Below are 57,002 nucleotides of genomic sequence, written 5' to 3'. Positions count from 1 at the left end.
TCTGTTCATATTCGCCGATTTGTGTCAGCCCCAGTGCCGTGACGTAATCCAGCGCCGCGCCCAGGCCGATAATGCCGCCTGTATTCGGCGTACCGGCTTCAAATCGCCACGGTGCTTTTGCCCAGGTGGTGCCTTCACTGAGGCTAACAGTCGCGATCATCGAACCGCCCCCCTCCCACGGCGGCATCGCCTGCAGGATATCGGCCTTGACGTACAGCGCGCCAATCCCCGTCGGGCCGTAGAGCTTATGGCCCGAAAAAGCGTAGAAGTCGCAGTCCAACGCCTGGACGTCAACCGGGTGATGCATCACCGCCTGGGCACCATCGACCAGGACCTTCGCGCCATGACTGTGTGCCAGCGTAATCAGCTCCGCCAACGGGTTCTCGGTGCCCAGAACATTGGATACCTGCGTGACCGCCAGCAAGCGCGTGCGGGCATCAAACAGCCCTACCGCAGCCGCCATTTGTAACGTTCCGTCCGCATTGAGTGGAATCACCCGTAGCTGTGCGCCCGTGCGCGCGCAGAGCATCTGCCAGGGCACGATATTCGCGTGGTGCTCCATCGTGGTAATCACAATGTTGTCACCCGCCTGGACGTTGCTGCTCCCCCAACTGTTGGCAACCAGGTTAATCGCCTCGGTGGTGCCGCGCACAAAAACGATCTCCTCCGCGCTTGCGGCGTGAAGAAAATGCGCCACCTTCTGGCGCACCTCTTCCATGCGCTGCGTGGCTTCGGCGCTTAACGTGTGGATGCCACGGTGCACCGCAGCATAGCCGTTGCGATAAAACGCCGCCTCGGCATGGATAACCTGCTCGGGTTTCTGCGCGCTGGCGGCGGAATCGAGGTAGGCCAACGGCTGACCGTTGACTTCACGCGAGAGCACCGGAAAATCTGCGCGAACCTGTTGTACGGAAAAGGTCATTGTTTACCTCCTGCCAGACGTAGCCCAATGCGCGCCAACACATGCTGTTTCAGCGCATCAAGGGCAATGGCATCGGTCAGCCCGGCGGCAAACGCGTAGAGGATGATGTTTCTCGCCTCCTCCAGCGCAATCCCGCGCGAGCGTAGATAAAAGAGCTGCTCGTCATCGATGCGCCCGACGGTGGCACCGTGGCTGCATTTTACGTCATCGGCGTAAATCTCCAGCTGCGGCTTGGTGTCGACCTCCGCCAGACGCCCCAGCAGCAGATTATTGTTGGTCATCTGACCGTCGGTTTTAATGGCGTGCGGCGCCACGGTAATCACGCCGTTAAACACCGCGCGTCCCTTATCGTTGACGATAGTTTTATGCAGCTGGCGGCTATTACAGTAGCCCTGGTTATGTTCAAGCCAGGTACGACTGTCGCAGACTTCCGAATTGACCGGCATCGCCAGACTGTTCAACCGTAACGTGCTGTTTTCACCATTCAATTGCGCACTACTGTGGTGGCGCGTCACCGCCGCGCCCAGCAGAAAACTGTGGCTGAAAACGGCGGAATCGCGTCCTAGCCGCAGATCGTTATGGGAAAAATGGTAGCTCTGGTCGTTTTCGAACCCCAGCTTCAGATGCTGTAACCGGGCGTTATCGGCGATATCCATGGTAAGCCTTGCGCCGGTAAAATGACGCACCGTGTTCAGGCTGACGTACTGTTCAATCACCGTCGCCTGTGCCCCTTCCGCCAGCTTGAGATGGTGACGATAGTGCGCCGTATTCATCTCGTCCGTTTCCAGACCGCGCGTAATGTGCAACAGCAGCAGCGGCTTGTCGGGGCACTGGTTACGGCGCACCTGAATATGCGTGACGCTGGTGGACAGGCTTTCGGTGAGATGCAGGAAGGCTTCAGGATGCACCGCCTCCGGCAGCGACTGACGTTGATTATTCACCGTGACGTCGAATCCGCTGTTGCTGACGTCGTCGCTAAGACGGGGATCGAACTGACCGTCCACAAACACCAGCCGATACGCATCCAGCGCAACCGCGTGGCTGTCGCGCTGCTCATCCGTCAATGCGGGCAGCGCCGGGGCGACGAAAGTGCTAGCCAGCAGTTTATCCAGCGCGGTGTACTTCCAGTCTTCATCTTTACGCGTCGGTAAACCAAGCTGATGCAGCTGCTGGAGATGCTCTAACGCCTGAGGTGATGCCTGACCACCGCGCGCCTGAACCAGCGCATGCCACTGTTGCAATGCGCTATTGTTGCTCGCTAAGCCAGCCATAGCCCTGCTCCTCCAGTTGTTTCACGAGCCGGAAATCACCGGATTTTACGATACGCCCCTGGTACAGCACGTGGACGACATCAGGTTTGATGTAGTCCAGAATGCGCTGATAATGGGTGACGATAATAAAGGCGCGCTTGCCGTCGCGCAGCGCGTTAACCCCTTCGGCGACGATTTTCAGCGCGTCGATATCCAACCCGGAATCCGTTTCATCCAGAATACACAGCTCTGGCTCCAGCACTGCCATTTGCAGGATGTCATTGCGCTTTTTCTCACCACCGGAGAAACCCACGTTGACCGAGCGGGTCAGCAAATCCGCTGGCATCTTCAGTAAGTTGATCTTCTCTTCCATCAGATCCTGAAAGTCGAAGCGATCCAGCGGCTCCTGGCCACGATGAGCACGTACTGCGTTGAGTGCGGTTTGCAGGAAGAACTGGTTGCTCACGCCGGGGATCTCAACCGGATACTGGAAGGCCATAAAAATGCCTTCGCCAGCGCGTTCTTCTGGCGAGAGCGCCAGCAGATCGTGCCCCTTAAAGGTCACAGATCCTCCCGTTACGCTGTAGTCTTCTCGGCCCGCCAGCGTCGCGGAGAGCGTACTTTTCCCGGAGCCATTCGGCCCCATAATGGCGTGCACCTCGCCCGGGCGCACGTTCAGGCTCACGCCACGCAGGATCTCTTTTTCATCAACGGAGACCTGTAATTCATTGATATTCAACATATCGTTTCCCTTAATCCTTAACCGACGCTGTGTTCAAGGCTGATAGCCAGCAGTTTTTGCGCTTCCACGGCGAACTCCAGCGGCAGTTCCGAGAAAACATCCTTACAAAATCCATTGACGATCATTGAGATAGCATCATCTTCGCTAATCCCGCGCTGCAAACAGTAAAACAGCTGATCTTCGCCAATACGTGACGTGGTGGCCTCGTGCTCCAGCTGCGCGCTGTTATTACGGCACTCCACGTAGGGGAAAGTATGCGCGCCACAGTCAGGGCCAATCAGCATCGAATCGCACTGGGTGTAGTTACGGGCGTTGGTCGCCGTCGGCATGATTTTGACCAGACCGCGATAGCTGTTCTGGCTGTGCCCGGCGGAGATCCCCTTCGAAATAATGGTCGATTTGGTATTTTTGCCAATGTGAATCATCTTGGTGCCGGTATCGGCCTGCTGATGGCCGCTGGTCAGCGCCACCGAGAAGAACTCGCCGACCGAGTTATCGCCGCGCAGAATGCAGCTGGGGTATTTCCAGGTGATCGCCGAGCCCGTTTCCGACTGTGTCCAGGACATCTTGCTGTTTTCGCCTTCGCACAGCGCGCGCTTGGTCACGAAGTTCAGGATCCCGCCGCTATTGTTATCGCCGGGGAACCAGTTCTGCACGGTGGAATATTTCACTTCCGCGTCTTTATGAATGATCACCTCCACCACCGCCGCGTGCAGCTGATAGCTGTCGCGTACCGGGGCCGAGCAGCCTTCAATGTAGCTGACATAGCTGCCTTCATCGGCAATCAGAATGGTGCGTTCAAACTGGCCGGTTTTCTCCGCGTTGATGCGGAAATAGGTCGACAGTTCCATCGGGCAGCGCACGCCTTTGGGGATATAAATAAAGGTACCGTCCGACGCCACCGCGGCGTTCAGCGCGGCGAAGAAGTTGTCATTTTCCGGCACCACCGTGCCGAGATAACGTTTGACCAGCTCGGGATGTTCGTGAATCGCTTCACCGAACGAGCAAAAGATAATGCCCTGCTCCGAGAGCTTTTCCCGGTAGGTCGTCGCGACCGAGACAGAATCAAAAATCGCGTCAACCGCGACCTCTTTCCCCTCACGCACCGGCACGCCCAGTTGGTTAAACGCGGCCTCCACCTCATCGGTTAAAAAGCTGCTGGTCCCGGTCTGCTGCTGCGCGCCGGGTTCAGAGGCGCAGCTATCGTCGCAGTTCCCGCAGGACGGCGCAGAGTAATAGCTGTAATCCTGGTAATTCAGCGAATCGTATTTCGCTTTTAGCCAGTGCGGTTCTTCCATCAAAAGCCAGGCGCGGTAAGCCTTCAGGCGAAATTCCAGCATCCATTCCGGTTCGTTGCGCCTGGCAGAAATCGCCCGCACCACCTCTTCGTTGATGCCTTTCGCCAACTCATCGGTTTCCAGCTGGGTGAAGAACCCTTCTTTATAGTTCAGCGGGCCACCGGCCCAGGTCTGGACATCGTCAGTTGCGTCAGTATTACGCGTCATCATGTACCGCCTATACTCCGAAGCTTTCGCCGCAGCCACATTCGTTCTGCGCCTTCGGATTATGATATTTGAACAGCTGATTCAAACCTTCGCGCACGTAATCCACTTCCGTGCCGTCAATAAACGGCATTGCGCGTAAAGGCACCCACAGCTTCGCGCCGTCGGATTCAAACAACAGATCGTCTTTATCCGGCTCGCTTACCGCGTCCAGCACGTAGCCAAAGCCCGCGCAACCGGTCTGCTTCACCCCTAAACGCACGCCCTGAATCGTTGGCTGCTGTTTGACCAGCTCACGAATATGCGCCGCGGCCGACGGCGTCAGCGTAATGCCACGCCAGGTCACATCGTTGGGATCGAAGGTTCCTGAATGTAAATCCATAGGTCTACCTCATCAGTGGAGCCACAAAGGGTTAACGTTATGTTAGTGATAATGATTATCACTTCAACCCGCGCCGCGTGGGGATATTCCACGCGGCCCCCTTTCCTCAGGCCTTTTTATAAGCATAGACCCTGTCGTCACGCGTGAGTGGGATAGCGAATTTTTTATAATGAATTGAAAAATAATGTATTTATGATGGATGCCGGGCAAAAAATGAAGGAGCGCTAAAGATGCATAGCCAATACCTATTTATTTAATCGGTTTTGGCGTGTTCTGTGAATCAAGGGGTTAGAGGATTATCAATGAGTTATGGGGTTGTTCTCGAACTAAAATCAGGGCCAGACTTTCAGTTCTGGCACACCATGTTGCACTGGTCTGGTATGCCACTATGCAGAATTCACTCAGTTAACTTAGTACGTACAACCATTACCAGAGTAATTGGCATTAATTATTTTACTATTTACTGACTCAAAAATAATCGTACATGTATAATTTACTGTCCCACCTGCCCTGCCCCCAGTACTTGTTGTGTAGGCCGTATTACCCTGCACAACGGTGGTATAGTCAGGAGCTTTGCCTGGCCGATTTACATTGTAATTGGCTTGGTAAGAGAGAAATCTGTGACCATCAACATCATATGTTTTTTCAGGTGGGCCTAATTGCTGAACTAACTGCAAATCGCTCCAACCTATCGTACTTTTAAGCTCTGCATCTAGTTCAGCTTTCGTTGGACGTTTTCCTAATACAGACTCTGTGTATCCAGTCATAAAACTGTTCACTGCGCCCCCACATCCTGAAAGGATGGCGCTTACCAAAAATACGAATGTTAGATTCTTAATCATCTCATCACTTACTTTGTTCGGGTACATATGACAGCTGTTGAGCCGAGCACTTTATCATCCCACGGCCCCTTAGAATTCGTTTGATCTAGTTCCGTTGTCAAAAGTGAATAATAACCACCGCCCATAAATCTCAAATCTATAGTGGTTGTCAGCGAGGGATTCCCATGGTGCCCCTGCGCCTGGAGACGATCGGCGCTAAGCGCTGAAATTTCCGCATCAAAATCACCATTAATCACAACATGTTTGTTATCAACAACATGAACTGTCACTCCCGTTTGACATTCAAAATTCATAGGATGTTGTACATCAAAAGGAGCGTAATCGGCCATGACCATCATCGGAGATATCATAACAAGCCCAGCTAAAATGATTTTCATTTTTATAGAACCATCAGAAAGGAGACATAGGTTAGCATGGCTCTTTTTGTTAATAATTGCTCTATATCATCTGTTAGGCGTCATTATCTACTTGCAAAACTCAGCAGATTCGCCGGCGCTCGCGCCTTAGCAACGGTGTTGGCACTTTCAAAAAAACACCCGGCGTAGCAAGACATGAACAGAACGTAGACCCTTGTCGTAATGGCCATACTTCGAATTGACCACAGACTCCGCTTCATATTGAAGCACCGTAACCTTGCTCCAGCCGAGGTTGCTTATGTTGACTATCTCTATCTCCTCACGTTGATGCGAGAGCGGTATGCACGAAATTCAGCCTTTCGGGCAGATTTAACAACAACACATCGAGGATTTTCCGAAGCCTGAAAATGAAAAAAGCTGCCTCAGGCAGCTTCAGGGGATAAAAATAAGAAACGTTAAATAAGAAGGTTTAACCTTTATCGCTTAAAATACAGTTCCCCTTTTCGATCGGCGTTCTAACATCAGAACCTACTGTATCGTTAGTAATGCTGTAAGTTAATTTTTTAGCTTTCTTATTGAAAGTCATTGTCACCGCAGGCCCCGCTATCATCTTTGCAGCGTTCATATTGCCAAACACATAGATGTCTTCAAGCTGACCCTCATCGTTTGGAACAGAGCCGTTGAAATAGAGCTCAATACCGTAATGGTCACCCAGTCGGTCTTTCCAACTGGCATAGCGGTGCCATCCATCTTCTTTTTCTACATCCTGCCAGGTGACTATGGTGCTTTTTTTAGAATGCTCAGGGGCACATTTGAAAACGAATATCGTCGGTTGATTAGCGGCTTGTGCGGTGTTCATCAATAATAATGCAGCAAACCCAAATATAATTTTTTTCATGACATGACCTAAAGCAAAAAGGATATTGTACACATCCAGGCTGTAATGATCATTTACAGATATAAAAAAGTCCCACCGTAGCGGATTTTCCATTCACTCGTGGGTAAATCTGGGTCAGATTACAGGGGTTTTATCATTGAGATTCCGGCAGATAAAGCTCTGCTTCTATACCCCCCCCTACTGCGCCAGACATAAACAGCGTTCACAACACATCACAGAATAAAATCCATCTTGTGCCCTCGCCCTTCATATGATTTTATATGCAATGATAAGGCATAATAAATCAATAATGGGAGCGCCTGTATGTCCGTAGAATCGATCGCCCAAGCCCAGTTTGACGCATATAACGCTCATGACATTGAAGGGTTTATTTCTTGCTTTTCAGAGGAGTTTAAAGGTTACCGGATGCCTGCAGAATCGCCTTCAACAACAGGCAAAGCGTCTTTACGTGAGTTTTACCTGAATAATCGTTTTAACAATCCCGAACTAAGAGCAGAGCTTATTTCCCGAACAGTATTAGGTAATAAAGTGTTCGATCATGAGTTGATATACGGTTTGTCATCTACGCCCCTGGAGAGTGTGGCGGTTTTTGAAGTTAAAAATGAACTGATTACAACGGCATGGTTCTATTTTCCGTAACGAGAAAGTGCCCAGCTATTCTCAGTAATCATCAGATCGAAACGCATGCGACTAACCAATTGTTCCATCTTTTGATTTTGGAACCTTCTGGTCATGCTCATTTAACAACAGGAGAACACCATGCTCGAACTCCGCCCTAATTGCGAATGCTGCGGATCTGCCGCCGGAATCGCCAGAGGCGTACATTTGTTCGTTCGAATGCACCTTTTGCATTGATTGCGTTACTCAGCGGCTTGACGGTCATTGCCCCAACTGTGGTGGCGAGCTGGTGCGACGCCCAATACGTCCAGCGGCAGCCCTCTTACGACATCCCGCATCCAGCCTACGCCGCTATAAACAATAGACAGGCATATGTTCTTTTTCGTTAATTCATGGCTGCGCGCCCGACACATACAGCGCGTCAACCATGTATTCTCGTTTATGACTTATCCTTTTTTTTCAAAAGCCTGTACCAATGAGAATCAGCCTCCCGACGATAATGACGGTCTGCGCTTACCAGCTCAAAATATTGGCCAAATACTTTCTCGATGACCTGCGGTGAAAGCGGCATTCCTCGTGGCGAAATATCCATCGCCCATATCAGATGCATGCCACCTGGTTTTAGTAAGCGGTTCACTTCACGGGCGTATTTCATCTGCCCGGGCTCATCAAGGCAATGAAAACAACCAATATCATAAGAAACATCGAATGGCCCTGATATATCTTTCAGATTGGTCACATCTCCGGTGTGGAAACGGGGAGATTCATACCCTTCCCTGACACGGTTACGAGCCTTTTCGATGGCTACCGCCGAAAAGTCAACGGCCGTTATTTTTATTCCTTCTTTCGAAAAATAGTCTGCAAACAACCCCAGACCACATCCTAATTCCAGCGCATTCAGCGGAGAATTTTGTCTGATAAAGTTTTTTAGTTCTGTCGGTACATTTGAATCTGTCCACATCATGTGTCCAACATCTGAACGATATGCTTCATCAAAGTCGGTATTTTTTTCTGGTGCACTCATCTGCTATCCCTATTTTTGGTCAGTGGTATTCATGATTACCTTGTATATAGCATGCTATGTATATTATATAGCATGCTATGAAAGCGAAAAGCAACCTTCAATGGGCACCAGAAACCCAGATAACGTTCTGGATAAACCAGGCTTCACGCCTGCTTACACGCACGTTTGAACATCATCTCAGGCCGTATAACTTTGGTATGGCTTATCTCCCTGTCGCTATCGCGTTGGAAGAAAACGGAGAGATGCAGCAGAAACAACTCGCTGAATATGCAGGGGTAGAACAACCTACAATGGCGGCATTGCTGGTACGAATGGAGCGCGATGGATTGATTACCCGTAGACCTAATCCTGTCGACAAAAGGTCAAGCTACATCTCGCTCACACGACAAGCACAGCTAGCGCTGCCCAAAATAAAAGAAAAACTTTATGAAGTGGTCGAGCAGGCTTCCAGTGGCATGACTGAAGAGGAATGCGGCTTACTCCAGTCATCTTTACAACGAATGATAAAGAACCTTGAATAGCATGAATAAGCACGGCGATGAATACAGCAAGCGCATCTGATTAGCCCCTACTTTCACGAGTAGCGACTCATAGGGAGGATATGCTCGAGCTGCCGAGCATAATCTCCCCATCAGACCTGAGTTTTCCTGCGCCAGCAAGAAGTTCCATCCCCTCAATCTTGCTGCGACATGGTTTCCATCTGGCGCAGAAAATAAACCAGCCAGCGACAATGCCTCATTCACCCCGCTAACCGCGTATCAGAGTACCTCTTCTATCACCCATACGCTGACGCTGCCGCCGTTGCAGGTAAAAGTCGCACTGCCTTCTGCGTCGGTCTCCACCACTTCCTCACGGTTATTCAGAAAATCCTTCCAGCGTTTATGGGCATAATTTTCCCCCAGCGACAGCGTTTTTTCGCCCTCATCGCCGTTGGAGAGCACCACCACGCAACCGGGCATTTCATCGGTGCCGCTGCGGCTAAATGCGATGCAGTTAGGGTGATCGAACCACAGCGTTTGAACGCCATGCGCAAACCGCTGACGCGCGAGGATCAGCTCATGCAACTGTTCAATAACCGGCATATCGATAGTGTAAGTTTCGCCATCACCGCCGGTGTCCTCATAGTGCGCGCCAAACAGATCCGGATAAAAAACCGAAGGCACACCGTTTTCACGTAACAGAATGAGCGCATAGGCAAGCGGTTTAAACCACGCCTCCACCGGGGCCTCCAGCGCCTGAAGCGGCTGGGTGTCATGGTTGGCGACCAGCGTCACCGCATGGAACGGATCGGCCTCAACCAGCGTCGCGGTGAAAATCTGGCTCATGTCATAGTCGCGCCCCATGCGGGAAGCCTCGTGGAAGTTCATCTGCAACGGGGCGTCAAACAGCATCGTTTTTCCCTCAACCTGAGCGATATACTGCTGCAATTTATCCACATCGTGAGACCAGTATTCCGCCACAATGAACAAAGGTTCAGGCGCCACTTCCTGTATATGCTCAATCCATTGCTTATAGAACCAGGCGGGAATATGTTTAACCGCATCAAGACGAAAACCGTCGCAATGCGTTTGTTCGAGCATCCAGCGCGCCCAGTACTTGAGCTCTTCGGTAACGGCCTGATTACGGAAATCAACGTTCTCGCCCATCAGATAATCAAAGTTACCCATTTCGTCATCGACCTGGTCATTCCAGCCTTCACCGGTATAGTCGTTAACGATTTTGAAAATGCCGTCCTCGTCAGGATTCTCGATATGGTCGATGCCGCTAAAGCATTTGAAATCCCAGACAAACTGCGAGTACTTTCCTTCGCGAGCGGGGAATGAATAGCGGGTCCATGCCTCGCACTCGATGATCTCTTCATCAATCTGGGTTCGATCGTCGGCGTTAACACGCTGTACGCGAATATGCTCTTTCTCATCCGCCCCCATCTTATGGTTCAACACTACGTCCATCAGTACCGCAATATTATGCTGTTGCAGTGCATCAATCGCCTGGAGTAACTGGGCTTTATCCCCATATTTTGTGGCAACCGAACCTTTCTGCTCAAACTCCCCCAGGTCAAAAAGATCATAGCTGTCATAGCCAACGGAATAACCACCGGAGGCCCCTTTGCTGGCGGGCGGCAACCAGATCATATTAATGCCAATCTCATGCAAGTTCGGGGCAAGGGCCGCGACCTCTGGCCACAATTCACCGCCAGCGGGGTAATACCAGTGAAAGCATTGTAATAAGGTGGGGTTGCGCATACCTGTTCTCCGTTGAAGGCGACACAAAAACTATAAGAGGGAAATCCACAGGCTGCGAGAATCTGGCCATATGGTCTCCTTACCAGACATGACGTTCTCACTACGCATGATGCGCGCATATTTGACATATCCCATAGCGAACAAGAAGCCATTCCGGGCTTAATCCAGGCTCTATCCGCAATAAAAACTGTCAATAAACTGACAACGAGATAGTCGTTTTATCCATAAACATCATGAAAAAAAACGCGACTTTGACGAAGCGCAAAACATCGCGTTTTCGATCGCGCTATTAATTCACACCGCCAATCTATACCGTCTTGACATGTGAAAGGAGGAGACGATGAAAACCTACGATCGTAACCGTAACGCTATCACGCTCGGCACCCGTGTGATGATTGCCAATAAAGGCGCAACCGGCGTGATTACCGCTATCCATGGTGAAGGTAAAACCGCTGAGCAGCTGCGTCGCGAGAGCTGCGTAGAGGTTGAAGGCTGTGACGGGACGTTCTGCCCGGTTGATTTGATCCGCCTGGGTCTTAACTGATACGGCAACCGTTTGAGGCCACCCCGGTGGCCTTATTTGTTTTAAGCCGCCCGAGTGAAAAACAAAAAACTTATATTGATCAATCACAAAACCCGCGCAGCCAAATCAGGCAATAATCACGCTTTGTTGTAATATAAGTATTTAATCCAATGAATTTCCTGAAGTTATTTTTTATCCTCGTTATTATTCCCTGTCAAAGCTATGCGCTCAATTTCTCATCGACAATATTGAAATTAAACTGCCCGGAACGCGGGCTGGTAGAAGTCATTCTGCACGTCTATGAGCATACCCAGCAGTCCTGGAAAGGCCATTTTGAAACCGGTGCAGGCCATAAGCGCGTGGGTGACATTGAGATAATCCCCTTCGCCAACGGCGATACGCTGCTGCACCGTATCTCAACCGATGCATTCGGTTATGTTTATTACGGTGAAGAACGGGTAAGACATTGTCTCAAGCTGGATGAACGCCCGGTCTACCCTACCTTCGGCTGAGTGCCCACCAACGTTGCCTGAGCGCAGCGTTGGTCATCGGGCAACCGGCAGATCCGCGTAGCGTGTCGTATAACTGGGGGACAGCATTTCTCGCTTCATCCTCCATGTCTGTTCTATTCCTTTTCCGACAAAACCGATACTGCCCAGACCGGAGTGATTAATACTGTCAATGACCTGCATCAGCGCCTGGCTATTGGCTCGCGGAGGCAAAGCGTCAAACAGGTTGAGCTGCGCAACGCCCTGGCTGAAAAAATCACTCAGCATTATCCCGGCTTTCATATAGCGAAAGCCGTCGCGCCAGATACTCTGCAGCGAACTGACGGCAAGGCGGATAATATCCCGGGTATCACAGGTTGGAACGATGAACCTGCCGCTAGCCTGCGGGGCATAAAATGTCTCATTCTCCGCATGCGGGCTGGTGCGCATAAACAGGCTGACCACACAGCAGTACTGCCTTTCCGCACGCAGTTTTTCTGCCGCGCGTTCGGCATAGGCGCAAACGACCTGGTGCATCTCGTCATATGTCGTGATGCGATGGCTAAACGAGCGGCTAAAGATGATCTGCTGTTTGGTAGGGGCAAACTCCTCTAACGCCAGGCAGGACTCCCCGCGCAGTTCGCGTACCGTGCGCTCCAGCACCACGTTAAAATGCTGGCGAATAACCCAGGTTGAACTATCCGCAAGCTGTAACGCGCTCTCTATTCCCATCTGCTCCAGCTTCTTACGGGTACGTCTTCCAACGCCCCAGACTTCATGCGCTGGAATTAAGGAGAGCAATTTACGCTGGCGCTCCGTTGCACAGAGATCGACGACACCGTTGGTTTTTCGCCAGGTTTTGGCCGCCAGATTCGCCAGCTTCGCCAGCGTTTTGGTTGGCCCAATACCCACCCCAACCGTCAGCCCGGTATTTCTTCGTACCGCATCACGTATCTGATGACCCAACACCTCAAACGAGCCCTCATCGGGCAATTCAATAAAGGCTTCATCAATCGAATAGATCTCCACACGGGGAGCAAGATCCATCAATGTCTGCATCACCCGATGGCTGAGATCGGCATACAGTGCGTAGTTAGAACTAAAAACGGTTACCCGCTGGCGAGACAATTCATTTTTAATTTTAAAATACGGTGCCCCCATGCTAATGCCGAGCGCTTTAGCCTCCGCGGAACGAGAGATAATGCAGCCATCGTTATTGGATACCACCACCACCGGTTTACCCACCAAATCGGGGCGAAATACCGTCTCACAGGAGGCATAGAAATTGTTAACATCAACCAATGCGAACATATTTATGCGCTTTTAAACTGAACGTCACCACGCCGAAGATTTGCAACTCTTCCTCGGCATGAAAAGCAATCGGTTTGTACTGCGGGTTATGCGGCACCAGCAGGAGCGAGGGCCGGGTTCGCAACTCTTTAACCGTAAACTCCCCCGCTACTGCCGCAACGACGATATCGCCGTGATCGGCTTTTAACGAGCGATCAACAACCAGCAGATCGCCATCACCGATACCCGCGCCAATCATCGAGTCACCGCTAACACGCACAAAATAGGTGGCGCTGGGGTGCTTGACCACCAGCCGATTCAGGTCCAGGCTCTCTTCGACATAGTCCTGAGCCGGGCTGGGAAAACCGCAGGGAATCCGCTCCAGGAACAATGGCAGTTCGAGGGACTGTTCTGCTTTATATAGATAAGTGGCGAACATCTTTATACACCATAAATACTGTTTATATATACAGTATTATACAACAAGCGTAGAGATCAAGCGGCTTGTCGTCCCTCGCGGTCAACCCGTTGAAGACGCGATAGATTTAATACAGGGTTATTCATGTCAGCGGGTAAGTCGGGCCAGTCCTGCAAAACATGCTGGTATTCGTCGCCGTAATCCGTACCATACACGCCACACATTCGCTGATTCGCCGTCAGCGCGGGACAGCTCTTTTATCGTAAATCAAATGGACTGGAAGACGCTGTAGTGGCCTGGGTATCCATTTAGATTTTTGAGTAACTATTAAATGCAACAAAATCAAGAAATTAGCAAAAAAGAACAATACAATCTGAACAAATTACAGAAGCGTCTGCGTCGTAACGTGGGCGAAGCCATCGCTGACTTCAACATGATTGAAGACGGCGACCGCATTATGGTCTGCCTCTCCGGCGGTAAAGATAGCTACACCATGCTGGAAATTCTGCGCAATCTGCAACAGAGCGCGCCAATCAGCTTCAGCCTGGTGGCGGTCAACCTCGACCAGAAACAACCGGGCTTCCCCGAGCATATTCTGCCGGAATATCTGGAAAAGCTGGGCGTTGAGTACAAAATCGTCGAAGAGAACACCTACGGTATCGTCAAAGAGAAGATCCCGGAAGGGAAAACCACCTGCTCCCTCTGCTCTCGTCTGCGTCGCGGGATCCTCTACCGCACGGCCACCGAATTGGGCGCGACAAAAATCGCCCTCGGCCATCACCGTGACGACATTCTGCAAACGCTGTTCCTGAACATGTTCTACGGCGGTAAAATGAAAGGTATGCCGCCGAAGCTGATGAGCGACGACGGCAAGCACATCGTTATCCGTCCGCTGGCCTACTGCCGCGAAAAAGACATCGAGCGCTTCTCCGAAGCCAAAGCGTTCCCGATCATTCCGTGTAATCTGTGCGGTTCTCAGCCGAACCTGCAGCGTCAGGTCATTGGCGATATGCTGCGCGACTGGGATAAACGCTATCCGGGCCGTATCGAGACCATGTTTAGCGCCATGCAGAACGTGGTGCCTTCACACCTGTGTGATACCAACCTGTTTGATTTCAAAGGTTTGAACCACGACAGCGAAGTAATTGAAGGTGGCGACCTGGCATTTGACCGGGAAGAGCTGCCGCTACAGCCAGTGGGCTGGCAGCCGGAAGAAGAAGACGGTCAGTTGGATGAGCTGCGTCTGAATGTGGTTGAAGTGAAGTAAGTCATTTGGCGTCTCAGGCTGCCGCCTGAGACGCTTTTCAGGATGTTATTTCAGCAGACGTACACGGCACGCCTTGCCTTTGATCTTCCCTTTCTGCAGCAATTTCCAGGCCTGATGCGCCACGCCTTCACGTACGGCTACGTAGACATGCGCCGGGTGGACATCGATTTTACCGATATCCGCGCCAACCAGCCCCATATCGCCGGTTAACGCGCCCAGCACATCGCCCGCACGCATTTTTGCCTTTTTACCCCCGTCGATACACAGGGTCATCATTTCCGGCGCCAGCGGCGTAATACGCGTTTTAGCCGGCTCTGGCATCCAGTTCAGCTTCAGTTGCAGCATTTCGGCCAGAATATTGGCGCGCTGCGCCTCTTCCGGCGCGCAGAAGCTCACCGCCAGCCCACTGTTGCCCGCACGCGCGGTACGGCCAATACGGTGTACGTGCACCTCCGGATCCCACGCCAGCTCGTAGTTCACCACCATCGCCAGCGATTTAATATCCAGCCCGCGCGCCGCCACATCGGTCGCCACCAGAATACGCGCGCTGCCGTTGGCAAAACGTATCAGGGTCTGATCGCGGTCGCGCTGTTCGAGGTCGCCGTGCAGCGCAATGGTGCTTTGCCCCGCCGCGTTCAGCTCTTCAAACACCGCCTGACAATCTTTTTTGGTATTACAGAACACGACGCAAGAAGATGGCTGATGCTGGCTCAGCAGCTGCTGTAACAGCGCGATTTTGCCGTGACGTGGTACGTCAAAAAACTGCTGCTCAACCGAGGGGAGCGCGTCAACGCTATCAATTTCGATCGTTTCCGGCGAACGTTGCACACGGCCGCTTATGGCGGCAATCGCTTCCGGCCAGGTCGCGGAGAACAGCAGCGTCTGGCGAGACGCTGGCGCAAAGAGAATCACTTCGTCGATAGCATCGCTAAAACCCATATCCAGCATGCGGTCCGCTTCATCCATCACCAGCGTTTGCAGTGCATCCAGCGATACGGTGCCCTTTTGCAGGTGATCCAGCAGGCGGCCCGGCGTCGCGACGATAATATGCGGCGCATGCTGCAAGGAGTCGCGCTGCGCGCCAAAAGGCTGGCCGCCGCAGAGGGTCAGCACCTTAATATTCGGCAGATAACGCGCCAGGCGGCGAATCTCACCGGCGACCTGATCGGCCAGTTCGCGCGTCGGACACAGCACCAGCGACTGGGTCTGGAACAGGCTGGCATCGACATGCTGGAGCAGGCCAAGACCAAACGCTGCCGTTTTGCCGCTGCCGGTTTTCGCCTGCACGCGCACGTCCTTTCCGGCCAGAATCGCCGGCAGCGACGCGGCCTGAACCGGCGTCATAGAGAGATAGCCCAGATCGTTCAGATTATCGAGCTGGGCGGCAGGAAGGGCATTCAGGGTGGCAAAAGCGGTCACAGTATTTTCTCGCGAATAAGGGACTAAGGTTCAGCAGGCGCGTATCCTCGCAGATCTCGACGCGGGATGCGACAAATTAATCGGCGGGTACCATCAGGGTAGCGGAAAAAAGACAAAAAAAAGCCGACTATTCTAAGCCGGCGTCGTACGAATCAATTGTGCTATGCAGTAATTCAAAAAAAGGAAGTAAGACAATATGGAGCGCAACGCCCATCGCTTGACGTTGCATTCACCTGCGGGATCGATATTGCCTCGATTGGCATGCCGTTTTATTGACCCTGCTCAAATTAAGTGGCGTTATCCTCTCCAAAAGAGGTAAAAAAGGTGATTTTTTACAACCAGTTACTACGGTGTAACCACCACGTAACACCACCGATAAGCAGTACCAGCATAATACAGAAAAGGGAAAAACCCAGATGCGAGCCGCCGCCGGGGATACCGCCAAGGTTGACGCCAAATAGCCCTGTCAGGAAGGTGCTGGGTAAAAAGACCATCGCCATCAACGACATGGTATAGGTTCGCCGGGAAAGCGACTCCTGCATCATCTGCGCAATTTCATCCGTCATCACCGCCGTGCGCGCGATACAGCCGTCAATTTCATCCAGCCCACGTCCCAGACGGTCGGCAATATCCTGCATACGACGACGCTGGTCGTCGGTCATCCACGACAGACGCTCGCTGGCCAGACGGGCGTAGACATCGCGCTGCGGCGCCATATAGCGGCGCATGACGATAAGCTGCTTACGCAACAGCGCCAGAAAACCTCGCGGCGGCACCTCCTGCTCCAGCAGATTATCTTCGAGGTCAATAATTTTGTCGTGCAACTGCTCGATAAACTCGCTGGCGTGATCGGTTAGCGCATCACAAATATCCACCAGCCACGAGCCGCAATCCGTCGGGCCGCTGCCCTCCTGGAGGTCGCTCACCACATCATCCAGCGCCAGCACTTTCCGCTGCCGGGTCGAAACGATCATGCGTTCATCAATATAGAGGCGCATCGCCACCAGTTGGTCCGGGCGTTCATCGGTGCTACCGTTAATGCAACGCAGGGTGATCAGCGTCCCCTCGCCCAGGCGACTGACCCGCGGACGCAGGCTTTCACCGGCAAGCGCATCGCGCACCAGATTGGGCAACAGCGGCGTCGTCGCCAGCCACTGGGCGCTGTCGGGGTGGGTATAGTTCAGGTGTAGCCAGCACGGATTCTCTTTACTGACGCTGTCCGCGTCGGTTAATGGCTTCACGCCGCCCTGGCCATCCAGTAGCCACGCAAATACCGCGTCTGGTACGTTTAGGTCCGATCCTTTTATGGCTTCCACATCGCCTCCGCTTAGCGCTCTTTATCCTGATAGTCTAGCCATCTCCTTTTGTTAAGCAACATACGCTGGTGCCATGACGCTGAAATTGTTCACAAAAACAGCTACACGTGAATTTCAGGCATAAAAAAACCCGGTATCGCTACCGGGTTGAGGGAAAAGCAACAGGGTTAAAACGATTGCCAGAAATTCTGCTCGTTGCTGCCGGTCGCGACGACAGGCTGTAGCGGCAGGCCACCGGCAGCCTGCCGTGGCGATGCGGTATTTTGCTCGTCCCCCACGCGGAAATTTTGCGTGCGCGACTGCAGTTCAATCACCTGACGCTTAAGAATATCGGACGATCTCGCCAGCTCCTCGACAACCGTGATATTGCTTTGCGTCACCGTCTCCAGCTCATTCAACGCCAGGGTAATCTGATCGATCCCCTTTTCCTGCTCAGAGGTCGAAACAGCAATCTGCTCCATCAGACCGTTTAACTCGCCCGAACCGGCGACGATCTCCTGCATGTTTTTCTCCGCTTCGGCGACAATACTCGCGCCCTGCGTGACGTTTTCACTGGTGACGCTAATTAAGGTCTTAATATTCTTGGCCGCTTCCGCGCTACGATGAGCCAGATTACGCACTTCACCGGCGACCACCGAGAACCCTTTGCCGTGATCGCCTGCCCTCGCCGCTTCCACCGCCGCATTCAGCGCCAGAATATTCGTCTGGAAGGCAATCCCGTCAATCATGGCGATAATTTCCGTCATCTGCCGGGCACAGTCGGTAATCGACTGCATATTGGTCGCCACTTCCCCCATCAGCGCGCCGCCTTTACGGGCACACTGCGTCGCCTCACCGGCGCGTTCGCTCGCCAGACGCGTATGTTCCGCGTTATTTTTGGTGCTGGCGGCGATCTGCTCCATGCTCGCCGCGGTCTCCATCAGGGTGGCCGACTGTTGCTCGGTTTTCACCGACAGCTCGCCGCTGCGGGTTGCCAACTGATCGGATAGCGACATTGCGGTGTCCGAAGAGGCGCGAATTTCCGCCACCAGCGTCGAGATATTATTCGATAAGTTATTGATCCCCGGAATTAAGCGCCCGGCACAGTTATTGCCGAAAACAGGAATTCGCACCGACAGATTGCCATCATTAACTTCATCGATGCTGCGCTTAACCGCATTAATCGGCGTCACCAGGTATTTGGTCATGTAGAGCCACAGAAGTCCCAACGCCGCTACCCATACAATATTAATTGTTAATAGCAAGAATATATTTTTTGATAGTATTAGACAGATCACATCGGCAATAACAAAAACCGCCAAAATAAAGACCAGGATAAACGTTCGGACGCTAATGTTTTTAAACATAACCTACCCTCAACGCTGGTTGTATAATTTTGTTATATCACCAGAAGATGTATTTTCCAGACCATTTTAACTATTTTCATCACTTTAACCGTTCGCGGTGTCAGTTTGCCTTAATGCAGAATATAACAACAACTAAAGACAAATTTTCTACACCAGCCTACTTAAGCATGGCTTAACTCTATAGAAATAAAGCATAATATAATGCGCCCCACTTATTTATTAACTGGCGTTTCACGATAATTAAGCCATGCTAAATAAACCGAGCGCAGCATCTAATCTGATAAAAAAAAGATAACTCTTTCGCTATTTCACTGGTTTAAATTCGGAATTTACTGATAGATTAAATAGAACCCACTCTATGAAAAGGTATGGTTTGCATGACGCTACACGCTTCGTGGGACCCGATACTGGTCGGTATTTCATTCCTGGTGGCATTCATCGCATCTTTCGTTGCGCTTGATAGTGCTGCAAAAATTGCCGCTTCAAATAAGAAGGCGGCTATCTTCTGGCGTATTACCGGCGGCGCTACGCTGGGTATTGGTATCTGGTCGATGCATTTTATCGGCATGCTGGCCATGAAGATGCCTATGCCAATGAGTTATCACCTGGCGCTGACGGTCATTTCACTGCTGGCGGCGATTATCGCGTCTTCACTGGCGATTAATATCGCCGTCGCGGGAAATACGCTGTCGCTTAAACGCTTGTGCATTGCCACCGCCCTACTCAGCAGCGGTGTCGTCATCATGCACTATGTCGGCATGGCTGCGCTGATGTCGCATGACGATATCATCTGGAGCGTGCCGCTGATTATCGCCTCCGTGGTGATCGCCATCGTTGCCTCCTGCGTCGGCTTGTGGTTAGCCTTCAGCCTGCGCCTGAACAGTAAAGGGGTATTGCTGACGCGCGTTGGCGCGGCGTTTGCGATGGGGATTGCGATTGCCGCGATGCACTATACCGGCATGAGCGCCGCCACCTTCACCGGCAGCGGGCATATCATGGCCAATCATGCGGCCATGGTGAGCGAAGAAGGCCTTTCGATATGGGTTTCTGCCACCACGCTACTGCTGCTGGGGCTGATGCTCATGATCTCAATGGTGGACTCCCAGGTACGCACGACGCGACTCACCGAAAACCTCCAGCGCCTGAACCAGCAGCTTGAGCAGCAGGCACGCTACGACGGGCTTACCGGCCTCGCTAACCGTAGCCAGATTGACATGCGCCTGCTGGCTTGCCTGCATCAGGCTCGACTGGCGGGCAGCACTTTCGCGCTGGTGCTGATGGATCTCGACCGCTTTAAGCTGGTCAACGATGCCTGGGGCCATCACGTCGGCGATAATCTGCTGGTCTCCGTTGCTAACCGTATGAGCGCCTGCCTGATGCCGAAAATGACCCTCGCCCGCATCGGCGGCGATGAGTTTATCCTGCTGGCCCCCGACTGCACCGAGGCGGAAATCGCCGATATCTGCACGCGGATGGTCGAAAGCATCCGGCGGCCGTTTTACCATTCCGGGCAAATTCTGCAAATCTCGCTGAGCGTTGGCATCAGCCTCTACCCCGGTCACGGCGAAACGCCGCAGGATCTGAAGCTCGCCGCCGATACCGCGATGTATCACGTGAAACATAGCGGGCGAAATGGATGGGTGTTCTACAACGAGTCGATGCTCGATAGCACCTGGCAGGGCGCGCATTTCTTACAGGACCTGACCCAGGCGCTGGAGCGCAATCAGTTTGAACTGTGGTACCAGCCGAAATACCACGTCAAAGAAAAACGGATTTACGGCTTTGAAGCATTACTGCGCTGGCGGCATCCGAAAAAAGGCATTTTGCTGCCGGAAGTCTTCCTCTCTACGCTACAGAATACGGGGCTGATTGTTTCAGTGGGTAACTGGGTGCTGGAACAGGCTTGCATTCAGATGCATAAGTGGAGCCTTTCCGGGCACGATGACTGGACGCTTTCGCTGAATATTTCACCGGTCCAGTTTGAGCAGCAAAACTTCTACGAGCAGGTTTGCGACGCGCTGGTACGCCATCGTATTTCGCCGACGCGTTTAACCATCGAGCTTGCCGAAACCACGGCGTTACACGGTTTCGATCGCAGCGTGCAAATCTTTAATGATTTCTGCCGCATTGGTATCACTATTTCCATTGATAACTTTGGCGTCGGTTACTCCAATATGCTGGCGCTGCAGGATCTCCCAGCCGGTGAATTGAAGATTGATAAAAGCTTTATGAAAGATATGCGGGAGAACAGCAAACACATCAAAATCGTCTCGACGATTATCACCATCGCCCATTCCATGAATATGGATGTGGTGGCAGAGGGCGTAGAAACCCAGGAGCAGCAGCGTATCCTCACCGGGCTGGGCTGCGACGCACTACAGGGGTTCTGGTTCTCCGACCCGGTACCGGCGGAGGATATTGAAGTGATGCTGAGTAATCTGCCGCTCAGCGGCGATCCTAACGCGCCAGCCGCGCTGCGCCGCGACATTTCATCAGCCACGGGGAAAAAAAGGCAGGCGTGAAAATCGGTGATCCCCCTGGCCGGAGCATCAGCGGGAATCACCTTCCCCACGTTCGAGATAGGCGACCGTGAAGGTCTGATAGTCGCTGGCGTCCACCTGCTCTTCTACGCCATGGCATTGCAGGCGGTTGGTCGGTTCGCGTAGCGTATGACGCTCAAACTTTTCGACGAGCGTGCACTCTTCAAGCCAGCGTTTTCCCAGGGCAACCTCATCCTTCTTGATCCCCGGCATTAACACCAACACCACCAGCAGCGCAAACGCCGCCGCAGCGGAAAGCCATGTTGTAAGCAGCACGGCAATCGGCACGTTGAGCTTTGAAAACAGGTAACTTGCCAGCAGCAAAAGCAGAAAAATGCCGAGCAGCACTTTGCCAAATATCATGACATCAGACATATAAATCATCGCTGTTTGCCCGGGCATAAGAAGGTGAAAAGCGGCTTATCCGCAGAGGATATCGCACGCGTGATATCGTCCGCCAATTATAGCACTCCCGTAATCTCTGCAAGTGTCTCAGCAGAACGATACTCCATGCTGGCAGTGCCTCTGCCACGTTAACCATTGCTGATATCCGTGATGCAGCGCGCGGTTTGCGGTTCGCTATCCCTTTGTTGCCAGGCTATATCTTAGACATCTTTACTCAAAGAGGATGGGCTATGGCAGGCAAAAAGATATTGATGCTGGTTGGCGATTACGCGGAAGATTACGAAACTATGGTGCCCTTTCAGGCGCTACAGATGATTGGTCATCAGGTCGATGCCGTTTGTCCTGACAAGCCAAAGGGTGACTATATTATGACGGCAATTCATGACTTTGACGGCGCCCAGACCTATAGCGAGAAACCCGGCCACCGCTTCGTGCTCAACGCCGATTTTGCCAGCGTCAATGAAGCGGATTACGACGCGCTGCTGATCCCCGGCGGACGCGCGCCAGAATACCTGCGTCTATACGAGGCGGTCATTAAGCTGGTACAGGACTTCGATGTGGCGAACAAGCCCATTGCCGCGGTTTGCCATGGTCCGCAGCTGCTGGCCGCCGCGGGGGTTTTGCAAGGGCGGACCTGTAGCGCCTACCCGGCCTGTGCGCCGGAAGTGCGGCTGAGCGGCGGCGAATATGCCGATATTGGTATCGATGAAGCGTATGTGGACGGCAACCTCGTGACCGCGCCGGCATGGCCTGCACATCCACAATGGCTGGCTAAGTTTGCCGAGCTGTTGCGATAGGGTTCCAAAACAGGCGCTTTTTAGCGCCTGTTTTTATTGGATAAACCCGGTTCAGTCATGGATTTTAACGCCAAGACAGCCGCGAACAAATTCCGGGTTAAAATGTTTCACCGCCTCCCCCACATAGCCCGCATCCAGCGCGCTGATTTTTGCCATTTCAGCATCGGTCAGGGAAAAATCCCAGATCGCAAAGTTCTCTGCAATACGTTTTTGTTGGGTAGATTTCGGGATCACCGTGACGCCACGCTGCACGTTCCAGCGCAAGACAATCTGCGCAATGGTTTTTTGATGGGCATCGGCGATGCCTTGCAGCATTTCATCTTCATAAGGCTTATGTCTGCCACCGCCTAACGGCGCCCAGGCTTCGGGCTGAACGTTATAGCGCTTCATGGTTTCCAGCGCGTCAGGCTGCGCGAAGTAAGGATGCAATTCCACCTGATTGACCATCGGCTTGATTCTGACGGTTTCACAGAAGTTGGTTAATACATGCGCATAGAAATTCGACACGCCGATGGCTTTCAGTTTACCGGCATCATAAGCCTCTTCCAGCGCACGCCACGCGCTGAAATAATCCCCCATCGCCTGATGCAGCAAATAGAGATCAAAATAGGCTAGCCCTGACTTTTTCAGCGACGCCTCAATACCGGCTTTCGCCGCTTCGGCGCTGACCATGTCCTGAACCCACAGCTTGGAGGTAATGAATAGTTCCTCGCGGGTACACAGCCCTTCAGCGATGGCTTCACGAACGGCATCGCCGACAGCATCCTCGTTACCGTAGACGGCGGCGGTATCAATGAGGCGATAGCCCGTGCGAATAGCGCTTAACACCGACTGCTTACATTCTTCTTTATCGGTAACCTTAAAAACGCCAAACCCCATCATCGGCATTTTTAGATTGTTACTTAATACTGAATATTCCACGGTAATGCCTCTATCAGGTTAAAACATGATTTTAAGATACAACGCTCGCCACAATTAGACTGTTAAAACTGATTTGACCTATGCAATGGATTCATGAATCAGGTGTTTTAATAAGATCGGTCCCCTTCAGGGGGAAATAAGGCATAAAAAACGGGCGCGGTAAGCGGCGCCCGTTCTGAGTTTTGCAGCGATGGTTTTATCAGTGCTTAATGATATACATCGTATGCGTGTACGCCACATCTTCCGGATTGGTGATCGGGTATCCTTTCACCCACGGCTTAATTAAGCGGCCATTGGTATACTGGTAGATGGGTGCAATCGGTGCTTTTTCGGCGAGGATTTTTTCCGCGGCGTTGTAGTCGGCGTTACGCGCCTCGGCGGTGTTTTCCAGGCTCGCCTGACGGATCACTTTGTCATAGGCGGGATCGTTAAAGCGCGCAATATTGCCGCTGTTCGTCGAAGTCAGCAGCGACAGGAAAGTAGACGGTTCGTTGTAATCGCCCACCCACGAAGCGCGAATCACATCGAAGTTACCGGTATTGCGGCTATCGATGTAGGTTTTCCACTCCTGGTTTTGCAGCTTAACGTCGACGCCCAGATTTTTCTTCCACATCGACGCCACGGCGATAGCAATCTTCTGGTGTACTTCCTGGGTGTTGTACAGCAGGGTCAGCTTCAGCGGACGATTCGGGCCATAGCCTGCCGCTTGCAGCAACATTTTCGCCTGCGCGTTCAGCTCTGCCTGGCTGCTCTCTTCCAGCGCCGACGTCTGAGGTTTAAAACCTGCCGTCACGTCTGGCGTAAAGCGCCACGCGGGTTTTTCGCCGGTCCCCAACACCTTCTCCGCGATGATACGACGATCGATGCTCATGCTGAGCGCCAGACGTACACGCGCATCAGCGGTAGGCCCCTTTTGGGTGTTAAAGGCGTAGTAATAGGTGCCCAGTTGCGCAGGCGTAAAGACCTGACCCGGTAGCTCTTTTTTGAGCTTCTGATACTGGTTTTTCGCGAACGACTCCGTGATATCGATATCCCCGGCCTGATAGCGTTTGGTGGCCGCAGATTCCTGGTTAATCGGCATAAAGGTGACTTTCTGAATCACCGTTTTGGCGTTATCCCAGTAGTATTTGTTCGGCACCGCCACCAGCTTTTCATTCACCACGCGGTCGGCCAGAACATAGGCGCCGTTCCCCACCAGCTTGCCCGGACGCGTCCAGTTTTTATCGCTTTCGACAACGGTTTTATTCACCGGATAGAGCGAGAAGTTAGCCGTCAGATTCACAAACCACGGCAGCGGCTTATCGAGCTGGACCCGCAGCGTATGCGCGTCCACCGCGGTTACGCCCAGAGTTTCGGGCTTGGCTTTGCCATCAATAATATCCTGCGCATTCGTGATGCCCGCTAACGCCGCAAACCAGGCAAACGGCGAGGTGGTTTTCGGGTCAACCAGACGCTGCCAGCTGTAGACGAAATCCTGCGCCGTCACCGGCGTGCCGTCCGACCATTTAGCGTCGTTGCGAAGGGTAAACGTCCAGATTTTCTGATCGTTGGTTTGCCAGCGGGTAGCAACGCCAGGAATGATATTGCCGTGAGCATCCTGATTCACCAGACCTTCATACAGATCGCGAATGACCTGAATCTCCGGTAGCCCCACCGCCTTCGCGGGATCTAATGAAGCGGGTTCATCTTTAATGTGACGAACCAGCTCTTGCTGCTTCGCCAGCACCGTTCCGGCGGGAACGTCGGCCGCGACGGCGATAGAACTCAGACCTGAAAGCAAGACGGCGCAACAGGTCAAGGTGAACGGTAACTTCATGTCATCCCCTTTAAATAGGTAAACCCACACAACTTGATGAAAATATTATTTGTTTCACTTACGCGAATTGCAAACAGCATGTCACATAAACTTGATATATCCCCAGCAATATCCATAAGGGAAACTATTTGATTCGCGGATGATTTTGCACAACACTGCTCAATATCCCCATTGCGTATCAGGATGCAGCGTATGTCAGCCACTCGCCCTCGCGCTCAGCGCGGCGCGTTCCCACCAGGGACACAACACTATGGTCGTTCACTGTTAGGCGCACCGCTTATCTGGTTTCCCGCGCCGCTGGCCGGTCCGCAAAGCGGTTTAATCATTGCCGGTACGCACGGCGATGAAAACGCCTCGGTGGTCACCCTCTCCTGCGCGCTGCGCACGCTGGCACCGGAGCTACGGCGTCATCACGTGGTACTGGCCGTTAACCCGGACGGCTGCCAACTTGGGCTACGCGCCAACGCCAACGGCGTGGATCTCAATCGCAACTTTCCGTCAGCCAACTGGAAAACCGGTGAAACGGTCTATCGCTGGAACAGCGCGGCCGAGCAGCGTGATGTGGTATTGCTCACCGGCAGCCGCCCCGGCTCTGAACCGGAAAGCCGCGCGCTGTGTCAGTTGATTCATCAGATAAACCCGGCATGGGTGGTGTCGTTCCATGACCCACTGGCCTGTATTGAAGACGCCCGCAATAGCGAGCTGGGACAATGGCTGGCGGACGCATTCGCGCTGCCGCTGGTCAGCAGCGTGGGCTACGAAACGCCCGGCTCGTTCGGCAGCTGGTGCAACGATATCGGCCTGCACTGCATCACCGCCGAATTTCCGGCAATCTCATCGGACGAGGCCAGCGAGCGCTACCTGTCAGCGATGACAGGATTGCTGCACTGGCAGTCGGCGCATCACAAATGAAGTTCTCCACAGGTAAAGCGTAAAGCTGGCTGCGCGTCAGCGGCCAGCCACGTTGGGCCGTCGAGGTCGGCAAAGCGTACCTGCGGAGCCAACGGCAGCGCGGCGGCAATAGCGCGAGAAGTGCACAACATGCAGCCCAGCATCAGGGCAAACCCTTGCGCTTTGGCTTCCGCAGCCAGCGCAAGCGCCTCGCTAAGCCCGCCGGTTTTATCCAGCTTGATATTGACCATGTCATAGCGCCCGCGCAGCACCGGCAGGTCTTCGCGGGTATGGCAGCTCTCATCAGCACAGATCGGCAACGGATGAATAAAGTTATCCAGCGCCTCATCTTCGCCCACCGGTAACGGCTGCTCCAGCATCGCCACGTTAAGATCGGCCAACAGTTGGCAGCGCGCGGCCAGTCCGTCGCTATGCCAGGATTCGTTGGCGTCAACAATCAGCGTGGCCTCCGGCGCCGCTTCACGAATCGCCACCATCCGCTCGCAAATAAAGTGATTATCCAGTTTTACCTTTAGCAGCCGGGCACCGCTTGCAAACAGCGCCCGCGCACTGGCAGCCATCTGTTCTGGCGTGCCGATGACGACCGTTTGCGCCGTCGTGACCGTCGCTGGCAAGATAACGCCCAATTGTGTGACAACGTCACTTCCATTAAGCGCAGTTTCCAGATTCCATAACGCGCAGTCCACCGCATTACGTGCGGCCCCTGCCGGCAGCAAATGATTGAGCTGCTCGCGCGTGATGCCGTGCTCGAGCTGCTCGCCGATTGCCATAATCTGCGCCATCACCGAAGCGATGCTCTCGCCGTAGCGCGGATACGGCGTGCACTCGCCAACGCCTTTTACGCCATCTTGCTCAAGCTCGACCACCACGACCTTTGCTTCGCTGCGGCTACCGCGCGCAATGACAAACGGCGTATGCAGCGGCCAGGCCTCTTCGAACACTCGCAGCTTTCTCATTTTGGCTCCTTTCATTCAGGCACAAATAGGGTTTGCCGTGTTAACGCCTGTTGTCATACACTAGGGTCGACGTTAACTATATGTAAACAGGAAGATAATCATGTCGCAAACCGTACATTTCCAGGGCAATCCCGTTGCTGTTCAAGGTTCTATCCCACAGGCGGGCGATAAAGCTCAACCGTTTACGCTGGTGGCAAAAGATCTGTCGGACGTCACCCTCGGCCAGTTCGCTGGCAAACGTAAAGTTCTTAACATTTTCCCGAGCATCGATACCGGCGTTTGCGCGGCATCTGTGCGTAAATTCAACCAGTTAGCGGGTGAACTGTCTAACACCGTGGTGCTGTGCATATCCGCTGACCTGCCGTTCGCCCAGTCACGCTTCTGCGGCGCGGAAGGCCTGAGCAACGTCGTCACCCTGTCCACCCTGCGTGCGCCGGAATTCCTGCAGACCTATGGCGTCGGCATTGCCGATGGCGCGCTGAAAGGCCTGGCGGCACGTGCCGTGGTGGTGATTGATGAAAACGACAACGTCGTATACAGCGAGCTGGTGAACGAAATCACCAACGAGCCGGATTACGATGCTGCACTGGCGGCACTGAAAGCGTAATACCGTTGTCCTGACCACAGCGTGGTCAGGACAATTTCTTATCCCTCAGCCTCTTAGACTATATGATTTGCGGTACTGGAGGGGGGTTTTTGCCATATATTTTCGAAAACTGGTGATAAACCAGGCATACTCCGTAAATCCCGATTGCTCCCCCACTTCTCTGACCGACAGCGTGGTATGAACCAGCAGTTCGCAAGCATGGCGAATGCGCCGCATGATCAAATACTCCTGCAACGTGCCGCCCGTTTCACGGCGAAAACGACGCGATGCATGCCCTTCCGAGCAACCGGATGCTGCGGCTAGCGCCTCCAGCGAGCAGTGCCCCTGAAAGTGTCCCTCAATCCACCGGATAATACCGGCAGAAAAGGCGTTCTGATCTGAAAGCAGCGCGTTTTCCAGCTCCTGTTCCGGAAGTAAGCTAATCAGCTGCATCAGAAGCAGCGCACTGTCATTGATGGTGACCTGGTTAGCGCTGGTCAGCCGCTCAAAACGCTCGAACAGCATCTCGATCATCGGCTGAATGGCGGAAACATCGAAAATGCGAATCTTCTCGCCATAACGGCTAAGCTGGCGCAGCAGTATCTGTAGCCGGGGAAAGTCGCGGAAGAAAGGCTCCAGCAGTGTTCCGTTGAAATGCAGCGTGGTACGGTGATACTGATTACGCGCGCCCTGCTCGACATGAACTTTATGCACCCTTCCCGGCGGAAACACAAAGAGCCGCCCCGGTTTTACCGTGAACTGCTGATGTTCCGCCACGGCAATGCCCACTCCCTGGGTAATAAATAGCATCTCAGGGCATTCATGAAAATGATAATAATCTGCCGGTGTATTTCTCATGCGATTAAAATAGATTGCCGTTTCATCAATCTCGAGGGTTTCCAGCAAAGTGACATCTTTCCTATAGCCGCGTGGTGTTGCCATAGAGCCTCTGTTCAAAAAATAGTATTTATTCCGTGATACGTAGATACCCGCGATGACAGGCAAAAATATTGTCGTTGACTGCGATAAATCAAACCCTGAGATAAATCACATTCAATAAATTGAAACAGTTATCTAAAAAGTGAAGGGACAGTATTTAGCTACGGACAATACTGTCCCTTCCTGGTTAAAGGCATAAAAAATAATACAGGTATTATTTAAAGATTGAACGTCACCCCGAGCCTGACTCGAGAGTCTGGCTTACCGGTCTCACCATTATAATTACTTTGCTCATCGAGATAATCATATTCAAAATAGGGGCTAAAGTAGTTATTCCAGCGATATTTAATGGTTAGCGCATTTTCGGTTGCCCAGCGTTTACCGTTATTGTATTGCAGATCAGGATCCTGATGCATGTAGGCCGTACCTTGCCACATCAGATTCCAGTCAGGGTTAATTTTATAGCTGAGGAACAGATCGATACGGTGTTCGTTATCGTGCACCGTGTCACCCGCATTATCTTCAACATCGTAATTATGATGGTCCAGACGGTAGCGGATACCGCTCGACAGGTCATTCGTCACTTTATAATTCAGACGAATATAAGGGCGAAGCTGGGTACCGCTATTGCTCCAGTGAATAGCCCCACCCGGCACCAACGCGAAACGATCGTTAATATGCCAGGTATAGTTCGTTTCCATTTCATTATAAGACGTGGTCATATCGTCTACGGACGGCGAACCGTTATTATTATCCGTCTCCATGCTGGCCCACCAGCCATTCTGCCAACTATCGCTGACTTTAAATCGGGATTCATAGCTGTGGTTGCCAATATTATAGCCACCGCGAACATCGAACTGTACCGCATGCGCAGCAGGAGAAAGCGCCAGCAACATACATGCTGCCAGCAGCGTGTTTTTCCTTAAAAAAGACATAGACAAGACTCCAGTGAAGGATTTAATAAATAGATTTATATTAATAATGTATTTTTAATTGCCCCGGACAGGGCAATTAAATTAGCCGTAACAAACCTGCCAACTCACGGTCAATTGTGTTTGACCAGACAATTCTCTTCGCCCAACGATCTCCTGCGCCAGCGGCCCGGTCGGGCTGCATAACGTCGTACATCGCCGTTCGGTATCGGTATAGCCTTGCAGCGTTACCGGCAGATGCGCGTCGTACACGGCAGCCAGCAGCTCGACTCCCCTTGCGCGCCCCGGCGGGCAGGTGAAGGTATCCTCGCGGGTCACGCTTCCCGGTGCGATAAGGTAGCGTGTCCGGCAGGTGAAATCGGGGTCGCGCTGGGGTTCTTGCACCGAATCCCCTTCTTCGAATACGACATCCAGCGCATCGCAATCAAAGACTATCTCCCAACCTTCAGCGGTTTTCTGGTGGCGGCAATCGCGAAACCAGACCAGTGGTCGCAGTACCCGTCCATGTTGGTCATATATGCCCGGCACCCACAGCGGCGCATCGCCTTGCGCCACTCCGGTCAACAACCCGGCGCTAAAGGGGATCGGGAAATAAGGCGACGTCGCATGATAAGGCCTGTCGCCGTTTATCAGCGGCAGCGTGAAGGTGCGTTGGCCGTCATGCCACAGGTACAGCCCGCGCGTGAAGCCCTCATCACGGAATGCGGTAAAGGCGAACGCGGGCGATAGCGGACCAGCGGCACACGCTTCAAGGACGGGTAGATGGGCCCACGCTTGCTGCACATTGAGGTGCTGCACACAAAGGCTAATGTTCTCGCCCACCAACCGATGTTCAGCGCGATAAGCATCCGTCTGCCGCCCCTTAAACCACAGGTTCACGCTTTGCTCGTCATCGTCATACCAGAAGTGAAGAAAACGGTCGGTACAGGCCTGCGAAAATGCGCTGGCCACGGCCTGTTCCTGCGAATTCAGCAAACCTAAGCGTGCGCTGACTGCCAGAATTTCATTAAAGCCGCTGTCGCCATAAGCACCTATCGAGCGCCCCCACTGGAAACCACTGCCGTCAGCGTTAAGCATGGACAGCACCAACGTCACCGCCTGCCGCAATGACGCCTTGAGCCAGTCAGCCACTTCTAATCCGGTTTCGAGGTGACGTTGGCAAATTTCCGCTACCAGTAACACGCTGTAGCGATCGAAACGCCCATGACCGTTAGTTTCATCCGCACAACCGTTCTGCGCGTGAGCGCGATAATGCGCAAGCAATCGCTGTAGAATTTCCTGCGATGCCCGCTCGCTCTCCCAGCCCAATAAAAAACGCAGACGTGCCACGCTAAACGCCACGCCATAGAAGTTGGTAGGAAAACGCGGATTCAATTGCCACGTTCCCTCTTCAACCATCTCTTGCCAGTTCAGCTTGCAGCGCAGTGTCGCCAGCTGTTCAGCACTCAGCACACGTTCCAGACTTTCGTGTTGTTTTAGCTTCAGCAACGCCTGAAGAAAATAGTACTTTCCCCAGTTATCGCAAGGCGCGGCGACCAGCACCGGCCATACGCTCCGCCATTGGTCCTCGGGTTCCATCCCTCGTTCAAGTAATAAACTTAACGCCAGCGCAAATTTACCGCTAACATAAGGATCGCCCTCCAGGGTTAATGTGTGCCCAAAACTCTGCTGCTTATTCAGGGTCCTGTTGACGGTGGTGTGTATCACCTGATAAAGCTGGCTAATAATGTGTTCTCTTTTCATTGTTAACTCATGAGCGCTCGGCATTCAGTGCCAATCGGGTTGATGATTGATTGTCTTTCAATAGCACAGAAGAAATAATCGTAAACAACAGCACCGTCCCCCCCATTAATAGATAAGTATCGGCAAAACCAATTTTTTCATATAAATAACCGCTCAAAGGTGAAAGCAGTACGGTACCGATATAGTTCACACTCTGGTAGCCTAATAAATACATTGTGCCGTTTACTTTTTTATCAAAATTCATCTCGAGATATTTAAATATCGATACCAGCAGGAACGACATTTCAATTCCCCAGGAGAGCTTGATAATACCAATCGCCAGCGCGCTGGTAACCAGACCAGAACCGATAAAGCGTGCCGCCACCACAAAGCCGGTAATCAACATGCCGCATTTCGGCCCCAGTCGGTTAATAATACCCGGTGCAATCATCATAAACAGGAATTCGCAGCCAAGGCTCGCCGCCCCCAGATAGCCATACATCTGGTGCCCGGCCTCTTTGCTGGGAAAAAAGGTAATGAAGAAACGCGGATACTGCTGCTCAGCGACGAACAGCACCCATACTACGCCACAGACATAGAGGACAAACGTCCAGAATTTACGCTGTTGGAACAGCGCGGTAATATCTTTTAACGTGGTTTTTTCTTTGGCGATAATACGGTTTTTCACCTCATCGCTGACCTCAATCTTCATGGTCATGACGATAATCAGGATCACCAGTGCGCCAACGGAACTGATACCGAAGTTGATCATCGGATTAATGTTGAAAATGTAGCCCGTACTTGCCGCCGAGAAAACGGAGCCGATCGCCCCCCACATCCGGATCTGCCCGAATTCAAGGTCGAAGAGACGGCCAAAACGATCAAGATAGGATTCTGCAGCCGCACAGCCTGCATAATATCCCATGCTCAAAAATACCGCGCCCGCGACGATACCGAGATACAGGACATGCTGTAACAGTGGTTTGTAGATATAAAAGAAGAACGGAAATACGGTAATAGAAATCAGAGAGATAAAGAACAGCAAATCTTTGCGTAGCCCGAGCCTGTCAATTAAAAAGCCATACACTGGTTTAATCAACACGGCACAAAAACCGTTAACCGCAAAAACAATACCAATCGCGACGCCGTCTAAACCAATTTTTTCTGACAACCAGAATGAATAGGTATCCAGCGTGGCTTTCCATGAAAAGAAATACACTAATATAAACAGGCTCAGCGTAATATAAATTTTCCGCCTTGCTTTTACTGCCCCGTCGCACGTATTCATATACCCCCCTATTTTGGAGAGCCAACAGTATTCGCGAGACTTGTTCTAAAACGGCATTGAGATCACAAAAAAAATCATTCTGCGTAAATCAATGCGTTAATTGACGTAGAAAACGGTGAAAGTTTTGGAATTATGATGCAAATTTTTCTTTTCTGATACGCAACAATTTGTCCCGACAGCACGGCGCTGCCGGGTCAGTGTGGGAAAAGTGTTACTCTTCGCCCTTCTTATTGCTCAGGCCATATTCCCGCAATTTGTTCGCAATCGCCGTGTGCGATACGCCCAGACGCTTGGCGAGTTTACGGGTACTTGGATAGCTGCGGTAAAGCTGAGTCAGCACCGAGCGTTCAAAGCGGCGGGTAATATCGTCCAGCGAACCTTCCATCGCCTCTTCGCCGACCGCGGCGCTTGAAACGTCATGGTCCGGCAGCAGCACGTCCTGCGGACGCAGCTCGTAGCCTTCCAGTTGGGTCAGCGCACGGTAGACCGCATTCTTCAGTTGGCGAACGTTACCCGGCCAGCCGTAGCGGGTCAGCACGGTGTTAAGGTCGGTAGACAGCTTTGGCCGCGCAATCCCTTGTTCATCGGCAAAGCGCGCGACAAACAGTTCGGTCAGCGGCATGATGTCCTGCGGACGATCGCGCAGCGGCGGCAAGTTGAGGGTCAGCACGTTAAGGCGGTAGTAGAGATCTTCGCGGAACAGCCCTTTTTGCACCAGCTCCACCAGATTTTTCTGCGTCGCGCAGATAACACGCACGTCAACGTGCACTTCGTGATCCTCACCAACGCGGCGGAAAGTGCCGTCGTTAAGGAAGCGCAGCAGTTTGGTCTGCATACGCGGCGACATTTCACCAATTTCATCCAGCAGCACCGATCCGCCGTTAGCCTGTTCGAAGAACCCCTTCTTACCGTCGGCGGCGTCGCCAAACAGCTCACTTTCTACCGCATCTTCCGGAATGGAGCCGCAGTTCAGCGCCAGATACGGCTTCGCCGAACGCGGGCTGGCCAGATGGCAGGCATGCGCCAGCAGGTCTTTGCCGGTGCCGGTTTCACCGACGATCAGCAACGGCGCGGTCAGCAGCGCCAGTTTGCGCGCCTGATCCACAACCTGACGCATCCGCGGGCTTACGGCGACAATCTGACTGAACGCGCTGACGTCCTGAGTGGTCATGGTTTGCAGCTGACGGCCCATGCGTAGCGTGGAGCGTAACATCACTACCGCACCGGCCAGAATACGCGCGTCATTCTCACCGTTGAGATAGACCGGCGTGGCCTCCAGCAGGAAGTTTTGCCCGTGGATCACGACATGTTCAGCATGTGACTCCACCGTATCGCTCTCCAGCCAGCGCTGGAAGTTGAAGCCGCTAATCAGTTGCGCCACGTTATGGTTGCGCATGCGCTCCTGGCTAAGACCAAACAGCTGGCAGCTTGCCGGGTTAGCGCGTTCAATTTTGCTGCGCGTGTCCAATGAGAGCACCGGCTCTGGCATCGCTTCCAGCAGCGCGCTCAACGCCAGATGTTCACGCTCTGAGGGCATCCACGGCACGGTGCGGACGTCAGTGACGCCAGCAATACGGCGGATCTCCGCCATCAGGCTGCTGAAGCTGGCGAAATCCAGCTCCGCGAAATTCAGGTAGATTCGGCCAACAGGGTCGATATCGATACCGCGCAGGTCAATACCGCGCAGTACCAATAAATCGAGCAGTTCACGTGTCAGACCGAGACGGTCTTCACAAAAGACTTCAAGACGCATGTGGGGGTTCACCCTTATAAGCCAAAGACGTATGAATCATAAGACACTTATTCGCTGGCGTGAAGATGACTGTCAACAATTATTGACAGTATGGCGGAAAAATAGCCGTTGTGCCGTAAAGTTATGCGTTCAATTAATAAACCGTACCCAACGGTCCCCTCGCCCCTTCCTGTCTCTTATACACAAATTCGTGGGACAGGCCTAATATCTGTCAGTAAGGTGAAGGGTTCCGTTCACTTTACGTCAGGCGGAACATGAGATCTTTTCACCGGTGAACGGGCCAAGGGGGGCGGCCGCGCCCCCCTTGACAATCCCCGCGGCCCCGCGGGGACTCATCGGTTTCAGTAGCTCTGGTTTTTGCTGTTAACTAAAAGACCGCACTGGTGTTGGTGGCGTCTAAATCGCCGAAGTGTTCCCTGAAGGCCGGGGCAGCCCACAGGGATGTGGGCTGAGGGCGCGGCTTTACAGGGACGTTACCTCGCGCCCGACCCGAAAGCCGTAAGGGATAAGCTGAGGGAACCGCGTAGCGGCGATTTTGCCGCCAGAGCCCGGGGGTGCAGGGGGCGGCGGCGACTGGCCGCCCCTTGCGCGCTCCCTGTGCCCGTGCAATTTATATGGCGAGAGCAGAATAAGGAGCGCAACGGAGTGATAAATCCCAAAACATATCCCTCTGGCTGCTCACTATCATCGGGGATTTGTGTATGAGAGACAGCGCCCCTTCGGGGAGAAGGGGCCAATTGCGCCAGGGGGAAAGAGTTACCCCATCCGGTGTTCGCCGCGCTCCAGCGCCGTACGGTCAAAGAAGCGCTGAATCACCCCGCCGGCCATAAACGCCGCGCGGTCGGACATGTGTGCAATCACATCCGCATCGTGGCTCACCAGCAGATAGGTCATGCTGTGTTCCAGCTTTAGGCGATTGAGCAAATTGAGGATCTCTGCCTGCACCGACATATCCAGCGCCGACGTAGGTTCATCGAGCAGCAGAATTTTGGGCCGCAGCAGCAGCGCTCGGGCAATAGCCACGCGCTGGCGCTGGCCGCCGGAAAGCTGATGAGGATAGCGGCTGGCGGCATCTGCGGGCAAACCCACCTGCTCCAGCGCCGTCTGCACCCGTGCTGCAATATCCGTTTCGCCGTGAATTTTCAGCGGTTCGGCCAGCGTGCGCCACAGCGTATGGTTCGGGTGCAACGACGCGTACGGATCCTGGAAAACCATCTGCACGTTACGGCGTCGTTCTCCCTGGAAACGTGATCCCGGCGTAATGCGCTGACCAAACAGCGCGACGTTGCCGCGCCACTCGCGCTGAAGCCCGGCAATGACGCGTAAAATCGTCGATTTGCCGCAGCCTGACTCACCAATCAGGCTAAAGGTCTCTCCCTCATCGACGTGAAAACTGGCGGCAGACACCGCCGTTTTTTCACCAAAGGTCACCTGTAGCGCCTCAAGATTAACGATCGCCATGTGCTGCCTCCGTAAAATTCTGCGTGCGGTCCAGCGTCGGCAGCATCTGCCCGTAAGTTTGCGCGTTCGGGCGACAGGTCCATAGCGTGCGGGTATAAGGATGCGTCGCCTGTGGCAGCTCGCGGGCCGCCATCTCATCAACGCCGTTGCCCTGATACATCACCAGCACCCGATCGCAGTGCTGGGCCACCAGCGGAAGATCGTGGCTAATCAGCAACATCGCCATATGCCGCTGCTCGCACTGGGTCACCAGCAGCTCAAGGATCTGATTACGCAACCGCGCGTCCAGCGCCGAGGTCGGTTCATCGGCAATCAGTACCTGCGGGTCGTTGATCAACGCAATGGCGATCATCACCCGCTGCCCCATGCCGCCGGACAGTTCGCCCGGATAGCGGCTCAGCACGCGTGCGTCCAGCCCCATCGCCAGCACCGCGGCTTCAATTTTCTCCTGTCGTTCACGGCGGCTCAATCTCTGATGCAGCGTTAACGCTTCTTCCAGCTGTGCATAAACCGTTTTCACCGGATTCAGCGCGTAGCGAGGATCCTGCAACACCATCGCAATATCGTTACCGCGCAGCGCGCGCCAGCCTTTAGCATCCAGCGACAGCACATCGCGCCCCAACACGTTGAGACGCTTAGCACTAACGATGCCGGGTTTGCGCACCAGCCCCATCAGCGCACGTGCGGTCATGGATTTGCCGGAGCCGGATTCTCCCACCAGCGCCAGCCGCTCGTTGCCGAGGGTAAAGCGCATCTGGTTGACGACCCGTGCGCCGGGATAATCAATATTCAGCCCTTCTACGGAGAGTCGTGGCTCAGTCATGTTGCGGCTCCAGTACGTCACGTAAACCATCACCCAGCAGGTTAAACGCCAGGCTGGCGATCAGAATCGCGGCCCCTGGCGCAGCGGCAATCCACCACTGGTCAAATATCACCTGCATGCCGTCGGCTATCATCGCGCCCCACTCCGCCATCGGCGGACGCGCGCCCAGGCCGAGGAAACCGAGCCCAGCGGCGGCCAGAATGATCCCCGCCAGATCCAGCGCCAGCCGCACGATCGCCGATGGCAGACACAGCGGCAGAGTATGGCCCACCAGCAACCTCAGACCACGAATGCCCATCATCTCAGCGGCGGCCAGATAATCGCTGTGCCGCAGGCGCTGAATCTCGCTGCGTGCCTGACGCGCGTAGGCGGGCCAGGTAGTTAGCGCCAGCGCCAATGCGCCGTTGACCAGCCCGGGGCCAAGCATCGCCACAAAGGCAAAGGCCAGAATCAATCGCGGCATCGACATGACGACATCGGTAAAGCGCATCAGAATGCGCTCCAGCCAGCCGCCGTAATAGCCGGAAAGAATCCCTATCAGCAGCCCTACCGGCAGCGTAATCACCGTCACCAGCGCAACCAGCCCCAGCGCCGGACGGGTGCCGTAAATCAGCCTTGAGAGCAGGTCGCGCCCGTAGCTGTCGGTGCCCAGCCAATGCTGGGCCGAAGGCATTTGCAGGCGCATCGCGGCGTCCTGCCAGTTCGGATCCATTGGCGCGAGCCACGGCGCGAAAAGCGCAATCAGCAGCAGTAAAGCGATAACCATCAGCCCGCAGAAGGCCGCAGGGGAACGCAACAGACGGCGTAAAAATAGCGAAGCTGGCATCAGCGAACCCTCGGGTCGGTTAGCCGCACCAGAACATCGGTGAGGTTATTAATCAACACAAAACAAACGCCGATCAGCAGCGTTCCTCCCATAATCGCCGCCGTATCGCCAGCAAACAGCGCCGTCGTCAGATAGCGCCCAATGCCCGGCCAGGAGAACACCGTCTCGGTCAGCACGGCGCCTTCCAGCATCGAGGTATAGGCCAGCGCAATCACCGTCAGCAGCGTACCGCGGATGTTCGGCAGCACGTGGCGAAGCAGAATGCTCATCTCCCCGGCGCCCTTCGCGCGCGCCAGCAGAATGTACTCTTTGTTCATCTCGCTCAGGCAGGCGGAACGCGTGAGGCGCGTGATGCTCGCGAGCGAATAGTAGGCCAGCAGCAGCACCGGCAGCACCAGATGGCTGAAGGCGTTGCGGAACGCCTCTTTGTCGCCGGAAAGCCAGGTATCAATCAGCGCGAAACCGGTTTTCGGCTCGATAGTGAACTGATAAATATCGTCCAGCCGACCGGGGCCAGGGCTCCACTGCAGCTTCGCGTAAAACAGCGCCAGCATCAGCAGCCCAAGCCAGAAAATCGGCACCGAGTTGCCCAGCAGCGTCAGCGTGCGCACGGCGAAATCCCATGGTGAACCGGCATAGCGGGCGCAGAGTACCCCGGCTACCACGCCGAAAACCGCGCCGATAATCAGCGCCAGCGTCGCCAGTTCCAGCGTTGCCGGAAACGCTGCCAGCAGATCGTGCAGCACTGGCTGCCCGGTCGCGCTGGCGGTGCCGAGATCGCCATGGGCCAGATTGACAAGATAGCGCCAGAACTGTACGGGCAGTGAGCGGTCAAGACCAAGCTGGTGACGCACCTGATCGTAGGTCGATTGACTGGCGTGATCGCCAACAATTTGCAGCACCCTGTCAACAGGAGAGAGCGCGGAGAGCGCGAAAGTGACCAGCAGCAGCCCCAGCAGGGTGAGCGCCAGCGTGAGCAGGCTTTGCAATAGCGCCGACAGTAAACGCCGGGTGCGTTGCGCGGTGGGATTCGGTAAAGCGGCGGGCATGAGTATTCCGTATATCAACGATAAAACGAACGACAGCGGCCCGATGAGTTAGGTCGTCGGGCCGCTGAAGCGATGGCGTTACTTAGTGACGCGGTCGTACCAGACCATATCGGCGTTAAGCCCCTGCTGATAGCCTTTCACGTTATCGCGAACCACAATCTGGGTTTTTCCCTGATCGATAAAGACGTACGGCGATTGACGCTGGAGTTCTTCCTGCATTTTTTTGTACAGGTCGAGGCGTTTCGCGGTATCCGGCTCAGCCACCGCCGCCAGCGTCGCTTTGTTCAGTTCAGGGATTTTCCAGCTGTTCAACCCGGCCACGGTGCTGGACTTACCATCGTTATAGGCGAAGGCGCTGGCGTTAGAGTGGGCATCGAAGTAATCCGGGATCCACAGGCGAATCGCCGCCTGATGCTGTTTCGCCCGCACCCGAGCGTAAACCTGGCTGCCGGCGGCAGGCAACAGATCGACCTTCACCCCGCCCTGCGCAAAGCTCGCCTGCATCGACTGCGCGATGGTGATAAACGGCGGTTTATTTTCCACATCGAGGGTAAAGTGCGCGTCTTTGATGCCCGCTTTAGCCAGAATCTCTTTCGCTTTCGCCGGGTCAAATTTGAACGGCGTGTTATCCAGCGCGCCCGGGAAACCGACCGGCAGGAAGCTCTGATGCACGAAGTACTGGCCTTTCAGCAGATCTTTAGTGATGCCGTTATAGTCCACCAGCCAGCGGGCCGCTTCCCAGAACGCCGGGTTGGCCAGCAGCGGGTTGGCGCTGTTGCCGGTGTTGAACACCAGGTAGTTTTGCTCGGCGGAAGGAATACTCAGCACCTGCAGGCCCGGTTTGCCCTGCAGAGCGTCAATCTGGTCAGCTCCCAGATCGCGCGCCACGTCGGCGTCGCCCTGCTGAATCAGCAGACGACGGGAGGCCGGATCGGGCACGTTTTTGATGATCACGCTTTTCAGCTTCGGCGCGCCGGTCGGCGAGGTTTCGTTCGCTTCCAGCACGATCGCCTGATGCGGTTGATAGACGCGCATTTTGAAGGCACCGCTGCCCGCAGAGTGCATTTTCAGCCACTCGTTGCCGAAGTCGCTGCCTTTGACGTTGGCGGCCACCAGCTTCTCATCCACAATCGAGGCAATCGGCGTGGACAGAATATTCAGCGCCACCGCCGGGCTGACGTCGGCGGTCCAGCTGAGCTGCAGGGTATGGTCATCCACTTTCTTCAGCTGGCTGGCGATGTTGTCCGGCTGCCAGCCGAGGACGTTGAGAATGAATGCCGGTGATTTGTTCAGCGTCACGGCACGGGTGTAAGAGAAGATGACATCTTCCGGACGCAGCGGGTTGCCGGAAGCAAATTTCGCGTCGCTTTTCAGCTTGATGGTCAGCGTTTTCGCTGCCGCATCGGCCTGCCAGCTTTCCGCCAGAATCGGCGTAATTTTTGCCGGATCGTTGCGGTCTGGCTGCACCAGACGCTGATAAAGGCTCGGCACCGTCTGGATGCTGGAGAGCTCGTTGGCCTCCGCCGGGTCGAGGCTGACAATATCGTCCAGCCCCTGAGCCACTACCAGCGTGTTCGGTGGGGTGGCGGCATACGCGGAGGCTGACAGCGCGGTCAGCACAAATAACGGCAGCAGTTTTCTGGTCATCGGACTTCCTGAGAGTGATCATGCAGTTGACGGTATCCGATAAGTTAGCCCCGCATGTCACTTTCAGTAAAGTTAAGTATAGATATACCTTATGCTATTTTGGCATAAGGTTATTTATCTTCGCTTATTGATCCGGCGTCGCCGCTGTCTTGCCTTTCTGCAAAGTGGTCTTCAACTGCCCCACCAGCTCACGACGGAAATCGCCAAGACGCGGTTTGTCGTTATCGATCCACGGCAGCGGACGGCAAAGCTCCATCGCCTTGATGCCTAAACGCGCGGTCAACAGCCCGGCCCCGATGCCCTGCGCCGCACGCGTGGACAGACGCGCCGCCAGATCCTGCGACATCCAGTCCATGCCAATCTCACGCACCAGTTCGCTGGCCCCGGCAAAAGCGATATTAATCAGCACCAGACGGAACAGGCGCAGGCGGCTGTAGTAGCCCAGCTCAATGCCGTACAGGTTGGCGATGCGGTTGATCAGGCGCAGGTTGCGCCAGGCGATAAAGCCCATGTCCACCAGCGCCAGCGGGCTGACGGCAATCATCAGCGTCGATTCCGCCGCCGAACGGCTGATTTCACGACGCGCCTGAGCATCCAGCACCGGCTGCACCAGATGCGCGTAGAGGCTCACCACCTCGCGATCGCTCTGGGTTTCATGGATAGCTGCGTACCAGCGTTGAAGCGCCGGATGCGACTGATCCAATCCGGCCTGACGCGCCAGCCCTTCACAAAACGCGCGCGCCTTACCCACACCGTGGCTGTGCATCAAGGTCCGCGCTTCATCGCGTTCCTGCGCGCGCTGGCGTAGACGCCACAGCCTGCGCCATTCGGTGGCGACTGAACCGACGCCCGCACCGACGATAAGCGCACCGGCGACACAGCCGCCCAGCGCGGCCCAGTCCTGGGTTTGCCAGGCGTTGACCGTCCACTGCACGCCCTGCGCCACGACGCTGGCGCCAAACAGCGTCAACCCAGCGGTCACCATTTTGCGCCACAGGCTACGTTTTGGCCGCAGCGCCGCTTCCACAGTGGCTTCGGCCTGCCCTTCCTGCTCACCGTCGGCATCGAGCGCGACGGGAGCAAATTTTTCCGCCGCATCCCCCTCAAACGCCTGTGCGGTTTTAAACTGTTCCGGCTTGACGTCGTCGAGCGGCCCGTCAAAATCGATTCGCGGTTTAAATGAGTCGGTCATCGCAGCTTATCTCCAATTAAAAACTCCAGCGCGGCATCCAGACGGATATGCGGCAGCGGCTGGTCAACGTCCATCGTCTGCGGGCGGAAAGCCTCAAACTGGAAGCCCTGTTTATCCCAGAACGCCTGCCCCGGCAGACGCGCTGGCACTTCGCCTGGATAGACGGTCAGCGGCTGACCGTCGCTCAGCCGGTGTCCGCGCAGCGCGGGGATCTTCTCGCCGTTCACTTCAATCAACCCGCTTTGCGTCGCCTGTACCGACGCCAGCCCCAGACAGTCCATGGTGATGCCTTCAAAGGCGGCGTTCTGCCAGGCGTCCTGAATCAGCTGTTGCAGCAGCGACACCATGTTGCCGTGCTGATCGACGGTAACGTGATCCGCTTTGGTGGCGGCAAACAGCAGCTTATCAATCACCGGCGAGAACAGGCGGCGGAACAGCGTGCGCTGACCGTAGTGGAAACTGTGCATCAGTTGCGTTAGCGCCAGGCGCATGTCGTTAAATGCCTGCGGCCCGCTGTTCAGCGGCTGCAGGCAGTCCACCAGCACAATCTGGCGGTCAAAACGCAGGAAGTGATCTTTATAGAAGCCTTTCACGACCTTTTCGCAATAGTAGTTAAAGCGTTCGCGCAGCATCCCAGCGTTGCTGTGTTTATCGGCCTGCGCCAGTTTCGCCTCTCCCACGCCGTCAACGTCAGGCCACGGGAAAAATTGCAGCGCCGGCGCGCCGGCCATATCGCCGGGCAGCACAAAGCGCCCCGGCTGAATAAAATGCAGCCCTTCCTGTTTGCAACGGTGCAGATAGTCGGTCCAGGCTTGGGCGATTTCCGCCAGCCGATTTTCATCGGCCGGTGCCAGCGGATCCAGCCCGGCGCACAGCTCGCGCCATTTGGCCGACCATTCGCCACGCTGGCCATTCAGCAGCCCCGTCATCTGCCGCGACCAGGTCAGGTAATCCTGATTGAGCATCGGCAGGTCCAGCAGCCACTCGCCGGGATAATCGACAATCTCCAGGTACAGCGTGGACGTCTCTTTAAAGTGGCGCAGCAGCGAGTCATGAGATTTATAGCGCAACGCCAGGCGAATTTCGCTCACGCCGCGCGTCGGCGTTGGCCATGAGGGCGGCTGGCCGTACAGCTGAGCCAGCCCTTCATCGTAGGTAAAGCGGGGAATGCCGAGGTCACGCTGGGGTATACGTTTCACCCCCAGCAGGCGTTCTTCGCGCACCGCGCTCAACAGCGGCAGCCGCGCGCCGGTATGCACGTTCAGCAGTTGATTCACCAGGCCGGTGATAAATGCGGTCTTGCCGCTACGGCTCAGGCCGGTAACGGCAAGACGAAGATGCCGGTCAACGCCACGGTTGACCAGCGCATTGAATTCATTTTTGAGTCGCTTCATTGCTTATCAGACACTCCTGTCAACGCCGATAGCGCTATTTTGCCATGGGGAAATAGCGTTTGGCGAGGCGCGACAGCAGCGGTTCCAGCGCCACCGCCAGAAACATCTTCAGTGGTCGACGGGCGACGGACTTCACCGCCCACCCGGCAACGCCTGCCGGGCCATAGCGCAGTGCGGTCAGCAGGGCAAGCTTGCCGACGATTTTCAAACCGGGTTTCACCTTCTGCCCTGCCCGCTGCCATTTATTGCTCATTATTCACCTCTGTATCAGAGCTGACGGAAACGGCTGCGCAACGTAAAGGTATCGGACGTCACATAGCGTTCCATCTCGCGTAACCGCTGTTCACCGGCGGCTAATTCAGCATCCACCGCATCCAGCAAATCGCGGCTGGAAGGCTGATGCGGGTTGTTCATCACCCCTTCCGGCATCGGGTCGAGGGCGAAGGTTAAAATGACATAGGCGACAACGACAAAGAAAAAGAGTCCAAACAGCATCGCCAGCACGGTAATAATACGAATCAGCTTCACCGGCACGTCGAGGTACTCGGCAATACCCGCGCAGACCCCTTTCACCATGCCCCGCTGCGGGATTCGCCACAGCTTTTTGTTAAAATCCAGCGCCATTATTTGTCCCTCCAGTTCGGATGTTCGGCATCCAGAATGGCTTCCAGCGCCTGAATACGCTCGCGCATCCGCTTTGCGTCATCGGTTAACTGCATCAACCGCTGCTGCTCGCCCTGTGACAACTCGCCAGAGCGGGAGCGATTGCTGTAGTGCAGCCACAGCCAAATCGGCAATACAAACAGGACAAATAACGTCAGGGGAATGCCGAGGAAAAGCGCGCTCATAGAAACTCCTTATATATTATGAGCAGCGGCACGGTTGGTGCCGCCGGAATCATTATTGGTTGTCCTGCTTCATTTTGGCTTTCAGCGCGGCCAGCTGCTCGCTGATTTCGTCATCGGCCTTCAGTTCGGCGAACTGCTGGTCCAGCGACGGTTGTTTGCCAAAACGATGGCTTTCCGCTTCAGCTTCCATATGGTCGATGCGGCGTTCAAAAGATTCAAAGCGAGCCATCGCTTCATCCAGTTTACCGCTGTCCAGCTGACGGCGCACATCGCGGGACGAATTCGCCGCCTGATGACGCAGCGCGAGAGACTGCTGACGGGCGCGAGTTTCGCTGAGCTTATTCTCCAGCTCGCCAATCTCTTTCTTCATGCGTGCCAGGGTTTCATCCACCAGCGTGACTTCATGTTCCAGCGTATCGATAACATCGGTCAGCTTCTGTTTTTCAATCAGCGCCGCACGGGCCAGATCTTCTTTATCTTTACGCAGCGCCAGCTCGGCTTTCTCCTGCCACTCTTCCTGCTGCGCCAGCGCGCGTTCGACGCGGCGAGTCAGATCTTTCTTTTCCGCCAGCGCACGGGCGGAGGTGGAGCGCACTTCAACCAGGGTGTCTTCCATTTCCTGGATCATCAAACGGACCAGCTTCTGCGGGTCTTCCGCTTTTTCCAGCAGCGAGTTGATGTTGGCGTTCACGATGTCGGCAAAACGAGAAAAAATACCCATTGTTCAATCCTCATAGTTCTGTGTTTCGGGCTTAGCCCTGCGTAATGACTATTACAACTTCCGTGCCAACTTTTTATCTTATTGATTATAAACGATGTGATTGAATTTTGTGCCGCAAACGCCTACAGTGAAATGGCGAATTACACCAACAAGTGGCGAATTTCATCATGGCAGATTACAAAGATACCCTTCTCGGCGAGGCCAACCGTTTTATTGAGGTGCTGGAACAGGTTTCCCGCCTCGCGCCGCTCAATAAGCCGGTATTGATTATCGGCGAGCGCGGCACGGGTAAGGAGCTTATCGCCAACCGTCTGCACTACCTCTCCTCCTGCTGGCAGGGGCCGTTTATCTCGCTGAACTGCGCGGCATTGAACGAAAATCTGCTCGACTCTGAACTGTTCGGCCACGAAGCCGGGGCCTTTACCGGCGCGCAAAAGCGTCATCCGGGTCGCTTTGAACGAGCAGATGGCGGCACGCTGTTTCTTGATGAGCTGGCCACCGCGCCGATGCTGGTGCAGGAAAAGCTGCTGCGGGTGATTGAATACGGCGAGCTGGAGCGCGTCGGCGGCAGCCAGCCGCTGCAGGTTAACGTCCGCCTGGTGTGCGCCACCAATGCCGATCTGCCTCAATTAGTGGAAGAAGGCGCTTTCCGCGCCGACCTGCTCGACCGGCTGGCCTTTGATGTGGTGCTGCTACCCCCGCTGCGCGAACGCCAGAGCGACATCATGTTGATGGCCGAACATTTCGCCATTCAGATGTGCCGCGAGCTGAAGCTACCGCTGTTTCCTGGTTTTACCGACCGCGCCCGCGACACCCTGCTGCACTACCGCTGGCCGGGTAATATTCGCGAGCTGAAAAACGTGGTCGAGCGTTCGGTTTATCGCCACGGATCCATCGACGAACCGCTGGATGACATTATTATCGATCCGTTCCGCCGCCAGCCCGCCATCCCCGACGAACCCGCAACGGAAATCACCGGCCCGACGCTGCCGTTGAACCTGCGTCAGTTCCAGCTTGAACAAGAAAAAGACCTGTTGCAGCAGAGTCTGCAACAGGCCCGGTTTAACCAGAAAAACGCCGCCGAACTGCTGGGGTTAACCTATCACCAACTGCGGGCACTATTGAAAAAACATCAACTCTGACGGCGACGCGGCAGCATCAGCGCGCTAACCGCAATGGCCCCCAGGCACAACATGCAGTTAAACCACAGCGCGTATTGTGCCGCTTTTGCCATGCCGTAGGGTAAAAACAGCGCGTAAAGCGACGCCGTCATCGCCAGGCCAAACGCGCCGCCCAGCGAGCTGCCCATTTTGTAAATCCCGGAGGCGACGCCCACCTTATTTTCCGGCGCGCTGGTGACGGCGGTGTCGGTGGAGGGCGTGGCATAGCAGCCCAGCCCCAGGCCAAACAGGACGTTACTGAAAAAGACGGTCACGATATAGGTCCAGGTGTCGAGGAAAGTACAGGAGATCAGGAAAATCCCCGTCATCGCAATCGCCGGGCCGCCCATCATTGGCAGCCTTGCGCCGTAGCGTTGCAGCAGTTTCTCCCCCACCCGAATCATCAGCAGCACGGTCACCAGATAGCCAAGCGTCATCATGCCCGTCTGGAACGGGCTCAGGTGCCGCCCCTGCTGGAGCCAGATGCTGGTGATCATCATCGTGCCAATCGCGCCATTCAACATCAGGTTCGACAGCACCGCCGCACTATAAGCGCGATTTTTAAACAGCGCGAAATCGATCAGTGCCGCCTCTTTTTTACGCATTCCGCTGCGCACAAAAAAGGTCATCGCCACAATAGCGCCTGTCAGCATCGTCAGCGACAGGCCGCTGGTCCATCCCCAGTGGTGACCTTTGGAGATAAACAGATTGAACAGCACCAGCGCCGCCACGAGGCTCAACAGGCCGCTGAGATCCATTTTATGCTGCACCGCGGTGGCGCTGCGACTCTCCGGGGTGCCGCGAATCAGCCAAAATGCTGCAAACGACGCCGCGATGGAAAAGACAAAGATCCAGCGCCAACCCAGGCCAGTAGCGATCGCGCCACCCACAAACGAGCACAGGCCGCTGCCGCCCCACGAACCGATCACCCAGAAGCTGATCGCCCGCTGTCGCGCGCGCCCTTCATACCACGTTTTGATCAGCGCCAATGTCGCCGGCATGATGCAGGCAGCAGACAGTCCCTGAATTACCCGCCCGGTCAGGAACAACAGCGGCCCCTGAGATACCACCAGCAGCGCGCTACCCACCATGCTTAACGCCAGGCCAATCAGCGTCAAACGTACCCGGCCAAATTTGTCGGCCAGCCCACCGCTGGCCACCACAAAGCAGCCGCTGAAGAGTGCGCTGAGGCTCACCGCGAGGGTGAGCGTCTCCAGCGAAATATCGATACTGTTTTTCACTACCGGGACTACGTTAATCACCGACTGAGCAAACAGCCAGAAGGTCAATACGCTCAACACAATCCCCGCCAGCAGCCGGTCGGTGCCGACATACTGCGTTTCACTCAACGTCACGGTACTCATGGCTCGCCCTCATGTTGCGCGCGTCATTTATCCACGCAGGTAGTGTTCCGTCAGGCCGCACCACAGCGCCGCCCCCGTCAGCAGGATGTTGTCGTTAAAGTCGTAGCCCGGATTGTGAACCATGCAGCGGTCTGGTTCATCGCCCGCGCCGATGGTGAAATAGGCGCCGTTAGGGTTCTGCTCGAGCATAAACGCGAAGTCTTCGCTGCCCATAAACGGATTCACCGTGCCGATAGACTCCGCGCCGAACAGCGACGTCGCCACATCGCGCACCATCTGGTTTGCCTGGGGATCGTTTTTGAGGACCGGACTGCCGTTGACGTGGGTGAGCGTGGCGGTGGCGTTGAAGCTTTCCGCCTGCGCCACGGCGATGTCGTGAATACGTTGCAGTACGGTTTCGCGGACCTGTTCGTTGAGCGTACGCACCGTCAGCTTCATCAGGACTTTATCGTTGATGATATTTGGCGCATGTCCCGCCTGAATGCTGCCAACGGTCACTACCACCGGGTCAAACGGGCTGATATTGCGTGAGACGATGGTTTGCAGCGCCAGAGTGATATGGCAGGCAACAACGGTGGCATCGACGGTATGCTCCGGCACCGCGCCGTGGCCGCCCACGCCTTGCACTTCGATGTGCAACGTGTCGGAGGAGGCCATCATCGCACCGTCGCGCAGGCCAATTTTGCCCAGCTTCTGCCCCGGCATATTGTGTAAACCAAAAATGTGGTCGCAGGGGAATTTGTTAAACAGACCGTCTTCCAGCATCACCCGGCCACCGTACAACAACTCTTCCGCCGGCTGGAATATCAGGTGCAATGTGCCGTTAAACTGACGGGTGCGCGCCAGGTACTCCGCGGCATACAGCAGCGTAGTAGTGTGACCGTCGTGTCCGCAGCCGTGGAAACAGCCATCCGTTTCGCTGGCCCACGCTTTGCCGCTGCGTTCCTGCATCGGCAGCGCATCCATGTCGGCGCGCAGCCCCAGCGTTTTGCCGCCGTTACCCACTTTAAGCGTCCCCACCACACCGGTCCCCGCCAGCCCATAGTCCACTTCATAGCCCCAACTGCTTAGCAGCTTCGCCACTTCGGCGCTGGTTTTGTGCTCCTGAAAACCAATCTCCGGCTGCTGATGGAAGCGGTGGCGTAGCGCGATAAATTCGGCTTCCTGACTCTGCAATGCTTCAACGATAGGATGTGTCATTTTTGTTATCCCTTTATTGCTCCACAGTGATAACGTCGAGTTTATGACGTCGGAGCGGTCACAAAAGGCGCTTTTTTGTTTTATATTGACGGAAAATGTAATGACTATTTTTCATACGGTTTAGTTATGACAAAAAACAGACCGTTATTTTTTGTCTTCGCTGGAGGGCGGAAAGGTGGCGCAGCAAATCAGTGATTTTTCTGTGGTGGTGCAGGACATTCGTCAGCAGGCATACAACGAACAGCAGACGTTAACGCTGGTGTGGCTACTGCATGGCGAGGTCGTGCTGGAAAGTGCCGACGACACGCGTACGCTGCAAACCAACGCGCTGGCCATCATCAATCCCAACCAGCGCTGGCGTTTGCGCGGCGAACAGGCCAATGCGGTGATGACGCTGATGATAGCCAGCAGTTGGCTAACCCGGCTGGACGCGCATTTTTTTGCCTTTGATTATAAGGTTCCACACCCCACGATGGAGCACGAAGGACGGCTGCGCAGCCTGATGCGTCAGCTACTGGTTAGCCATGTGATCAACCCTGAAAACACCTCCCGGCTGGAGGCAAACCGCTGGCTCAGCGAAATTGCCCTGCTGTTAGCAACCCATTTTCAGCAGCCACGCAAAACGGGCGCATCACACAATAATGAGTCCACATGGAGCCACCGTATCCGCCAGGTGGTGACGCGGATTGAGTCACAATACAGCCAGCGCCTGTCGCTTGCTGAAATCGCCCGCGGCGAGCGGGTGTCGGAAGCCTGGCTTTCACGTTTGTTTCACAAAGAAGTCGGCGTCAGTTTTATGCAGTACATCACCGCGCTGCGTCTGGAGAAAGCCGCCGAACAGTTGTTGACAAGCACTTTACCGGTACAGCGAATTGCCCAGCAGCAGGGGTTTGCCAGCGCGCGCGTAATGAGCGATCTGTTTAAGCGCCGCCACGGCATGACGCCGCGCCAGTATCGTCAGCAGTCGACCACGGTGGCCCGTAACCGCACGCGCGAGAACCCGCCCGACCGCACGCTGCCGGTGGCCGCCGAAACACTCTATGCCCTGCTCAATCACACGGGCAAACAGGACTGGGAAAGCCCGCCACCGCTCCAGCAGCCGCTCCAGGCGCGGCGGATTGTCCTCGACACGCTGCCGTCGCGTCGCGTGCCGCTGCGTCATAGCCAGCTCATTATTACGCTGCGCGAACTTGATGATTTGTTGCGTGAAGATGTCCGCCAGTCGCTGATGACGCTCCATGCGCAGATACCTATCCACGGGATCGATATCCATGAACCTTTTCTGAGCAGCCGTTTGTTCAGCGACGGCTGGGACGATCCGCAAATGGTCGGCTACGCCTGCTGGTACCATTTACAGCAGGTTTTTACTTTCCTTGCCCGTATGGGATGGCAGGTACTGCTCCACACCAGCCTGACCACGCGTCCCGATCTACTGCGCCAGTTTTTACGCCTTGCCGCGCAGCACTTCCCTCCGTCAACGCTGGCAAGCTGGCAGTTCGTCTGGCACTGGTCGCCACAGGCGAGCGCCGAGGTCTGGGCACAGCAAAAAGCGGCGATCCGGCAATGGTCGCCGGACTCGCAGCTGGGCATCTGCCACCGCTTTACCGTTACCGATGACGATACCGTAGACGACGCAATCCTCACCTCCCCGCTGCTGAGAGAGGCCGATTTTCTCGCCTGCTCGGCCAATGCCAACGAACGGTTCCACCAGCAGCCATTCGACCGCACCCGACTGGCCGCCGCCGAAAACGACCCGGTACAGAAGGTGCGCCAGATCCAGCGCGCTCTACGCCAGCGCCAGCTCGCGTTACCCCTCTGGCTGCTGTCGTGGAACACGCTAACCGGCTCAACCCGGCGTACCAACGGCGAGTTCTTCCGCGGCGCGCTGCTGATGAATAACCTGCTGGGGCTGGCCGATCAGGTACAGCTCACCGGCTTCTGGCTTAACTCCAGCCAGCAGGGTGAGGCGCGTAGCAACGGCACCTTCGATACCTCCAGCCTGGCGCTCTTCTACCATCACGGGCTGACGCGCCCCATCTATTGGGTGCTGTGGCTATGGCGACGTTTACAGGGCGAGGTGTTGGTCAACGATAAAAACGTGCTACTGCTGCATCAGCGCGGCCGCTACCAGCTGCTGTTGCGCAACCCGGTGGTGTTTAATCCGTGGCTGTCCAGCGAAGAGGCTTTTATTCAGCGGTTTCGTCAGCAGTACCCGGTACAGCTTCAGGGGCTGAGCGGTAAGTGGAAAATCAAACGCCACCTGTTCGACCAGCACAATGGCGCGCTTTTCCCGCGGCTGGAGGCGATAGAAAGCAGCAGCGGCCCGGACGAGGAGAGCTGGACATGGCTGGCGCACACAACCCGGCCCGCGCTCAGCGTGCGCGAAGAAACGCTGGAGGAAAGCTGGCAGGTGGTTGAGGCGCTGGAGAGCAATGCGCTGGTGTTATACGAGTTAACCCCACTGAGTTGATGACTTTTAAAGCAGTTGCACGCAGACATTTGTACCTGGTAGCCGTAAGTGCGATACACTTTGCAGATCAATCGAAAAAACAATGAAACTATGCGCCTGAATTTGTCACCTTTCCTGGCAGCGTTGGGGTTAATCTGCAGCCAGGCGATGGCCGCGCCGCAGCCGCTCGCCCCACCCCATGCCGACATTCGCGACAGCGGCTTTGTCTACTGCGTCAGCGGGCAGGTCAACACGTTTAACCCGCAAAAAGCCGGTAGCGGGCTGATTGTCGATACTCTCGCCGCCCAGCTCTACGACCGCCTGCTGGACGTCGACCCGTACACCTATCGTCTGGTGCCTGAGCTGGCGGAAAGCTGGGAAGTTCTGGATAACGGCGCAACCTACCGCTTCCACCTGCGCCCTAACGTACAGTTTCAAACCACCCGCTGGTTTAAGCCGTCGCGCGCGCTGAACGCCGACGACGTGGTATTTACCTTCGAGCGCATTTTCGATCGCCAGCATCCGTGGCATAACGTCAACGGCGGCGCGTTCCCCTATTTTGACAGCCTGCAGTTCGCCGACAGCGTGAAGAGCGTGCGCAAACTTGATAGCCACACGGTAGAGTTTCGCCTCAATCGTCCGGACGCCTCGTTCCTCTGGCATCTGGCGACCCACTACGCATCGGTGATGTCGGCGGAATACGCTAATCAGCTCACTAAACAGGATCGTCAGGAACAGCTCGACCGCCAGCCGGTGGGAACCGGGCCGTTCCAGCTCGACGAGTACCGCGCGGGGCAGTATATTCGCCTGCAGCGCCATTCCGCCTTCTGGCGCGGCACGCCGCTGATGCCGCAGGTGGTGGTCGATTTGGGTTCCGGTGGCACCGGCAGGCTGTCCAAGCTGCTGACCGGCGAGTGTGACGTGCTGGCCTGGCCTGCCGCCAGCCAGCTCACCATTCTGCGCGACGACCCGCGCCTGCGCCTGACGCTGCGCCCGGGGATGAACATCGCCTATCTGGCCTTCAACACCGACAAGCCGCCGCTAAATAATCCGGAAGTGCGCCACGCGCTGTCGCTGGCGATTAATAATCAGCGTTTAATGCAGTCCATTTATTACGGCACCGCAGAAACCGCGGCCTCTATTTTACCTCGCGCCTCCTGGGCTTACGATAACGAGGCTAAAATTACCGAATACAACCCGAAAGAAGCGCGTCGACGTTTACAGGCATTGGGGCTGGATAAGTTGACGCTGCGCCTGTGGGTGCCAACCAGCTCTCAGGCGTGGAACCCAAGCCCGCTGAAAACCGCCGAGCTCATTCAGGCGGACATGGCGCAGATTGGGGTGAAGGTGATTATCGTACCGGTAGAAGGCCGCTTCCAGGAAGCACGGCTGATGGACATGAACCATGACCTGACGCTCTCCGGCTGGGCCACGGACAGTAACGATCCGGACAGCTTCTTCCGTCCGCTGCTGAGCTGCGCGGCCATTACCTCGCAGACCAACTTCGCCCACTGGTGTAACCGTGAGTTTGACAATGTGCTGCGCAAAGCGCTGGACTCGCAGCAGCTGGCCTCACGCATTGACGCCTACGATGAAGCCCAGCAAATTCTGGCGCGCGAGCTGCCGGTGCTGCCGCTGGCGTCTTCGCTACGCCTGCAGGCCTATCGTTACGATATTAAAGGGCTGGTGCTGAGTCCGTTTGGCAACACCTCATTCGCCGGCGTGTCGCGGGAAAAAGAAGAGAAGGTGCAAAAACCATGATTATTTTCACCCTTCGTCGCCTGTTATTGCTGCTGGTTACCCTCTTTTTCCTGACCTTTGTCGGCTTCAGCCTGAGCTATTTTACGCCGCACGCGCCGTTACAGGGCGCGTCGCTGTGGAACGCCTGGGCCTTCTGGTTTGACGGCGTCATGCACTGGGATTTTGGCGTATCGAGCATTAACGGCCAGCCGATTTCCGAACAGCTGCGCGAAGTGTTTCCGGCGACCATGGAGCTGTGCATTCTGGCGTTTGGCTTTGCGCTGCTGATAGGCATTCCCGTTGGCATGCTGGCGGGCATCACCCGCAATAAATGGCAGGATAAAGTGATCAGCTTCTTCGCCCTGCTCGGCTTCTCGATTCCGATTTTCTGGCTGGCGCTGTTACTGACCCTCTTCTTCTCGCTGACGCTGGGCTGGCTGCCGGTTTCCGGGCGCTTCGATCTGCTGTATGAAGTGAAAAGCGTCACCGGCTTCGCGCTGATTGATGCCTGGCTCTCCGACTCGCCGTGGCGGCATGAAATGATTATGAGCGCTGTGCGCCATATGGTGCTGCCGGTGTTAACGCTGGCCGTCGCGCCCACCACCGAAGTGGTGCGCCTGATGCGTATCAGCACCATTGCGGTCTACGATACCAACTACGTGAAGGCAGCGGCCACGCGCGGCGTTTCGCGTCTGACCATTCTGCGTCGCCATGTGCTGCACAACGCGCTGCCGCCGGTGATCCCACGTCTGGGGCTGCAGTTCTCCACCATGCTGACCCTGGCGATGATCACCGAAATGGTCTTTAGCTGGCCGGGGCTGGGACGCTGGATGATTAATGCCATTCGCCAGCAGGACTATGCGGCGATCTCCGCCGGAGTGATGGTGATTGGCGCGCTGGTGATCATTGTGAACGTGATATCCGATATTTTGGGTGCTATGGCTAACCCGTTGAAACATAAGGAATGGTATGCCTTACGATAGCGTCTACCTCGAGAAACGCCCGCCGGGTGCGCTGCGCACCGTGTGGCGCAAGTTCTATGGCGACACCACGGCGATGATCGGCCTGTACGGCTGCGCCGGGCTGGCGGTCGTGTGCATTCTGGGCGGCTGGTTTGCGCCCTACGGTATCGATCAGCAGTTCCTCGGCTATCAGCTTTTGCCGCCGTCATGGTCGCGCTACGGCGAAGTCTCTTTCTTTCTCGGTACCGACGATCTGGGGCGTGATGTGCTGAGCCGCCTGCTTAGCGGTGCCGCGCCCACTGTCGGCGGCGCGTTTGTTGTCACCCTCGCCGCCACCGCCTTCGGGCTGGTGCTGGGCGCATTTGCGGGATCAACCCGTGGGCTGCGTTCGGCGGTGCTGAACCATATTCTCGACACGCTGCTGTCAATTCCGTCGCTGCTGCTGGCGATTATCGTCGTCGCTTTTGCCGGGCCGCATCTCAGCCACGCGATGTTTGCCGTCTGGCTGGCCCTGCTGCCGCGCATGGTGCGTTCAATCTACAGCATGGTACACGACGAGCTGGAGCGTGATTATGTCATCGCCGCCCGCCTCGACGGCGCCACCACGCTCAATATTCTGTGGTTTGCCATTCTGCCGAACATTGCTGCCGGGCTGGTCACCGAAATTACCCGCGCGCTATCGATGGCGATCCTTGATATCGCCGCGCTGGGCTTCCTCGATCTTGGCGCGCAGCTACCGTCACCGGAATGGGGCGCGATGCTCGGCGATGCACTGGAGCTTATCTACGTGGCGCCGTGGACGGTAATGCTGCCGGGCGCGGCAATCATGATTAGCGTGCTGCTGGTCAACCTGCTGGGCGACGGTATTCGCCGCGCCATTAACGCGGGGGTGGAGTAATGCCGTTACTTGATATTCGCAATTTAACCATCGAATTTAAAACCAACGAAGGCTGGGTGAAAGCCGTTGACCGCGTCAGCATGACGCTGGCCGAAGGCGAAATTCGCGGCCTGGTGGGAGAATCTGGTTCAGGCAAGAGCCTGATCGCCAAAGCGATTTGCGGCGTCACCAAAGATAACTGGCGCGTCACCGCCGACCGTATGCGTTTTGACGATATCGACCTGCTGCGCCTGTCCAACCGCGAGCGGCGAAAACTGGTCGGCCACAACGTCTCCATGATTTTCCAGGAACCGCAGTCTTGTCTGGATCCTTCTGAACGCGTGGGCCTGCAGCTGATGCAAAACATCCCCGGCTGGACCTTCAAGGGCCACTGGTGGCAGCGTTTTGGCTGGCGCAAACGTCGCGCGATCGAGCTGCTGCACCGCGTCGGTATCAAGGATCACAAAGATGCGATGCGCAGCTTCCCGTATGAGCTGACGGAAGGCGAATGCCAGAAGGTCATGATTGCCATCGCGTTGGCTAACCAGCCGCGCCTGCTGATTGCCGATGAGCCAACCAACGCCATGGAACCGACCACCCAGGCGCAGATCTTCCGTTTGTTAACCGGCCTCAATCAGAATAACAACACCACCATCCTGCTGATTTCTCATGATTTGCAGATGCTGACCCACTGGGCGGATAAGATCAACGTGATGTACTGCGGGCAAACGGTAGAGACCGCGCCGAGCGAAGAGCTGGTGACCATCCCTCATCACCCGTATACCCAGGCGCTGATCCGCGCGATTCCGGACTTTGGCCGCTCAATGCCGCATAAAAGTCGCCTGAATACCCTTTCCGGCGCCATTCCCCTGCTGGAACAGCTGCCGATGGGCTGCCGTCTGGGGCCACGTTGCCCGTACGCGCAGCGCAAATGTATTGAAACCCCGCGTCTGACGGGAGCGAAGAACCACCTGTTCGCCTGTCATTTCCCGCTGAATATGGAGAAAGAGTGACATGGTCGAAACGCTGCTTGAAGTGCGCAACCTGAGCAAAACCTTCCGCTACCGCACCGGCTGGTTCCATCGCCAGACGCTACAGGCGGTGAAGCCGCTGAGCTTTACCCTGCGTGAAAAGCAAACGCTGGCGATTATCGGCGAGAACGGTTCGGGCAAGTCGACGCTGGCCAAAATGCTGGCCGGGATGGTGGAACCGACCACCGGCGAACTGCTGATTGACGATCATCCGCTGGAGTTCGGCGACTACTCATTCCGTAGCCAGCGCATTCGCATGATTTTCCAGGATCCGAGCACCTCGCTGAACCCACGTCAGCGCATTTCGCAAATCCTTGATTTCCCGCTGCGTCTGAACACCGACCTTGAACCCGAGGCGCGACGTCAGCAGATTATCGATACCCTGCGCCTGGTCGGCCTGTTGCCGGACCACGTCAGCTACTATCCGCACATGCTGGCACCGGGGCAGAAACAGCGTCTGGGCCTGGCGCGTGCGCTGATTTTGCGCCCGAAGGTCATTATCTGCGATGAAGCGTTGGCCTCGCTCGATATGTCGATGCGTTCGCAACTGGTAAACCTGATGCTCGAACTGCAGGAAAAACAGGGTATCTCGTATATTTACGTGACTCAGCATTTGGGCATGATGAAGCACATCAGCGACCAGGTGCTGGTGATGCACCAGGGGGAAGTGGTCGAGCGCGGCAGCACCGCCGACGTGCTGGCCTCCCCGCTGCACGACTTAACCAAGCGGCTGATTGCCGGTCACTTTGGCGAGGCGCTGACCGCCGATGCCTGGCGTAAAGACCGCTGATCGCCGCAATCACCATCAAGAGAAGGATGATTACGCTATGGGTTTTCTTTCCGGCAAACGTATCCTGATTACCGGTGTCGCCAGCAAACTGTCCATCGCCTACGGCATTGCCCAGGCGATGCACCGCGAAGGGGCCGAACTGGCGTTCACGTATCAGAACGACAAACTGAAAGGCCGCGTGGAAGATTTCGCCGCCTCGCTGGACTCGCACATTGTGCTGCCGTGCGACGTGGCGGAAGACGCGAGCATTGAAGCGCTGTTCAGCGAGCTGGTAAAAACATGGCCACAGTTTGACGGTTTCGTTCACTCGATTGGCTTTGCTCCCGCCGACCAGCTCGACGGCGACTACGTCAACGCGGTCACCCGTGAAGGCTTTAAAATCGCCCACGACATCAGCTCATACAGCTTCGTGGCGATGGCGAAAGCCTGCCGTGGGATGCTGAACCCCGGTTCAGCCCTGCTGACGCTTTCCTACCTCGGCGCAGAGCGCGCCATCCCCAACTACAACGTGATGGGCCTGGCGAAAGCGTCGCTGGAAGCTAACGTCCGCTATATGGCTAACGCCATGGGGCCGGAGGGGGTTCGCGTCAATGCCATCTCCGCGGGCCCGATTCGTACGCTGGCCGCCTCCGGTATAAAGGATTTCCGAAAAATGCTCGCCCATTGCGAAGCGGTTACGCCGATCCGTCGTACCGTGACCATTGAAGATGTTGGTAATTCCGCCGCCTTCCTGTGCTCAAACCTGGCCGCCGGTGTTTCCGGTGAAGTGCTGCACGTTGACGGCGGCTTCAGCATTGCGGCAATGAACGAGCTGGATCTGTAGCCCCGATTCCAGGCCAGATTAGCGCAGCGCCATCAGGCAAATTGGCGCATATTGCCGGATGGCGGCGTAAACGCCTTATCCGGCTTACAGCCCCCTCCCGCCTTTGTTATTCCAGTCAGTTATTAATTATCGCCGAACAATATTTTCTCCCTCGTCACGCATGCGCCAGGATATTTATCCATAACGATCCGGCAACATCTCCTTCGACGCTGCTGGCTCGCCACCTTCA

At 55.2% G+C, this 57,002-nt stretch carries 54 protein-coding genes and 1 pseudogene (1 of these 55 only partly in view); 18 read left to right on the top strand and 37 right to left on the bottom strand.

Features of this window, described 5'->3' with window-relative positions:
- The 8 genes from sufS to K7B04_RS16230 form a co-directional block, all read right to left on the bottom strand.
- A protein-coding gene (gene sufS, locus K7B04_RS16265) for a cysteine desulfurase SufS (protein ID WP_223802505.1) crosses the window boundary here: on the bottom strand, positions 1-922 show its 5' portion. Its footprint begins 299 nt before the window's first position; 922 of the gene's 1,221 nt are visible here — the first part of the coding sequence; it begins with the start codon at positions 920-922; its stop codon lies beyond the left edge, outside the window.
- Positions 919-2,193 (bottom strand): Fe-S cluster assembly protein SufD, encoded by a 1,275-nt coding sequence (gene sufD / locus K7B04_RS16260; RefSeq protein ID WP_223802504.1) that lies wholly within the window; start codon positions 2,191-2,193, stop codon positions 919-921. Before sufD ends, sufS begins: the two co-directional genes overlap by 4 nt.
- Positions 2,168-2,914, bottom strand: coding sequence for a Fe-S cluster assembly ATPase SufC (gene sufC, locus K7B04_RS16255; protein WP_223802503.1), 747 nt, complete (start codon positions 2,912-2,914; stop codon positions 2,168-2,170). Before sufC ends, sufD begins: the two co-directional genes overlap by 26 nt.
- 17 nt (positions 2,915-2,931) lie before the next feature.
- Positions 2,932-4,419 carry a Fe-S cluster assembly protein SufB gene (gene sufB / locus K7B04_RS16250; protein WP_223804180.1) on the bottom strand — a complete coding sequence of 496 codons (1,488 nt, stop codon included), beginning with the start codon at positions 4,417-4,419 and terminating at the stop codon, positions 2,932-2,934.
- 10 nt (positions 4,420-4,429) lie between these two features.
- A complete protein-coding gene (gene sufA, locus K7B04_RS16245; protein ID WP_064545857.1) occupies positions 4,430-4,798 on the bottom strand; it encodes a Fe-S cluster assembly scaffold SufA in 369 nt (122 codons plus the stop codon).
- A gap of 410 nt (positions 4,799-5,208) precedes the next feature.
- A complete protein-coding gene (locus K7B04_RS16240) occupies positions 5,209-5,640 on the bottom strand; it encodes a hypothetical protein (RefSeq protein ID WP_223802502.1) in 432 nt (143 codons plus the stop codon).
- 8 nt (positions 5,641-5,648) lie between these two features.
- Entirely contained in the window at positions 5,649-6,017 is a 369-nt protein-coding gene (locus K7B04_RS16235; protein WP_223802501.1) for a hypothetical protein, read from the bottom strand.
- Positions 6,018-6,465: 448 nt separating this feature from the next.
- Positions 6,466-6,987, bottom strand: a complete 522-nt coding sequence (locus tag K7B04_RS16230) for a hypothetical protein (RefSeq protein WP_223802500.1) — start codon at positions 6,985-6,987, stop codon at positions 6,466-6,468.
- Positions 6,988-7,197: 210 nt separating this feature from the next.
- On the opposite strand from K7B04_RS16230, the gene K7B04_RS16225 reads away from it, so the two are divergent.
- Together K7B04_RS16225 and K7B04_RS16220 are read left to right on the top strand one after the other, a co-directional pair.
- Complete coding sequence (locus K7B04_RS16225) at positions 7,198-7,533, top strand: nuclear transport factor 2 family protein (protein WP_163447398.1); 336 nt, start codon at positions 7,198-7,200, stop codon at positions 7,531-7,533.
- 120 nt (positions 7,534-7,653) lie between these two features.
- A pseudogene (locus K7B04_RS16220) lies at positions 7,654-7,876 on the top strand (DUF1272 domain-containing protein).
- A gap of 75 nt (positions 7,877-7,951) precedes the next feature.
- On the opposite strand, the gene K7B04_RS16215 reads toward K7B04_RS16220, so the two are convergent.
- The gene (locus K7B04_RS16215) at positions 7,952-8,536 is read right to left on the bottom strand and encodes a class I SAM-dependent methyltransferase (protein WP_223802499.1); all 585 of its coding nucleotides are present in this window, start codon (positions 8,534-8,536) and stop codon (positions 7,952-7,954) included.
- A 77-nt stretch (positions 8,537-8,613) separates the two neighbouring features.
- On the opposite strand from K7B04_RS16215, the gene K7B04_RS16210 reads away from it, so the two are divergent.
- The gene (locus tag K7B04_RS16210; RefSeq protein ID WP_167576013.1) at positions 8,614-9,057 is read left to right on the top strand and encodes a MarR family transcriptional regulator; all 444 of its coding nucleotides are present in this window, start codon (positions 8,614-8,616) and stop codon (positions 9,055-9,057) included.
- 237 nt (positions 9,058-9,294) lie between these two features.
- On the opposite strand, the gene amyA is transcribed toward K7B04_RS16210, so the two are convergent.
- Positions 9,295-10,782: an alpha-amylase gene (amyA, locus tag K7B04_RS16205; RefSeq protein ID WP_223802498.1), complete on the bottom strand. Its 1,488-nt coding sequence runs from the start codon at positions 10,780-10,782 to the stop codon at positions 9,295-9,297.
- A 340-nt stretch (positions 10,783-11,122) separates the two neighbouring features.
- On the opposite strand from amyA, the gene ydfZ reads away from it, so the two are divergent.
- On the top strand, positions 11,123-11,326 hold the full coding sequence (ydfZ, locus tag K7B04_RS16200; protein WP_223802497.1) for a putative selenium delivery protein YdfZ: 204 nt from the start codon (positions 11,123-11,125) through the stop codon (positions 11,324-11,326).
- Between the two features lie 227 nt (positions 11,327-11,553).
- Positions 11,554-11,817, top strand: coding sequence for a hypothetical protein (locus tag K7B04_RS16195; protein ID WP_223802496.1), 264 nt, complete (start codon positions 11,554-11,556; stop codon positions 11,815-11,817).
- A gap of 33 nt (positions 11,818-11,850) precedes the next feature.
- On the opposite strand, the gene umuC is transcribed toward K7B04_RS16195, so the two are convergent.
- Both umuC and umuD read right to left on the bottom strand, forming a co-directional pair.
- On the bottom strand, positions 11,851-13,104 hold the full coding sequence (umuC, locus tag K7B04_RS16190; RefSeq protein ID WP_223802495.1) for a translesion error-prone DNA polymerase V subunit UmuC: 1,254 nt from the start codon (positions 13,102-13,104) through the stop codon (positions 11,851-11,853).
- Complete coding sequence (gene umuD, locus K7B04_RS16185) at positions 13,088-13,522, bottom strand: translesion error-prone DNA polymerase V autoproteolytic subunit (RefSeq protein WP_163447390.1); 435 nt, start codon at positions 13,520-13,522, stop codon at positions 13,088-13,090. The genes umuC and umuD overlap by 17 nt, the downstream gene beginning before the upstream one ends.
- Before the next feature lie 310 nt (positions 13,523-13,832).
- Here umuD and ttcA point away from each other — a divergent pair, with 310 nt between their 5' ends.
- Positions 13,833-14,768, top strand: a complete 936-nt coding sequence (gene ttcA, locus K7B04_RS16180; protein ID WP_163447389.1) for a tRNA 2-thiocytidine(32) synthetase TtcA — start codon at positions 13,833-13,835, stop codon at positions 14,766-14,768.
- A gap of 45 nt (positions 14,769-14,813) precedes the next feature.
- Here the strand turns inward: ttcA and dbpA are convergent, their stop codons facing one another.
- The 3 genes from dbpA to K7B04_RS16165 all read right to left on the bottom strand — a co-directional run bounded on the left by dbpA (position 14,814) and on the right by K7B04_RS16165 (position 18,849).
- Positions 14,814-16,187 (bottom strand): ATP-dependent RNA helicase DbpA, encoded by a 1,374-nt coding sequence (gene dbpA, locus K7B04_RS16175; protein WP_223802494.1) that lies wholly within the window; start codon positions 16,185-16,187, stop codon positions 14,814-14,816.
- A gap of 332 nt (positions 16,188-16,519) precedes the next feature.
- Positions 16,520-17,503 carry a zinc transporter ZntB gene (gene zntB / locus K7B04_RS16170; protein ID WP_064545875.1) on the bottom strand — a complete coding sequence of 328 codons (984 nt, stop codon included), beginning with the start codon at positions 17,501-17,503 and terminating at the stop codon, positions 16,520-16,522.
- A gap of 167 nt (positions 17,504-17,670) precedes the next feature.
- Complete coding sequence (locus K7B04_RS16165; RefSeq protein ID WP_167576015.1) at positions 17,671-18,849, bottom strand: methyl-accepting chemotaxis protein; 1,179 nt, start codon at positions 18,847-18,849, stop codon at positions 17,671-17,673.
- 377 nt (positions 18,850-19,226) lie between these two features.
- Here K7B04_RS16165 and K7B04_RS16160 point away from each other — a divergent pair, with 377 nt between their 5' ends.
- The gene (locus K7B04_RS16160) at positions 19,227-21,371 is read left to right on the top strand and encodes an EAL domain-containing protein (RefSeq protein WP_163447386.1); all 2,145 of its coding nucleotides are present in this window, start codon (positions 19,227-19,229) and stop codon (positions 21,369-21,371) included.
- Positions 21,372-21,398: 27 nt separating this feature from the next.
- Here K7B04_RS16160 and K7B04_RS16155 read toward each other — a convergent pair whose 3' ends face one another.
- On the bottom strand, positions 21,399-21,764 hold the full coding sequence (locus K7B04_RS16155) for a hypothetical protein (protein WP_223802493.1): 366 nt from the start codon (positions 21,762-21,764) through the stop codon (positions 21,399-21,401).
- A gap of 260 nt (positions 21,765-22,024) precedes the next feature.
- Between K7B04_RS16155 and K7B04_RS16150 the strand changes: the two genes are divergently transcribed.
- On the top strand, positions 22,025-22,591 hold the full coding sequence (locus K7B04_RS16150; protein ID WP_163447384.1) for a DJ-1/PfpI family protein: 567 nt from the start codon (positions 22,025-22,027) through the stop codon (positions 22,589-22,591).
- Between the two features lie 51 nt (positions 22,592-22,642).
- Here K7B04_RS16150 and K7B04_RS16145 read toward each other — a convergent pair whose 3' ends face one another.
- Together K7B04_RS16145 and K7B04_RS16140 are read right to left on the bottom strand one after the other, a co-directional pair.
- Complete coding sequence (locus tag K7B04_RS16145) at positions 22,643-23,512, bottom strand: aldo/keto reductase (protein ID WP_163447383.1); 870 nt, start codon at positions 23,510-23,512, stop codon at positions 22,643-22,645.
- A 199-nt stretch (positions 23,513-23,711) separates the two neighbouring features.
- Positions 23,712-25,328 (bottom strand): ABC transporter substrate-binding protein, encoded by a 1,617-nt coding sequence (locus K7B04_RS16140; protein WP_167576018.1) that lies wholly within the window; start codon positions 25,326-25,328, stop codon positions 23,712-23,714.
- 192 nt (positions 25,329-25,520) lie between these two features.
- Here K7B04_RS16140 and mpaA point away from each other — a divergent pair, with 192 nt between their 5' ends.
- Positions 25,521-26,240 (top strand): murein tripeptide amidase MpaA, encoded by a 720-nt coding sequence (gene mpaA, locus K7B04_RS16135; protein ID WP_223802492.1) that lies wholly within the window; start codon positions 25,521-25,523, stop codon positions 26,238-26,240.
- On the opposite strand, the gene ycjG is transcribed toward mpaA, so the two are convergent.
- Positions 26,231-27,196, bottom strand: a complete 966-nt coding sequence (gene ycjG, locus K7B04_RS16130) for an L-Ala-D/L-Glu epimerase (RefSeq protein WP_223802491.1) — start codon at positions 27,194-27,196, stop codon at positions 26,231-26,233. The two genes, mpaA and ycjG, sit on opposite strands and share 10 nt — an antisense overlap.
- A 100-nt stretch (positions 27,197-27,296) precedes the next feature.
- Between ycjG and tpx the strand changes: the two genes are divergently transcribed.
- Complete coding sequence (gene tpx / locus K7B04_RS16125; RefSeq protein ID WP_223802490.1) at positions 27,297-27,803, top strand: thiol peroxidase; 507 nt, start codon at positions 27,297-27,299, stop codon at positions 27,801-27,803.
- 45 nt (positions 27,804-27,848) lie between these two features.
- Here the strand turns inward: tpx and K7B04_RS16120 are convergent, their stop codons facing one another.
- The 16 genes from K7B04_RS16120 to pspA form a co-directional block, all read right to left on the bottom strand.
- Complete coding sequence (locus K7B04_RS16120; protein WP_223802489.1) at positions 27,849-28,724, bottom strand: AraC family transcriptional regulator; 876 nt, start codon at positions 28,722-28,724, stop codon at positions 27,849-27,851.
- Between the two features lie 215 nt (positions 28,725-28,939).
- Positions 28,940-29,656 carry an oligogalacturonate-specific porin KdgM family protein gene (locus K7B04_RS16115; RefSeq protein WP_163447379.1) on the bottom strand — a complete coding sequence of 239 codons (717 nt, stop codon included), beginning with the start codon at positions 29,654-29,656 and terminating at the stop codon, positions 28,940-28,942.
- 81 nt (positions 29,657-29,737) lie between these two features.
- Positions 29,738-31,396: a hypothetical protein gene (locus K7B04_RS16110; protein WP_223802488.1), complete on the bottom strand. Its 1,659-nt coding sequence runs from the start codon at positions 31,394-31,396 to the stop codon at positions 29,738-29,740.
- A 7-nt stretch (positions 31,397-31,403) separates the two neighbouring features.
- The gene (locus K7B04_RS16105) at positions 31,404-32,663 is read right to left on the bottom strand and encodes an oligosaccharide MFS transporter (RefSeq protein ID WP_223802487.1); all 1,260 of its coding nucleotides are present in this window, start codon (positions 32,661-32,663) and stop codon (positions 31,404-31,406) included.
- 211 nt (positions 32,664-32,874) lie between these two features.
- Entirely contained in the window at positions 32,875-34,416 is a 1,542-nt protein-coding gene (gene tyrR, locus K7B04_RS16100) for a transcriptional regulator TyrR (RefSeq protein ID WP_223802486.1), read from the bottom strand.
- Between the two features lie 756 nt (positions 34,417-35,172).
- Positions 35,173-35,877 (bottom strand): ABC transporter ATP-binding protein, encoded by a 705-nt coding sequence (locus K7B04_RS16095; protein ID WP_223802485.1) that lies wholly within the window; start codon positions 35,875-35,877, stop codon positions 35,173-35,175.
- Positions 35,864-36,700: an ABC transporter ATP-binding protein gene (locus tag K7B04_RS16090; protein ID WP_223802484.1), complete on the bottom strand. Its 837-nt coding sequence runs from the start codon at positions 36,698-36,700 to the stop codon at positions 35,864-35,866. The genes K7B04_RS16095 and K7B04_RS16090 overlap by 14 nt, the downstream gene beginning before the upstream one ends.
- A complete protein-coding gene (locus K7B04_RS16085; RefSeq protein ID WP_223802483.1) occupies positions 36,693-37,526 on the bottom strand; it encodes an ABC transporter permease in 834 nt (277 codons plus the stop codon). The genes K7B04_RS16090 and K7B04_RS16085 overlap by 8 nt, the downstream gene beginning before the upstream one ends.
- Entirely contained in the window at positions 37,526-38,575 is a 1,050-nt protein-coding gene (locus tag K7B04_RS16080) for an ABC transporter permease (RefSeq protein WP_167576025.1), read from the bottom strand. The genes K7B04_RS16085 and K7B04_RS16080 overlap by 1 nt, the downstream gene beginning before the upstream one ends.
- 78 nt (positions 38,576-38,653) lie before the next feature.
- Complete coding sequence (locus K7B04_RS16075; protein ID WP_167576026.1) at positions 38,654-40,222, bottom strand: ABC transporter substrate-binding protein; 1,569 nt, start codon at positions 40,220-40,222, stop codon at positions 38,654-38,656.
- Positions 40,223-40,346: 124 nt separating this feature from the next.
- Positions 40,347-41,414: a YcjF family protein gene (locus K7B04_RS16070; RefSeq protein WP_223802482.1), complete on the bottom strand. Its 1,068-nt coding sequence runs from the start codon at positions 41,412-41,414 to the stop codon at positions 40,347-40,349.
- Complete coding sequence (locus K7B04_RS16065) at positions 41,411-42,808, bottom strand: YcjX family protein (RefSeq protein ID WP_163447369.1); 1,398 nt, start codon at positions 42,806-42,808, stop codon at positions 41,411-41,413. Before K7B04_RS16065 ends, K7B04_RS16070 begins: the two co-directional genes overlap by 4 nt.
- Positions 42,809-42,842: 34 nt before the next feature.
- On the bottom strand, positions 42,843-43,061 hold the full coding sequence (gene pspD, locus K7B04_RS16060; protein WP_064545936.1) for a phage shock protein PspD: 219 nt from the start codon (positions 43,059-43,061) through the stop codon (positions 42,843-42,845).
- 14 nt (positions 43,062-43,075) lie between these two features.
- Positions 43,076-43,435 carry an envelope stress response membrane protein PspC gene (gene pspC, locus K7B04_RS16055; RefSeq protein WP_163447468.1) on the bottom strand — a complete coding sequence of 120 codons (360 nt, stop codon included), beginning with the start codon at positions 43,433-43,435 and terminating at the stop codon, positions 43,076-43,078.
- Positions 43,432-43,656: an envelope stress response membrane protein PspB gene (pspB, locus tag K7B04_RS16050; protein ID WP_035894063.1), complete on the bottom strand. Its 225-nt coding sequence runs from the start codon at positions 43,654-43,656 to the stop codon at positions 43,432-43,434. The genes pspC and pspB overlap by 4 nt, the downstream gene beginning before the upstream one ends.
- A 52-nt stretch (positions 43,657-43,708) precedes the next feature.
- Complete coding sequence (gene pspA, locus K7B04_RS16045) at positions 43,709-44,377, bottom strand: phage shock protein PspA (RefSeq protein WP_163447367.1); 669 nt, start codon at positions 44,375-44,377, stop codon at positions 43,709-43,711.
- Positions 44,378-44,544: 167 nt separating this feature from the next.
- Between pspA and pspF the strand changes: the two genes are divergently transcribed.
- Positions 44,545-45,519: a phage shock protein operon transcriptional activator gene (gene pspF / locus K7B04_RS16040; protein ID WP_223802481.1), complete on the top strand. Its 975-nt coding sequence runs from the start codon at positions 44,545-44,547 to the stop codon at positions 45,517-45,519.
- On the opposite strand, the gene K7B04_RS16035 is transcribed toward pspF, so the two are convergent.
- Positions 45,510-46,901, bottom strand: a complete 1,392-nt coding sequence (locus tag K7B04_RS16035; RefSeq protein ID WP_223802480.1) for an MFS transporter — start codon at positions 46,899-46,901, stop codon at positions 45,510-45,512. The genes pspF and K7B04_RS16035 overlap by 10 nt on opposite strands.
- Before the next feature lie 27 nt (positions 46,902-46,928).
- Positions 46,929-48,101 carry a M20 aminoacylase family protein gene (locus tag K7B04_RS16030; protein ID WP_167576032.1) on the bottom strand — a complete coding sequence of 391 codons (1,173 nt, stop codon included), beginning with the start codon at positions 48,099-48,101 and terminating at the stop codon, positions 46,929-46,931.
- Positions 48,102-48,276: 175 nt separating this feature from the next.
- On the opposite strand from K7B04_RS16030, the gene K7B04_RS16025 reads away from it, so the two are divergent.
- From K7B04_RS16025 to fabI, 7 genes are all read left to right on the top strand, one after another.
- The gene (locus K7B04_RS16025; protein WP_223802479.1) at positions 48,277-50,571 is read left to right on the top strand and encodes a helix-turn-helix domain-containing protein; all 2,295 of its coding nucleotides are present in this window, start codon (positions 48,277-48,279) and stop codon (positions 50,569-50,571) included.
- Positions 50,572-50,661: 90 nt separating this feature from the next.
- Positions 50,662-52,311 carry an ABC transporter substrate-binding protein SapA gene (gene sapA, locus K7B04_RS16020; RefSeq protein WP_064545956.1) on the top strand — a complete coding sequence of 550 codons (1,650 nt, stop codon included), beginning with the start codon at positions 50,662-50,664 and terminating at the stop codon, positions 52,309-52,311.
- Entirely contained in the window at positions 52,308-53,273 is a 966-nt protein-coding gene (gene sapB / locus K7B04_RS16015) for a putrescine export ABC transporter permease SapB (protein ID WP_064545958.1), read from the top strand. Before sapA ends, sapB begins: the two co-directional genes overlap by 4 nt.
- On the top strand, positions 53,260-54,150 hold the full coding sequence (gene sapC, locus K7B04_RS16010) for a putrescine export ABC transporter permease SapC (protein ID WP_064545959.1): 891 nt from the start codon (positions 53,260-53,262) through the stop codon (positions 54,148-54,150). Before sapB ends, sapC begins: the two co-directional genes overlap by 14 nt.
- Positions 54,150-55,142: a putrescine export ABC transporter ATP-binding protein SapD gene (gene sapD, locus K7B04_RS16005; protein ID WP_163448933.1), complete on the top strand. Its 993-nt coding sequence runs from the start codon at positions 54,150-54,152 to the stop codon at positions 55,140-55,142. Before sapC ends, sapD begins: the two co-directional genes overlap by 1 nt.
- A gap of 1 nt (position 55,143) precedes the next feature.
- On the top strand, positions 55,144-55,950 hold the full coding sequence (sapF, locus tag K7B04_RS16000; protein ID WP_064545963.1) for a putrescine export ABC transporter ATP-binding protein SapF: 807 nt from the start codon (positions 55,144-55,146) through the stop codon (positions 55,948-55,950).
- A 37-nt stretch (positions 55,951-55,987) separates the two neighbouring features.
- Positions 55,988-56,773 (top strand): enoyl-ACP reductase FabI, encoded by a 786-nt coding sequence (gene fabI / locus K7B04_RS15995; protein ID WP_223802478.1) that lies wholly within the window; start codon positions 55,988-55,990, stop codon positions 56,771-56,773.
- Positions 56,774-57,002: the final 229 nt, after the last annotated feature.

It is taken from the genome of Kluyvera sp. CRP, from assembly GCF_019930565.1.
In the GTDB taxonomy this organism is placed as follows: domain Bacteria; phylum Pseudomonadota; class Gammaproteobacteria; order Enterobacterales; family Enterobacteriaceae; genus Kluyvera; species Kluyvera georgiana_A.
The sequence above is the reverse complement of the archived record's forward strand: the minus strand, read 5'-3'. Positions and strand labels throughout refer to the sequence as shown.

What these genes read in the sequence shown, in the direction of transcription:
- sufD (WP_223802504.1), bottom strand. Translation starts at nt 2,193, where the DNA reads ATGGCTGGCTTAGCGAGCAACAATAGCGCATTGCAACAGTGGCATGCG.
- sufC (WP_223802503.1), bottom strand. Translation starts at nt 2,914, where the DNA reads ATGTTGAATATCAATGAATTACAGGTCTCCGTTGATGAAAAAGAGATC.
- sufB (WP_223804180.1), bottom strand. Translation starts at nt 4,419, where the DNA reads ATGACGCGTAATACTGACGCAACTGACGATGTCCAGACCTGGGCCGGT.
- sufA (WP_064545857.1), bottom strand. Translation starts at nt 4,798, where the DNA reads ATGGATTTACATTCAGGAACCTTCGATCCCAACGATGTGACCTGGCGT.
- K7B04_RS16240 (WP_223802502.1), bottom strand. Translation starts at nt 5,640, where the DNA reads ATGATTAAGAATCTAACATTCGTATTTTTGGTAAGCGCCATCCTTTCA.
- K7B04_RS16235 (WP_223802501.1), bottom strand. Translation starts at nt 6,017, where the DNA reads ATGAAAATCATTTTAGCTGGGCTTGTTATGATATCTCCGATGATGGTC.
- K7B04_RS16230 (WP_223802500.1), bottom strand. Translation starts at nt 6,987, where the DNA reads ATGGAAAATCCGCTACGGTGGGACTTTTTTATATCTGTAAATGATCAT.
- K7B04_RS16225 (WP_163447398.1), top strand. Translation starts at nt 7,198, where the DNA reads ATGTCCGTAGAATCGATCGCCCAAGCCCAGTTTGACGCATATAACGCT.
- K7B04_RS16215 (WP_223802499.1), bottom strand. Translation starts at nt 8,536, where the DNA reads ATGAGTGCACCAGAAAAAAATACCGACTTTGATGAAGCATATCGTTCA.
- K7B04_RS16210 (WP_167576013.1), top strand. Translation starts at nt 8,614, where the DNA reads ATGAAAGCGAAAAGCAACCTTCAATGGGCACCAGAAACCCAGATAACG.
- amyA (WP_223802498.1), bottom strand. Translation starts at nt 10,782, where the DNA reads ATGCGCAACCCCACCTTATTACAATGCTTTCACTGGTATTACCCCGCT.
- ydfZ (WP_223802497.1), top strand. Translation starts at nt 11,123, where the DNA reads ATGAAAACCTACGATCGTAACCGTAACGCTATCACGCTCGGCACCCGT.
- umuC (WP_223802495.1), bottom strand. Translation starts at nt 13,104, where the DNA reads ATGTTCGCATTGGTTGATGTTAACAATTTCTATGCCTCCTGTGAGACG.
- umuD (WP_163447390.1), bottom strand. Translation starts at nt 13,522, where the DNA reads ATGTTCGCCACTTATCTATATAAAGCAGAACAGTCCCTCGAACTGCCA.
- ttcA (WP_163447389.1), top strand. Translation starts at nt 13,833, where the DNA reads ATGCAACAAAATCAAGAAATTAGCAAAAAAGAACAATACAATCTGAAC.
- K7B04_RS16165 (WP_167576015.1), bottom strand. Translation starts at nt 18,849, where the DNA reads ATGTTTAAAAACATTAGCGTCCGAACGTTTATCCTGGTCTTTATTTTG.
- K7B04_RS16160 (WP_163447386.1), top strand. Translation starts at nt 19,227, where the DNA reads ATGACGCTACACGCTTCGTGGGACCCGATACTGGTCGGTATTTCATTC.
- K7B04_RS16155 (WP_223802493.1), bottom strand. Translation starts at nt 21,764, where the DNA reads ATGTCTGATGTCATGATATTTGGCAAAGTGCTGCTCGGCATTTTTCTG.
- K7B04_RS16150 (WP_163447384.1), top strand. Translation starts at nt 22,025, where the DNA reads ATGGCAGGCAAAAAGATATTGATGCTGGTTGGCGATTACGCGGAAGAT.
- K7B04_RS16140 (WP_167576018.1), bottom strand. Translation starts at nt 25,328, where the DNA reads ATGAAGTTACCGTTCACCTTGACCTGTTGCGCCGTCTTGCTTTCAGGT.
- mpaA (WP_223802492.1), top strand. Translation starts at nt 25,521, where the DNA reads ATGTCAGCCACTCGCCCTCGCGCTCAGCGCGGCGCGTTCCCACCAGGG.
- ycjG (WP_223802491.1), bottom strand. Translation starts at nt 27,196, where the DNA reads ATGAGAAAGCTGCGAGTGTTCGAAGAGGCCTGGCCGCTGCATACGCCG.
- tpx (WP_223802490.1), top strand. Translation starts at nt 27,297, where the DNA reads ATGTCGCAAACCGTACATTTCCAGGGCAATCCCGTTGCTGTTCAAGGT.
- K7B04_RS16120 (WP_223802489.1), bottom strand. Translation starts at nt 28,724, where the DNA reads ATGGCAACACCACGCGGCTATAGGAAAGATGTCACTTTGCTGGAAACC.
- K7B04_RS16115 (WP_163447379.1), bottom strand. Translation starts at nt 29,656, where the DNA reads ATGTCTTTTTTAAGGAAAAACACGCTGCTGGCAGCATGTATGTTGCTG.
- K7B04_RS16110 (WP_223802488.1), bottom strand. Translation starts at nt 31,396, where the DNA reads ATGAAAAGAGAACACATTATTAGCCAGCTTTATCAGGTGATACACACC.
- K7B04_RS16105 (WP_223802487.1), bottom strand. Translation starts at nt 32,663, where the DNA reads ATGAATACGTGCGACGGGGCAGTAAAAGCAAGGCGGAAAATTTATATT.
- tyrR (WP_223802486.1), bottom strand. Translation starts at nt 34,416, where the DNA reads ATGCGTCTTGAAGTCTTTTGTGAAGACCGTCTCGGTCTGACACGTGAA.
- K7B04_RS16095 (WP_223802485.1), bottom strand. Translation starts at nt 35,877, where the DNA reads ATGGCGATCGTTAATCTTGAGGCGCTACAGGTGACCTTTGGTGAAAAA.
- K7B04_RS16090 (WP_223802484.1), bottom strand. Translation starts at nt 36,700, where the DNA reads ATGACTGAGCCACGACTCTCCGTAGAAGGGCTGAATATTGATTATCCC.
- K7B04_RS16085 (WP_223802483.1), bottom strand. Translation starts at nt 37,526, where the DNA reads ATGCCAGCTTCGCTATTTTTACGCCGTCTGTTGCGTTCCCCTGCGGCC.
- K7B04_RS16080 (WP_167576025.1), bottom strand. Translation starts at nt 38,575, where the DNA reads ATGCCCGCCGCTTTACCGAATCCCACCGCGCAACGCACCCGGCGTTTA.
- K7B04_RS16075 (WP_167576026.1), bottom strand. Translation starts at nt 40,222, where the DNA reads ATGACCAGAAAACTGCTGCCGTTATTTGTGCTGACCGCGCTGTCAGCC.
- K7B04_RS16070 (WP_223802482.1), bottom strand. Translation starts at nt 41,414, where the DNA reads ATGACCGACTCATTTAAACCGCGAATCGATTTTGACGGGCCGCTCGAC.
- K7B04_RS16065 (WP_163447369.1), bottom strand. Translation starts at nt 42,808, where the DNA reads ATGAAGCGACTCAAAAATGAATTCAATGCGCTGGTCAACCGTGGCGTT.
- pspD (WP_064545936.1), bottom strand. Translation starts at nt 43,061, where the DNA reads ATGAGCAATAAATGGCAGCGGGCAGGGCAGAAGGTGAAACCCGGTTTG.
- pspB (WP_035894063.1), bottom strand. Translation starts at nt 43,656, where the DNA reads ATGAGCGCGCTTTTCCTCGGCATTCCCCTGACGTTATTTGTCCTGTTT.
- pspA (WP_163447367.1), bottom strand. Translation starts at nt 44,377, where the DNA reads ATGGGTATTTTTTCTCGTTTTGCCGACATCGTGAACGCCAACATCAAC.
- pspF (WP_223802481.1), top strand. Translation starts at nt 44,545, where the DNA reads ATGGCAGATTACAAAGATACCCTTCTCGGCGAGGCCAACCGTTTTATT.
- K7B04_RS16035 (WP_223802480.1), bottom strand. Translation starts at nt 46,901, where the DNA reads ATGAGTACCGTGACGTTGAGTGAAACGCAGTATGTCGGCACCGACCGG.
- K7B04_RS16030 (WP_167576032.1), bottom strand. Translation starts at nt 48,101, where the DNA reads ATGACACATCCTATCGTTGAAGCATTGCAGAGTCAGGAAGCCGAATTT.
- sapA (WP_064545956.1), top strand. Translation starts at nt 50,662, where the DNA reads ATGCGCCTGAATTTGTCACCTTTCCTGGCAGCGTTGGGGTTAATCTGC.
- sapB (WP_064545958.1), top strand. Translation starts at nt 52,308, where the DNA reads ATGATTATTTTCACCCTTCGTCGCCTGTTATTGCTGCTGGTTACCCTC.
- sapC (WP_064545959.1), top strand. Translation starts at nt 53,260, where the DNA reads ATGCCTTACGATAGCGTCTACCTCGAGAAACGCCCGCCGGGTGCGCTG.
- sapD (WP_163448933.1), top strand. Translation starts at nt 54,150, where the DNA reads ATGCCGTTACTTGATATTCGCAATTTAACCATCGAATTTAAAACCAAC.
- sapF (WP_064545963.1), top strand. Translation starts at nt 55,144, where the DNA reads ATGGTCGAAACGCTGCTTGAAGTGCGCAACCTGAGCAAAACCTTCCGC.
- fabI (WP_223802478.1), top strand. Translation starts at nt 55,988, where the DNA reads ATGGGTTTTCTTTCCGGCAAACGTATCCTGATTACCGGTGTCGCCAGC.